This window comes from Streptomyces sp. NPDC087440, from assembly GCF_044744005.1.
Lineage (GTDB): Bacteria > Actinomycetota > Actinomycetes > Streptomycetales > Streptomycetaceae > Streptomyces.
In genome coordinates this window covers 230,687-280,211 of the sequence record NZ_JBIUXN010000014.1, presented here as the reverse complement: position 1 = coordinate 280,211, position 49,525 = coordinate 230,687, and the positions used below count along the sequence as shown (strand labels likewise).

43 protein-coding genes, 8 tRNA genes and 1 riboswitch (1 of these 52 only partly in view) are annotated in these 49,525 nt (G+C 71.4%); of the genes, 24 read left to right on the top strand and 27 right to left on the bottom strand.

The features are described from left to right. Window positions 1-913: 913 nt before the first annotated feature. The 4 genes from ACIO3O_RS26760 to ACIO3O_RS26745 all read left to right on the top strand — a co-directional run bounded on the left by ACIO3O_RS26760 (window position 914) and on the right by ACIO3O_RS26745 (window position 6,465). Complete coding sequence (locus ACIO3O_RS26760; RefSeq protein WP_401750007.1) at window positions 914-2,344, top strand: MFS transporter; 1,431 nt, start codon at window positions 914-916, stop codon at window positions 2,342-2,344. A 175-nt stretch (window positions 2,345-2,519) separates the two neighbouring features. Then, window positions 2,520-3,728, top strand: coding sequence for an L-2-hydroxyglutarate oxidase (lhgO, locus tag ACIO3O_RS26755; protein WP_401750005.1), 1,209 nt, complete (start codon window positions 2,520-2,522; stop codon window positions 3,726-3,728). A gap of 333 nt (window positions 3,729-4,061) precedes the next feature. Beyond that, window positions 4,062-5,015 (top strand): tRNA (guanosine(46)-N7)-methyltransferase TrmB, encoded by a 954-nt coding sequence (gene trmB / locus ACIO3O_RS26750; RefSeq protein ID WP_401750002.1) that lies wholly within the window; start codon window positions 4,062-4,064, stop codon window positions 5,013-5,015. A 70-nt stretch (window positions 5,016-5,085) separates the two neighbouring features. Next, entirely contained in the window at window positions 5,086-6,465 is a 1,380-nt protein-coding gene (locus ACIO3O_RS26745) for a PrsW family intramembrane metalloprotease (protein ID WP_401749999.1), read from the top strand. Here the strand turns inward: ACIO3O_RS26745 and ACIO3O_RS26740 are convergent, their stop codons facing one another. From ACIO3O_RS26740 to ACIO3O_RS26725, 4 genes are all read right to left on the bottom strand, one after another. Next, window positions 6,466-7,419: an aldo/keto reductase gene (locus ACIO3O_RS26740; protein ID WP_401749997.1), complete on the bottom strand. Its 954-nt coding sequence runs from the start codon at window positions 7,417-7,419 to the stop codon at window positions 6,466-6,468. A gap of 96 nt (window positions 7,420-7,515) precedes the next feature. Next, window positions 7,516-8,838: a M23 family metallopeptidase gene (locus ACIO3O_RS26735; RefSeq protein ID WP_401749995.1), complete on the bottom strand. Its 1,323-nt coding sequence runs from the start codon at window positions 8,836-8,838 to the stop codon at window positions 7,516-7,518. An 11-nt stretch (window positions 8,839-8,849) separates the two neighbouring features. After that, window positions 8,850-8,982, bottom strand: a riboswitch (cyclic di-AMP (ydaO/yuaA leader). Window positions 8,983-9,168: 186 nt separating this feature from the next. Beyond that, the gene (locus tag ACIO3O_RS26730) at window positions 9,169-10,395 is read right to left on the bottom strand and encodes a PP2C family protein-serine/threonine phosphatase (protein ID WP_401750024.1); all 1,227 of its coding nucleotides are present in this window, start codon (window positions 10,393-10,395) and stop codon (window positions 9,169-9,171) included. 188 nt (window positions 10,396-10,583) lie between these two features. Next, a tRNA-Met gene (locus ACIO3O_RS26725) sits at window positions 10,584-10,657 on the bottom strand. Between the two features lie 122 nt (window positions 10,658-10,779). Here ACIO3O_RS26725 and ACIO3O_RS26720 point away from each other — a divergent pair. After that, window positions 10,780-12,660 carry a protein kinase gene (locus ACIO3O_RS26720; protein ID WP_401749994.1) on the top strand — a complete coding sequence of 627 codons (1,881 nt, stop codon included), beginning with the start codon at window positions 10,780-10,782 and terminating at the stop codon, window positions 12,658-12,660. Window positions 12,661-12,719: 59 nt separating this feature from the next. Here ACIO3O_RS26720 and ACIO3O_RS26715 read toward each other — a convergent pair. The 6 genes from ACIO3O_RS26715 to ACIO3O_RS26690 form a co-directional block, all read right to left on the bottom strand. Beyond that, window positions 12,720-12,793: transfer RNA gene (locus ACIO3O_RS26715), tRNA-Lys, on the bottom strand. A 232-nt stretch (window positions 12,794-13,025) separates the two neighbouring features. Further along, window positions 13,026-15,392 carry a DEAD/DEAH box helicase gene (locus ACIO3O_RS26710; RefSeq protein ID WP_401749992.1) on the bottom strand — a complete coding sequence of 789 codons (2,367 nt, stop codon included), beginning with the start codon at window positions 15,390-15,392 and terminating at the stop codon, window positions 13,026-13,028. Between the two features lie 194 nt (window positions 15,393-15,586). Continuing rightward, entirely contained in the window at window positions 15,587-16,180 is a 594-nt protein-coding gene (locus tag ACIO3O_RS26705) for a hypothetical protein (protein WP_401749990.1), read from the bottom strand. A 218-nt stretch (window positions 16,181-16,398) separates the two neighbouring features. After that, window positions 16,399-16,773: a fluoride efflux transporter CrcB gene (crcB, locus tag ACIO3O_RS26700; protein WP_401749989.1), complete on the bottom strand. Its 375-nt coding sequence runs from the start codon at window positions 16,771-16,773 to the stop codon at window positions 16,399-16,401. Next, window positions 16,770-17,240 carry a fluoride efflux transporter FluC gene (locus ACIO3O_RS26695; protein WP_401749988.1) on the bottom strand — a complete coding sequence of 157 codons (471 nt, stop codon included), beginning with the start codon at window positions 17,238-17,240 and terminating at the stop codon, window positions 16,770-16,772. The genes crcB and ACIO3O_RS26695 overlap by 4 nt, the downstream gene beginning before the upstream one ends. Beyond that, a complete protein-coding gene (locus ACIO3O_RS26690) occupies window positions 17,237-17,587 on the bottom strand; it encodes a metallopeptidase family protein (RefSeq protein WP_401749985.1) in 351 nt (116 codons plus the stop codon). The genes ACIO3O_RS26695 and ACIO3O_RS26690 overlap by 4 nt, the downstream gene beginning before the upstream one ends. 303 nt (window positions 17,588-17,890) lie before the next feature. On the opposite strand from ACIO3O_RS26690, the gene ACIO3O_RS26685 reads away from it, so the two are divergent. From ACIO3O_RS26685 to ACIO3O_RS26670, 4 genes are all read left to right on the top strand, one after another. After that, window positions 17,891-19,390 carry a metallophosphoesterase gene (locus ACIO3O_RS26685; protein WP_401749982.1) on the top strand — a complete coding sequence of 500 codons (1,500 nt, stop codon included), beginning with the start codon at window positions 17,891-17,893 and terminating at the stop codon, window positions 19,388-19,390. Window positions 19,391-19,471: 81 nt separating this feature from the next. Then, a tRNA-Glu gene (locus tag ACIO3O_RS26680) sits at window positions 19,472-19,544 on the top strand. Between the two features lie 38 nt (window positions 19,545-19,582). After that, window positions 19,583-19,657 (top strand) — tRNA-Asp (locus ACIO3O_RS26675). 22 nt (window positions 19,658-19,679) lie between these two features. Further along, window positions 19,680-19,753, top strand: a tRNA-Phe gene (locus tag ACIO3O_RS26670). A 114-nt stretch (window positions 19,754-19,867) separates the two neighbouring features. Here ACIO3O_RS26670 and ACIO3O_RS26665 read toward each other — a convergent pair. The 4 genes from ACIO3O_RS26665 to ACIO3O_RS26650 form a co-directional block, all read right to left on the bottom strand. Next, entirely contained in the window at window positions 19,868-20,539 is a 672-nt protein-coding gene (locus tag ACIO3O_RS26665; protein ID WP_401749979.1) for a DUF4870 domain-containing protein, read from the bottom strand. After that, window positions 20,536-21,402: a cytochrome c biogenesis CcdA family protein gene (locus ACIO3O_RS26660; protein ID WP_401749977.1), complete on the bottom strand. Its 867-nt coding sequence runs from the start codon at window positions 21,400-21,402 to the stop codon at window positions 20,536-20,538. Before ACIO3O_RS26660 ends, ACIO3O_RS26665 begins: the two co-directional genes overlap by 4 nt. After that, window positions 21,399-22,199: a DsbA family protein gene (locus ACIO3O_RS26655; protein ID WP_401749975.1), complete on the bottom strand. Its 801-nt coding sequence runs from the start codon at window positions 22,197-22,199 to the stop codon at window positions 21,399-21,401. The genes ACIO3O_RS26660 and ACIO3O_RS26655 overlap by 4 nt, the downstream gene beginning before the upstream one ends. 72 nt (window positions 22,200-22,271) lie before the next feature. Continuing rightward, on the bottom strand, window positions 22,272-22,631 hold the full coding sequence (locus ACIO3O_RS26650; RefSeq protein WP_401749973.1) for a hypothetical protein: 360 nt from the start codon (window positions 22,629-22,631) through the stop codon (window positions 22,272-22,274). 462 nt (window positions 22,632-23,093) lie between these two features. Here ACIO3O_RS26650 and hrpA point away from each other — a divergent pair, with 462 nt between their 5' ends. From hrpA to ACIO3O_RS26635, 3 genes are all read left to right on the top strand, one after another. Next, on the top strand, window positions 23,094-27,017 hold the full coding sequence (gene hrpA / locus ACIO3O_RS26645; RefSeq protein WP_401749971.1) for an ATP-dependent RNA helicase HrpA: 3,924 nt from the start codon (window positions 23,094-23,096) through the stop codon (window positions 27,015-27,017). A 99-nt stretch (window positions 27,018-27,116) separates the two neighbouring features. Further along, window positions 27,117-27,191, top strand: a tRNA-Asp gene (locus tag ACIO3O_RS26640). Window positions 27,192-27,308: 117 nt separating this feature from the next. Next, complete coding sequence (locus tag ACIO3O_RS26635) at window positions 27,309-27,590, top strand: DUF6274 family protein (protein ID WP_401749970.1); 282 nt, start codon at window positions 27,309-27,311, stop codon at window positions 27,588-27,590. Between the two features lie 581 nt (window positions 27,591-28,171). On the opposite strand, the gene bldC is transcribed toward ACIO3O_RS26635, so the two are convergent. After that, window positions 28,172-28,378, bottom strand: a complete 207-nt coding sequence (bldC, locus tag ACIO3O_RS26630) for a developmental transcriptional regulator BldC (RefSeq protein WP_003949541.1) — start codon at window positions 28,376-28,378, stop codon at window positions 28,172-28,174. A 601-nt stretch (window positions 28,379-28,979) separates the two neighbouring features. Continuing rightward, window positions 28,980-29,831, bottom strand: coding sequence for a hypothetical protein (locus tag ACIO3O_RS26625; protein ID WP_401749968.1), 852 nt, complete (start codon window positions 29,829-29,831; stop codon window positions 28,980-28,982). Window positions 29,832-30,025: 194 nt separating this feature from the next. Between ACIO3O_RS26625 and ACIO3O_RS26620 the strand changes: the two genes are divergently transcribed. Together ACIO3O_RS26620 and ACIO3O_RS26615 are read left to right on the top strand one after the other, a co-directional pair. Beyond that, complete coding sequence (locus tag ACIO3O_RS26620) at window positions 30,026-31,111, top strand: Leu/Phe/Val dehydrogenase (RefSeq protein WP_401749966.1); 1,086 nt, start codon at window positions 30,026-30,028, stop codon at window positions 31,109-31,111. Between the two features lie 275 nt (window positions 31,112-31,386). Next, window positions 31,387-31,635: a DUF3073 domain-containing protein gene (locus ACIO3O_RS26615; protein ID WP_189822705.1), complete on the top strand. Its 249-nt coding sequence runs from the start codon at window positions 31,387-31,389 to the stop codon at window positions 31,633-31,635. 186 nt (window positions 31,636-31,821) lie between these two features. On the opposite strand, the gene purM is transcribed toward ACIO3O_RS26615, so the two are convergent. The 3 genes from purM to ACIO3O_RS26600 all read right to left on the bottom strand — a co-directional run bounded on the left by purM (window position 31,822) and on the right by ACIO3O_RS26600 (window position 35,443). After that, complete coding sequence (gene purM, locus ACIO3O_RS26610) at window positions 31,822-32,889, bottom strand: phosphoribosylformylglycinamidine cyclo-ligase (RefSeq protein ID WP_401749964.1); 1,068 nt, start codon at window positions 32,887-32,889, stop codon at window positions 31,822-31,824. A gap of 46 nt (window positions 32,890-32,935) precedes the next feature. Further along, complete coding sequence (gene purF, locus ACIO3O_RS26605) at window positions 32,936-34,462, bottom strand: amidophosphoribosyltransferase (protein WP_401749962.1); 1,527 nt, start codon at window positions 34,460-34,462, stop codon at window positions 32,936-32,938. A gap of 123 nt (window positions 34,463-34,585) precedes the next feature. Further along, window positions 34,586-35,443: a hypothetical protein gene (locus tag ACIO3O_RS26600; protein WP_401749959.1), complete on the bottom strand. Its 858-nt coding sequence runs from the start codon at window positions 35,441-35,443 to the stop codon at window positions 34,586-34,588. A gap of 149 nt (window positions 35,444-35,592) precedes the next feature. Between ACIO3O_RS26600 and ACIO3O_RS26595 the strand changes: the two genes are divergently transcribed. Together ACIO3O_RS26595 and ACIO3O_RS26590 are read left to right on the top strand one after the other, a co-directional pair. Then, window positions 35,593-36,447 carry a putative leader peptide gene (locus ACIO3O_RS26595; protein ID WP_401749957.1) on the top strand — a complete coding sequence of 285 codons (855 nt, stop codon included), beginning with the start codon at window positions 35,593-35,595 and terminating at the stop codon, window positions 36,445-36,447. A gap of 82 nt (window positions 36,448-36,529) precedes the next feature. Further along, entirely contained in the window at window positions 36,530-37,924 is a 1,395-nt protein-coding gene (locus tag ACIO3O_RS26590) for a sulfatase-like hydrolase/transferase (protein ID WP_401749955.1), read from the top strand. A 139-nt stretch (window positions 37,925-38,063) separates the two neighbouring features. On the opposite strand, the gene ACIO3O_RS26585 is transcribed toward ACIO3O_RS26590, so the two are convergent. The 5 genes from ACIO3O_RS26585 to ACIO3O_RS26565 all read right to left on the bottom strand — a co-directional run bounded on the left by ACIO3O_RS26585 (window position 38,064) and on the right by ACIO3O_RS26565 (window position 42,212). Continuing rightward, entirely contained in the window at window positions 38,064-38,969 is a 906-nt protein-coding gene (locus tag ACIO3O_RS26585) for an META domain-containing protein (protein ID WP_401749952.1), read from the bottom strand. 61 nt (window positions 38,970-39,030) lie between these two features. Next, window positions 39,031-39,840 carry a sterol carrier family protein gene (locus tag ACIO3O_RS26580; protein ID WP_401749949.1) on the bottom strand — a complete coding sequence of 270 codons (810 nt, stop codon included), beginning with the start codon at window positions 39,838-39,840 and terminating at the stop codon, window positions 39,031-39,033. 97 nt (window positions 39,841-39,937) lie between these two features. After that, window positions 39,938-41,335: a hypothetical protein gene (locus tag ACIO3O_RS26575; protein WP_401749946.1), complete on the bottom strand. Its 1,398-nt coding sequence runs from the start codon at window positions 41,333-41,335 to the stop codon at window positions 39,938-39,940. Between the two features lie 91 nt (window positions 41,336-41,426). Next, window positions 41,427-41,987: a hypothetical protein gene (locus tag ACIO3O_RS26570; RefSeq protein WP_401749944.1), complete on the bottom strand. Its 561-nt coding sequence runs from the start codon at window positions 41,985-41,987 to the stop codon at window positions 41,427-41,429. Between the two features lie 45 nt (window positions 41,988-42,032). Then, window positions 42,033-42,212, bottom strand: coding sequence for a hypothetical protein (locus tag ACIO3O_RS26565; RefSeq protein ID WP_401749942.1), 180 nt, complete (start codon window positions 42,210-42,212; stop codon window positions 42,033-42,035). Window positions 42,213-42,338: 126 nt separating this feature from the next. On the opposite strand from ACIO3O_RS26565, the gene ACIO3O_RS26560 reads away from it, so the two are divergent. Both ACIO3O_RS26560 and ACIO3O_RS26555 read left to right on the top strand, forming a co-directional pair. Beyond that, the gene (locus ACIO3O_RS26560; protein ID WP_401749940.1) at window positions 42,339-42,584 is read left to right on the top strand and encodes a type II toxin-antitoxin system Phd/YefM family antitoxin; all 246 of its coding nucleotides are present in this window, start codon (window positions 42,339-42,341) and stop codon (window positions 42,582-42,584) included. Then, the gene (locus tag ACIO3O_RS26555) at window positions 42,569-42,970 is read left to right on the top strand and encodes a PIN domain-containing protein (protein WP_401749938.1); all 402 of its coding nucleotides are present in this window, start codon (window positions 42,569-42,571) and stop codon (window positions 42,968-42,970) included. Before ACIO3O_RS26560 ends, ACIO3O_RS26555 begins: the two co-directional genes overlap by 16 nt. Before the next feature lie 65 nt (window positions 42,971-43,035). Here the strand turns inward: ACIO3O_RS26555 and purL are convergent, their stop codons facing one another. From purL to purS, 3 genes are read right to left on the bottom strand one after another with little or no spacing between them, the layout of a single operon-like run. After that, window positions 43,036-45,285, bottom strand: a complete 2,250-nt coding sequence (purL, locus tag ACIO3O_RS26550; protein ID WP_401749936.1) for a phosphoribosylformylglycinamidine synthase subunit PurL — start codon at window positions 45,283-45,285, stop codon at window positions 43,036-43,038. Next, window positions 45,285-45,965, bottom strand: a complete 681-nt coding sequence (purQ, locus tag ACIO3O_RS26545) for a phosphoribosylformylglycinamidine synthase subunit PurQ (protein WP_401749934.1) — start codon at window positions 45,963-45,965, stop codon at window positions 45,285-45,287. Before purQ ends, purL begins: the two co-directional genes overlap by 1 nt. Next, the gene (purS, locus tag ACIO3O_RS26540; RefSeq protein ID WP_401749932.1) at window positions 45,962-46,213 is read right to left on the bottom strand and encodes a phosphoribosylformylglycinamidine synthase subunit PurS; all 252 of its coding nucleotides are present in this window, start codon (window positions 46,211-46,213) and stop codon (window positions 45,962-45,964) included. Before purS ends, purQ begins: the two co-directional genes overlap by 4 nt. A 344-nt stretch (window positions 46,214-46,557) precedes the next feature. Here purS and ACIO3O_RS26535 point away from each other — a divergent pair, with 344 nt between their 5' ends. From ACIO3O_RS26535 to ACIO3O_RS26510, 6 genes are all read left to right on the top strand, one after another. After that, on the top strand, window positions 46,558-46,875 hold the full coding sequence (locus ACIO3O_RS26535; protein ID WP_401749930.1) for an Lsr2 family protein: 318 nt from the start codon (window positions 46,558-46,560) through the stop codon (window positions 46,873-46,875). A 177-nt stretch (window positions 46,876-47,052) separates the two neighbouring features. Next, window positions 47,053-47,124 (top strand) — tRNA-Gly (locus tag ACIO3O_RS26530). Between the two features lie 77 nt (window positions 47,125-47,201). Continuing rightward, window positions 47,202-47,277, top strand: a tRNA-Gly gene (locus tag ACIO3O_RS26525). Window positions 47,278-47,435: 158 nt separating this feature from the next. Continuing rightward, the gene (locus ACIO3O_RS26520) at window positions 47,436-48,404 is read left to right on the top strand and encodes an ABC transporter ATP-binding protein (RefSeq protein WP_401749928.1); all 969 of its coding nucleotides are present in this window, start codon (window positions 47,436-47,438) and stop codon (window positions 48,402-48,404) included. Further along, window positions 48,401-49,216 (top strand): ABC transporter permease, encoded by an 816-nt coding sequence (locus ACIO3O_RS26515; RefSeq protein WP_401749926.1) that lies wholly within the window; start codon window positions 48,401-48,403, stop codon window positions 49,214-49,216. The genes ACIO3O_RS26520 and ACIO3O_RS26515 overlap by 4 nt, the downstream gene beginning before the upstream one ends. A 64-nt stretch (window positions 49,217-49,280) precedes the next feature. Then, window positions 49,281-49,525: the 5' portion of a sensor histidine kinase gene (locus tag ACIO3O_RS26510; protein WP_401749924.1), read on the top strand. Its footprint extends 1,093 nt past the window's final position; only the first 245 of its 1,338 coding nucleotides appear in the window; it begins with the start codon at window positions 49,281-49,283; the stop codon falls past the right edge of the window.

The window sequence follows — 49,525 nt, the reverse complement described above, 5'->3', positions numbered from 1 at the left end:
CCACCCACCCACCCGCACGGGAACCCTTATGCAGCCGCGCGGCGAGCGCTTTAGGGAAAGGGGCGGGTCCGGGGCCTCTCTGCCTGAGCCGGGCGGGGCCGCATGTCCGGTACGGGGGTGGGCCGGGGCCCCTTGGGACGCGCACCCGGTGCCGGGGCTGGACCAAGGGGCGGCACCCGGGTGAGCCGGGAGCGGGAGGGGCCGCCCCCTTGCCCGCCCGTCCCGCCCCCGGGGGGCGGCCCCGCCGCCCAAGGGGGCTGGGGGAAGGAGGCGGGGGGGCGGCCCCGCCGCCCGAGGGGGCTACGGGGAACCGAGGGGGCTACGGGGAACCGAGGGGAGGGCGACCCCCGTCGCCCAAGGAGGCGGGGCCGCAAGAGGCGGAGCCCAAGGGGGCTGCAGGGAACGGTGGGCGGAGCCCAAGGGGGCTGCAGGGAACGGGGGCAGAGCCCAAGGGGGACGGAGGGAAGCGGGGCGGGCGGTCCCGGAGGTCGAGGGGGCTCCGGGGAGCGGTCCGCAGGGGGGCAGCGTATACATCCGGCCAACTTGGGCGCACGCGCATGCAGTCCGGGAGGCGCTGTTCGCCTCCCGGACCGGTCCGCCACCCGCGGGGATGAAGGTGGCGGCGTCCCCCAGCCCACTGGGTCCAGTGCAGCGGGCCGACCCACGCACGTCCATGGAAGCCCCACCGGACAAGGCCGAGAAGAGCGCACGGGCGGGCGCACGGCCACACACAGGGAGCACGAATCGGGCGGAACGTTCCTCTCCGCCCACCCGGAAGCACTCACCCGGGCAACAATCTCGCCATACGGGACACGTGCCCTTAACGCTTGGGATGCGGCGAACTACGCTGGGTTTACGAATGCCGCGAGCCTATGCCGGGCCCGCGGCGGCCGTCTGCGTGAGGGGTGGCGCAATGTCCAGGGAGCAACGCGGGCCGAACGACAAGCTCGGCACGGTTCTCGCCCTCGCGGGAATCAGCAACGCCGGGCTGGCACGCCGGGTCAACGACCTCGGTGCGCAACGCGGGATGACGCTTCGGTACGACAAGACGTCGGTCGCGCGGTGGGTGTCGAAGGGCATGGTTCCGCAGGGAGCCGCCCCGCATCTCATCGCCGCCGCGATAGGCGCGAAGCTGGGCCGTCCCGTACCGCTGCACGAGATCGGTCTGGCGGACGCCGATCCGGCCCCCGAGGTCGGGCTCGCCTTCCCGCGGGACGTGGGTGTGGCGGTGCGGCACGCGACGGAGCTGTACCGCCTCGACCTGGCCGGGCGCCGGGCGGGCAGCGGCGGGATCTGGCAGTCGCTGGCCGGGTCGTTCGCGGTGAGCGCGTACGCGACGCCCGCCTCGCGCTGGCTGATAACCCCGGCGGACTCCTCCGTGGCCCGTGACTCCACGCTCGCCGAGGCCTCGCCCGACGCGACGCCGTTACGGGTCGGCCACAGCGATGTGGCCAAGCTGCGCGAGGCGGCCGAGGACGCACGGCGCTGGGACTCCAAGTACGGGGGCGGCGACTGGCGTTCCTCGATGGTCCCGGAGTGCCTGCGGGTGGACGCGGCCCCTCTCCTCCTCGGCTCGTACAGCGACGACGTGGGCCGCTCGCTCTTCGGCGCGACCGCCGAACTCACCCGGCTCGCCGGGTGGATGGCCTTCGACACCGGTCAGCAGGAGGCCGCCCAGCGGTACTACATCCAGGCCCTGCGGCTCGCCCGCGCGGCCGCGGACGTACCCCTGGGCGGGTACGTACTGGCGTCGATGTCCCTCCAGGCCACCTACCGGGGCTTCGCCGACGAGGGCGTCGACCTCGCGCAGGCCGCCCTGGAGCGCAACCGGGGCCTGGCCACCGCCCGGACCATGAGCTTCTTCCGCCTGGTGGAGGCGCGCGCGCACGCGAAGGCGGGCGACCCGGTGGCGGCCGGGGCGGCGCTGAAGGCGGCGGAGGGCTGGCTGGAGCGCTCCCGGGAGGGCGACGCGGACCCGTCCTGGCTGGGCTTCTACTCGTACGACCGGCTCGCCGCCGACGCGGCCGAGTGCTACCGCGACCTCAAACTCCCGCGCCAGGTCCGGCGGTTCACCGAGCAGGCGCTGTCGCGGCCGACGGAGGAGTTCGTACGGTCGCACGGACTGCGGCTCGTGGTGAGCGCGGTCGCCGAACTGGAGTCGGGCAACCTGGACGCGGCCTGCGCGGCGGGCACGCGCGCGGTGGAGGTGGCGGGCCGGATCTCCTCGGCGCGCACCACGGAGTACGTACGGGACCTGCTGCACCGCCTGGAGCCGTACGGGGACGAGCCGCGCGTGGTGGAGCTGCGCGAGCGGGCGCGGCCGCTGCTGGTGGCGCCGGCGTAACGGGCGGGACGGCCGGGGCAGGGTGAGCGCGACCCCGCTGCGGGGTTCTGTCGGCACCGCACGTGACACGTGGCAGCACGGCGGAAGCACGTGGCGTTGGCCATAACTCCCGTCCACGGGGTTTGACGGCATTGTCAGTGGGCCAGTGCACTATTCGGGGTGGGAGGTGGCAGCGATGAGTCATGACTGCGACGTGCTGGTGATCGGCGGCGGCATCGTCGGGATGGCGTCCGCGCATGCCATCACACGGGCGGCGCCCGGCACCCGGGTCGTGGTGCTGGAGAAGGAGGCGGGCCCGGCGCGCCACCAGACGGGGCGCAACAGCGGGGTGATCCACAGCGGGATCTACTACCGCCCCGGCTCGCTCAAGGCGCGGTACGCGGTGCGCGGCGCCGCCGAGATGATCAAGTTCTGCTCGGAGCACGGGATTCCGCACGAGGTGACGGGCAAGCTGATCGTCGCCACGGAGCGGGACGAGCTCCCCCGGCTGCACGCGCTGGTCCAGCGGGGACGGCTCAACGGCATCCCGGTGCGGGAGCTGGGCCCCGCCCAGATCGAGGAGTACGAGCCGGAGGTGCGCGGCCTCGCCGCCATCCACGTGGGCTCGACGGGGGTGTGCGACTACGGCCGGGTGACCGAGGAGCTGGCCCGCTCGTCGGGGGCCGAGGTGCGGTACGGGGCGGAGGTGCGGGTCATCGCGCGCCGCGCGTCCGGCGTCGCGGTGCGCTGCGCCGACGGGACGGTGGTGCGGGCGAAGGCGCTGGTCAACTGTGCGGGGCTGCACTGCGACCGGGTGGCGCGGCTGGCCGGGGACTCCCCCGGGATGCGGATCGTGCCCTTCCGCGGCGAGTACTTCGACCTGGCCCGCCCGGAGCTGGTGCGCGGCCTGGTCTATCCGGTGCCGGACCCGGCCTTCCCCTTTCTCGGCGTCCATCTGACGCGGGGCGTCGGGGGCGGGGTGCACGTCGGGCCCAATGCCGTGCCGGCGCTGGCGCGGGAGGGATACGACTGGGGTATGGTGCGGCCCGCCGAGCTGGCGGGGACGCTGGCGTGGCCCGGGTCCTGGCGGATAGCGCGGCGGCACTGGAGGTACGGGGCGGGGGAGCTGCACCGGTCGCTGTCGAAGCGGGCGTTCACGGAGGCGGTGCGGCGGCTGCTTCCGGCCGTCACGGAGGCCGATCTGACCCCCTCCCCCGCCGGAGTCCGGGCGCAGGCCGTCCTGCGGGACGGGACGCTTGCGGACGACTTCCTGATCCGGGAGGCGCCGCGGACGGTGCATGTGCTGAACGCGCCCTCTCCCGCCGCGACGGCTTCGCTGCCGATTGGGCGGGAGGTGGCGAGGAGGGTGCTGGGGGTGTTGGCGGGCGAACGGGTGGGGCGGTAGCCCTCCCGGGCTGGGCGGGATCGGGTCGGCACCCGGTGCCGGGGCGGATTTCTCCCCTCCCCGCCCCTTCCCGTAACCCTGCGGGGCTGTGAACGGTTCCGTGCGGGTGCGTCGTGGTTGCTCGCGCAGTTCCCCGCGCCCCTGAAAGGGGCGCGGGGAACTGCGCGAAACGCCAGCCCACCACCCAGCCGCGCGGCCGAGCGCTTTAGGTGAAGGGGCGGGGCTGGGGCAGCGCCGCAGGCAACCCCCGTGCCGAGTGCGGCACCGACGGGGCCCCGGGCAAGGTCGCGCGGGCGGCCACGCCGAGGGCGGCTCCGTAGAATCGGAAGCACTGTGTCCGAGAACAGCGAGAACCCCACGATGCCCCAGAGCCCCGAGCCGCAGGCCGAGCAGACCGCCGAGCCGCAGGCCCAGCAGGCCCAGCAGCCCGCCGAAGCCAGTGCCAGTGCCGGCGCCGGCACCCCCGGCCCCTCCCAGGCCGCCGCCGCCCGCCGCGCCGCCGAGCGCGCCGCCGCCGAGGACCGGGCCGAGCGGATGCGTCCGAGGGCGCTCCGCATGTTCCCCGAGGGGACGGGCCCCTCCCCCGACCCCGCCGGTTCGCACTTCGAGCGCCGCATCCGCAGCTTCCAGCCGCGCCGCAGCCGGGTCACCACCGGCCAGGGCGAGGCCCTGAAGAAGTGGTGGCCGACCCGGGGCATCGACATCGACGGGCAGCGCGTCCTGGACCTGGACGCGATGTTCGGCGGGCTCCCGGTCGTCCTGGAGATCGGCTTCGGCATGGGCGAGGCGACCGCGCAGATGGCCGCCGCCGACCCGTCCACCGGCATCCTCGCCGTCGACGTGCACACCCCCGGCCAGGGCAACCTCCTCGGCCTCGCCGAGCGCAACGACCTCTCCAACGTCCGGGTCGCCAACGGCGACGCGATCATCCTGCTCCGCGAGATGCTCGCCCCCGACTCCCTGACGGGCCTGCGCGTCTACTTCCCCGACCCCTGGCCCAAGGCCCGCCACCACAAGCGCCGCCTGATCCAGCCGGAGTTCCTCTCCCTCGCCGCGACCCGGCTCGCCCCCGGCGCCGTGCTGCACTGCGCGACCGACTGGGAGAACTACGCCGAGCAGATGCTCGAAGTCCTCTCCGCGCACCCGGACTTCGAGAACACCCAGGCGGACGGCGGCTACACCCCCCGGCCCGATTTCCGTCCGCTCACCCGCTTCGAGGGCCAGGGCCTGGACAAGGGCCACAAGGTCCACGACCTGATGTTCCGCCGCGTCCCGCACCCGAGTTGACGGACCGCTGACCCCCGGCGACTGTCCGAACACGATCGCGAGTGTCAGTGGCAGTCGTTAGGGTCGTTGGATGTACGAGACGTACGCATCGACTCCGCCGCCCGCGGCCCCGGCCCCCGAGCCGGTGCCCGCGGCGGCCGGTCGTGCCCCCGGTGACGCCCGCAGGCCCGGCCGCCTGCGCAACCTGCGGCACCACGCCTTCTGGCGGAACCGGGCGGTCCGCGCCACCACGCTGATCGTGCTGCTGGCCCTCTCGGGCCTGGTCCTGCTCGCTCTCGTACGGGAACAGACCGGCACCCGGGGCTTCCTGGTGGGCCTGGGTCTCGCCGTCTTCCCGGTGCCGCTGCTGGTGCTCGCGTTCCGCTGGCTGGACCGGGTCGAGCCGGGCCCCTGGCGGAACCTGATCTTCGCGTTCACCTGGGGCTCCTGCGCCGCGGCCCTGGTCGCCATCACCGCGAACAGCTTCGCGGTGCACTGGATAGCCGTGGCCACCGCCGACCCCGACAGTGCGGACACGCTGGGGGCGACGCTGGTGGCCCCGGTCGTCGAGGAGAGCGCGAAGGCGGCGGCGATCCTGCTGATCTTCCTGTTCCGCAGACGGCACTTCACCGGAATCGTGGACGGTGTGGTCTTCGCGGGCTTCACCGCGACCGGCTTCGCCTTCACCGAGAACATCCTCTACCTGGGCAACGCCTTCGGCGAGGACCAGGAGTTCGGCTTCTCGGGGCTGGGGTCGGTGACGGCCGGGACCTTCTTCGTGCGGGTCATCATGTCCCCGTTCGCGCATCCGCTGTTCACGGTGCTCACCGGCATCGGCTTCGGTCTGGTGGCGCTCACCCCGACCCGCCGGATGCGGGGCCGCGCCTGGGTGCGCATCCGCCGCTTCCTGCTCCCGGCGACGGGCCTGCTGCTGGCGATGGGGATGCACGCGCTGTGGAACGGCTCGGCCTCGTTCGGCCCGCTGGCCTTCTACGGGGTGTACGGGCTGGTCATGGTCCCGGTCTTCGCCTTCCTGACCTGGCTGGCGATCTGGACGCGGCAGCGCGAACTGCGGCTGCTCTCCGCCGAGCTGCCCGCGTACGCCGCCGCGGGCTGGCTGGACCCGGCCGAGCCGCTGGCCCTGTCCTCGATGCGGGCCCGCTCGATCGCCCAGGGGCAGGCCGCCCGGGTGCACGGCCCCGGTGCGGCGAAGGCGGTCGCCGAGTACGAGGAGGCGGCGACCGCACTGGCCTTCCTGCGCTACCGGGCCCGGCGCGGGGCGGCCACCCCGGAGCTGGCCGCCGTCTTCCAGGCCCGCGAGCGGGAGCTGCTGCACCGCCTGTGGGAGCGCAAGCGGATCGCGGGCCCGGCGCTGGTGTACGCGGCCCAGATCACCGGCCGCATACGGCTGCTCCCGCCGCCGTACCACCCGGCCTACGCGGCCGCGTACAACCCGTACAAGACCTACTGATCAGGCCGAAGCGACCGTCAGCTTCGACAGCTCGGCGTCGGTGAGCGTCAGGTCCGCCACCGCCAGCAGGGCCGGCAGCTGCTCGACCGTGCGGGCGCTGGCGATCGGGGCGACGACGGTCGGGCGGGACGCCAGCCAGGCCAGGGCGACGGACGCGACCTCGGTGTCGTGCGCCTGCGCCACCTCGTCCAGCGCGGCCAGGACCTTGCGGCCGCGCTCGGTCTGAAGGTGCTTGCCCGCGCCCTCGGCGCGCTGGCTCTGCACGGCCTCGCCGTCGACGCGGTACTTGCCGGTCAGGAAGCCGGAGGCCAGCGCGTAGTACGGGACGGCCGCGAGGCCCGCCTGCGAGGCGACCTCCTGGAGCTCGCCCTCGTAGGTGTCGCGGGAGACCAGGTTGTACTGCGGCTGGAGCGCGCTGTACTTGGCCAGGCCCTCGCGCTCGGCGAAGTCCAGCGACTCCCGCAGCCGGTCGGGGCTGATGTTGGAGGCGGCCACCGCGCGCACCTTCCCGTCCCGTACGAGCTGGTCGAGCGCGCCGACGATCTCCTCGACCGGCACGGTCGGGTCGTCGAAGTGCGTGTAGTAGAGGTCGATGTGGTCGGTGCCCAGGCGGCGCAGCGACTCCTCGGCGGCGGCCTTGATGGTGGTGGCGGACAGGCCCTTGAACGAGGGGTGCGCACCGACCTTGGTGGCGAGGACGACGTCGTCCCGGTTGCCCCGGGCGGCCAGCCACGCGCCGAGGACGGTCTCGGACTCGCCGCCCTCGTTGCCCGGTACCCAGGCCGAGTAGGCGTCGGCGGTGTCCACAAAATTGCCGCCCCCGGCGACATAGGCGTCGAGGACGGCGAAGGACTGGTCGCGGTCGGCGGTCCAGCCGAAGACATTGCCGCCGAGGGCGAGCGGGAACACGTCGAGACCGGAGGTGCCCAGCGGGCGAAGAGGGGAGGAAGTCATGTCGTACGACAACCCCGACGCCCGCCGGACGTATTCCGTGCACCGGCCACGAATCGGCCGGACGGGCCGGACGGTGCGGTCAGAGGGACAGTGCGGTCAGACGGACAGGCCCTTGCCCCGCAGCCAGGCCGCCGGGTCGACGCCGTCGCCGCCGGGGGTGTGGACTTCGAGGTGCAGGTGCGGTCCCGTGACGTTGCCGGTGGCGCCCACGTTGCCGATGGTCTGGCCGGTGGAGACCTCGCCGCCCGCCGCGACGTTCATCTGCGAGAGGTGGCAGTACCAGATCTCGGTGCCGTCGTTCAGCTCCAGCACGATGCGGTAGCCGTACGAACCGGACCAGCCCGCCGACTTGATGGTCCCGCCGTGCACGGCCTTGACCGGCGTGCCCGTCGGGGCGGCGAAGTCGAGACCGGTGTGGTGCCCGGAGGACCACATCGAACCGGCCTGGCCGTAGGTCGAGGTGAGGGTGTACGAGGAGGTGGGCAGCGAGTAGCTCGCGGCCAGCTTGGCGAGGCGCTCGGCCTCCGCCTTGGCCTCGGCGGCGGCCTTCTCCCGGGCCTCCTTCTCCGCCTTCTCCTTCTCGGCCTTCTCCGCCTTGGCGTCGGCGTCCTTCTGTGCCTGCTTCGCCTCGGCCGCCGCGTCCTTCACGGCCTGGTCGCGGGCCTCCTGCCGGGCGGCCTCGTCGGCCACCGAGCGCTGCTGCTCGGCCTGCTGGAGGATGCGGGCGCGCAGGCTCTCCCCGGCGCCGGTGGGCTGCTGCCCGGTCGAGGCGGGGGTGGCGGCGGCGGGGGCCGCGGCGACGACCACGCCCTCGTCGGCGGCGTCCTCCTCGGCCTTCTCCGTACCGGAGTCGGAGAGCAGGGAACCCACGCCCGGCAGCGACTTGGCGTCCGGCAGCGAGTCCGCGAGCGAGTCGAGGGACTCGGATATCTGGTCCGGCAGGGAGATCGACACGGGCGGCTTGTCCTGCGCGGTGGCGATGCCGCCCGCGCCCACGGCCGCGATCACGCCGACACCCAGGACGGTGGAGCTGCGGGCGAGGGAACCGCGCTGCTTGGCGACGCGGTGCTTGCCGCGCAGGGGGGCGACGGAGTCCGCGGTCGGGTTCCACTCGTCGGCGGAGGCCTCGGGGGCGTCCGGGGCGAAGGCTGCGTCCGGGGCGAAAGCCGTGTCCGCGGCGAAGGACCCGTCAGGGGCGTCGAATTCGGCGAAGCCCTCGAAACCGCCGCGCCGCTGCTGCGGAATCTGCGGGATCTGGTGGGTCTGCGTGACCTGCGTGACCTGCGAGACCTGCGGAGCTTCCGGAGCGAGAACGGCGGTGTCCCCGGTGCCGGGTCCCGTCTCGTACTCGTCGCTGGGGACTCCATAAGCCTGGTACGAGAAAGCGGGGGCTGCGGGGGCAGGCCTGTTGGACGCCACGGAGGCGCGCTCCTTTCCTTCCTTCTCGCCTACCGGGTTAGCTGACGGGTTCGGAGCAGGAAGGTCTCCTACGGGCCTGGTGGGCCCGATTCACCCCAAATGGTGGTTCCCCGGTTTCCTCACGGAATTCGGCGCACGCGCACGGCGCCGCCTCTGACGACGGCTGGGACGACCGTGCTGCGTTATCGAACGTTAATAGACACGTGACCGGAATTCCAAGCTGTTCCCGTTGATCCTTAACGCTGTGCAGCCGCCTTTGGCCAAGACATTTCAGCCTATCTGGTGGCGAATTGACGCCGTCTCAGCTGTATCGCCCGTCCCAGGGGCCCTTCACGGCCGCTTCACGATCTCCACCGTCCGCCGCCGCGCCGGCTGCCCCACCCCCGGCCGCGCCACCGCGAGCAGCGCCATGTCGTCGGTCTGCGTGCCGCCGGTGTGCACCCGTACGTCACTGGTCAGCGCGTCCAGTACGGCGTCGGGCCCGGGGAACAGCGAGCGCCGCAGCCGCACCGCCGGATCGTAGAAGGTACCCGCCTCGTCCCGCGCCTCGGACAGCCCGTCGGTGTAGAACACCAGCGTCGAGCCCGGCGGGTACGGAAACTCCCGCGCCCGGTCCGGCCAGTCGCCCAGGTCCCCCATCCCCAGCGGCAGCGCGAACTCCTCCGGCTCCAGCACGTCCAGCTCCCCGTCCGCGTACAGCAGCAGCGGCTCGGGATGCCCCCGGTTCACCAGGCGTACGAGACCCTCGCCGCGCGGGATCTCCGCGAGCACCGCCGTGGTGAACCCCTCCAGCGCGTCCAGCCCGTCCCGCCGGGTGCCCTCCCGCTCCAGCGCCCTCTCCAGGCGCTGCGCGACGCCCTCCAGGCTGCCCTCCGTCTCGGCCGCCTCCCGGAACGCGCCGACCACCACCGCCACCGCCTCGACGGCCTCCAGCCCCTTGCCCCGCACGTCCCCCACCACCAGCCGCACCCCGTACGGCGTGTCCTGCACGGCGAAGAGGTCGCCGCCGATGAACGCGTCGGCCTCGGCCGCCTCGTACCGCGCGGCGATCTCCAGGCCGCCGATGCGGTCCGGCGGGGTGGGCACCACGGCCCGCTGCGCCGCCTCCGCGATGACCCGCACCGAGGCGAGCTGACGCCCGCTGCGCCGTACGACCCGGTTGATCAGGATCGCGAGCACGGACACGGTCAGCACCGTGACCAGCTCCGTCACGCCCACCACGGTCGTCATCACGTCGTCGGCGACCCGCAGCCCGAGGACCGCGAGGACCGAGGCGAACGCCGTCAGTCCGGTGTTGGCCAGCGAGAAGAACGGGGCGGCGACCAGCGGGGCGGCCGCGAAGAGCGGCGAGGAGGTGAAGTCGGAGGGGGTCATCGCGTCGAAGAAGACACCGCCGACGATCATCAGCGCGGGCAGCGCCCGCACGAACCGCCGCGTCTTGCGCCCGCTCTCCCGGGGAGCACCGGATGTTCCGGATGCACCAGGTGCCCCGGGCGTGCTCTCGCCGAGCCCACCGCTCGCGTCGTCGCCACGTCCGTCGCGCCCGTACCCCGCCACCGTCAGCTCTCCTGCCCAGGTCCACACCGGGTGCGGACGGTACCGCTCCCCACCCAGGCTGGCCGGAGCCGCGCCGTACGGCGAATCGGCGTCCGCCATGTGGGGGACATGTGAGGGTTCTCGGGGCGGAAAGGGGAAATGCAGAAGGCCCGGAATTCTTAAGAATTCCGGGCCTTCTGCCTATCCAGTAGCGGGGACAGGATTTGAACCTGCGACCTCTGGGTTATGAGCCCAGCGAGCTACCGAGCTGCTCCACCCCGCGTCGGTAAACACCAGCCTACGCCATCGCGGGCACCCCTCGCGACCACGTTGCCGCGCACCCGCCCCCTACCCTGGTGCCGCACGTGACCGAAGGCGAACAGCGCGACGAAACGGGTGTGACAGGTGGCGGGGGCGAACGGCGCGGATCTGACCGGCGAGGTGCTGGGCGGGCGGTACCGCGTGATCGAGATCATCGGGCGCGGCGGCATGGGCGTGGTCGCCCGGGCCGTGGACCAGCTGCTGAACCGCGAGGTCGCCGTCAAGGTCCTGCGGTCCTACACCGACGCCTCCCCGGCGGAACTGGCCGAGCTGCGCTCCCGGATGCGGCGGGAGGCGCAGGCCGCCGCCCGCATCCACCACCACGGCGTCGTCACCGTGCACGACGTGGTCGAGGAGCAGGGGCTGCCGGTCATCGTCATGGAGCTGGTCGACGGGCCTTCCCTGGACGACGTGCTCACCCAGCGCGGCACGCTCGACCCGCGCGAGGCCGCCGCGATCGGCGCCCGGCTGACGGACGCGCTCGACGCGGCGCACCGCGTCGGGGTGCTGCACCGGGACGTCAAGCCCGGCAACGTCCTGCTGGAGCGCGGCGGCCGGGTCGTCCTCACCGACTTCGGCATCGCCAGCCTGGAGACCCCCGACGACGAGGCCCTGTCCAACCTGACCCAGAGCGGCCAGATCGTCGGCTCCCTCGACTACCTGGCACCGGAGCGCGCCCAGGGCCGGGTGCCGGGCACCGCCTCGGACATCTGGGCGCTCGGCATGACGCTGTACACGGCCGTGGAGGGCGCTTCGCCGTTCCGTCGTACGTCGGTGTGGTCCACCCTCTCCGCGATCGTCGGCGAACCGCTGCCGGAGCCCACCCGGGCGGGGCCGCTCGCCCCGGTGCTGCGGGCGCTGATGGACAAGGACCCGCTGCGCCGCCCCGACGCGGCCCGGGCCCGCGAGCTGCTGGAGGCGGTCGCGCGGGGCCAGGACACGGGCCTCAGCGCGGCGCCGCCCGTGACGGCCGTGGCGCCGCCGGCGACGCCCGTGGCGCCGTCCGCGGCACCTGAGCCGACGCCCGTGCCGCCGTCCGCGACATCGGGGCCGATACCGTCGCCCGCTCCGTCGCCCTCGCCCGGCTTCGGCCCTCCCCTCCCGCCGCAGGGACACGTCCCCTCCGCCCCAGGACCGGGCGCGCCCTCAGGGCCGCCTCCCGGCGCGTACGGCCCCCCGGCACACCAGCCGCACCAACCACACTCGTCGCACTCGTCGCACCACCCAACGAACCCAACGAACCCGACGCACCCGACCACCCCGGCGGGCCCGACGCACCCGTCCCACTCGACCCACCCGGTGCCCAAGGCCGCCGCCGCCCGCCGCCGCACTCGTACCGTCATCGCCGTGGCCGCCGCGACCGTCCTCATCGGCGGCGGAACCGTCTTCGCCCTGGTGAACGCCCGGGGCGACCAGGCCGAAGACCCGAAAACGGCGCTCCCCTCGTCCGGCGCGCCCGCCGCCCCCGACGGTGCCGACACCGGGCCCGACGCCGACGACCTGCCCCCGGCGGGAACCCTGCCCTCCACGGCCCCCGACAAGACCCCGTCCCGAGGCACCCGGAAGACGCCGACGGGCGCCTCCCCGACGAAGGGCGGGCCCACCCCGCCGCCCGGCGCCGGCGACCGGCACACCGCGGTCCCGCCGCCCCCCGCGAAGTCCGCTCCCCCGCAGCCCGGCCCCACCCCGGTGTCGAAGTCCTGCTCCGGCTGGGCCCATTCGAACCGCAGCGACGGCTACGGCCGCGCGTCGAAGACCACCCACCTCTACACCGGGCCGTACGCGGAGTGCTCGTTCGTGACGACGGTCAAGCCCGGCACCAAGGTCTACTTCCACTGCTACGTCACCAACGCGTACGCCAACACATGGATCTACGGCCGCATCTCCGGCACGAAGACCGAGGGCTGGCTGATCGCCGAGAAGTCCACCCTGGACAGCGGCACACTCAACCGCTGCGCCTCCTGAGGGCACCCCCGGACGCAGAACGGCCCGACCGGCTGGAAGGCCGGTCGGGCCGTGGGCGGTAGGCCGCGTGGGACTCGAACCCACAACCAACAGATTAAAAGTCTGCTGCTCTGACCAATTGAGCTAGCGGCCCGCGCGCCCCAGCATAACCGCACGACCCCGCTGCTCCCACGGCGTTGTCGACGTACCCGCCCGAGACGGCGGCCCGGTCCACGGCCGGAAGGCGGCGGGGTCCGGCGGCGCAGGCGGGGAAGAGCACCGCGGACGTCGCAGAAAGACGCCACAGGAAGACGTCACAGAAAGACGGGCCCGCTCGTGCAGAGCGGGCCCGTCTTTCATACGGAGAACACGGAGTTCAGGCTGACTCAGCCGTTGCGCTTCCAGCGCGGCTTGTCGTCGCGGCGGCCGAAGGAACCGGTGCCGGTGCCCGTGCCACCACGGTGGTCGTCACGACGGCCGTACGGGCGGTCGCCGCCGCCACCGAAGGAACGGCCGCCCGAGGGGCGCTCGTCACGACGGTCGCGGTTGAACGGACGGTCGCTGCCGCCGGCGCGGAAGCCGCCACCGGTGGGACGCTCGCCGCGGTCGTCGCGACGGAAGCCGCCGGACGGACGGTCGTTGTCACGGCGGAAGCCGCCACCGGCCGGACGGTCGTCACGACGGTCGTTGCCGCGGTAGCCGGTGGCCGCCGGGCGGTCGCTGCCGCTGCGCTCGCCGCCACGGAAGCCGCCCGAGGGACGGTCGTCGCGACGGAAGCCGCCACGGTCGCCACCCCGGTCGTCACGGCGGTCGCCGCCACGGAAGCCACCACCGGTGGGACGGTCACCGCGGTCGTCGCGACGGAAGCCGCCGGACGGACGGTCGTTGTCACGGCGGAAGCCGCCACCGGCCGGACGGTCGTCACGGCGCTCGAAGGAACGGCCGCCACGGTCGTCACGGCGGTCGCCGCCACGGAACCCACCACGGTCGCCGCCACGGTCGTTGTTGCCGCGGTAGCCACCACGGTCGTCACGGCGCTCGAAGTTGCCGCGCTCGTCACGGCGCTGACGCGCCTCCTCCGCCGCCTTGGCGGCAGCGGCGGCCTCGGCCTGAGCCTCTTCCTGGGCCTCGGCCTCGGCGGCAGCAGCGGCCTCGGCCACAGCGGTCTCCGGGTCCTCGCCCCGCTCGCGGGCGGCACGGGCGACCAGACGGTCGGCCTCCTCGCGCAGCTCGGTGGCGCGGCGCTGGACGCGCTCCAGCTCCTTGGTGAGCTCCTTGGCCTCGCGCTCGGCCTGCTTGGCCGAGTTGGTCGCGGAGTCGGCCTGGACCTCGGTCAGCGAACGGGCGCCGGTGATCTCGGCGACCTCCGGGTCGAACGCGCCCGAGCCGCCGACGATGTGACGCGAGGCGTCGACGCCCGCGTCCTCCATCAGCCGGAAGATCTGACGGCGCTGGTGCGGCAGCGACAGGGAGACGACGACGCCGGACTTGCCCGCGCGGGCCGTACGGCCGGAACGGTGCAGGTAGTCCTTGTGGTCACCGGCCGGGTCTACGTTCAGGACCAGGTCGATGCCGTCGACGTGGATACCGCGCGCGGCGACGTCGGTGGCGACGAGCGCGTTGACGTAACCCTTCTTGAAGTCCTCAAGAACGCGGGTACGGGCGCCCTGGGTCATGCCGCCGTGCAGGGCGTCGGCCTTGACGCCCGAGTCCTGGAGCTGCTCGGCGATGCGGTCGGCGCCCAGCTGGGTGCGGACGAAGATGATCGTGCGGCCCTTGCGGGCGGCGATCGCGGCCGTGACCGGCGCCTTGTCCTTCGGCTTCACGACGAGGACGTGGTGGGTCATGGTCGAGACGTTGCCCTGCGCGCTGTCGACCTCGTGCGTGACGGGGTTGGACAGGTAGCGCTTGACCAGGGTGCCGATCTCGTTCTCCATGGTGGCGGAGAAGAGCATGCGCTGGCCGCCGCCCGGGATCTGGTCGAGCAGCTCGGTGACCTCGGGCAGGAAGCCCAGGTCGGACATCTGGTCGGCCTCGTCGAGAACGGCGATCTGCACGTTCTCCAGCGAGCAGGCGCCGCGGTTGATGATGTCGCGCAGACGGCCCGGGGTGGCGACGAGGACGTCGACGCCGCGCTCCAGGGCGTAGATCTGGTTGCCCATCGACGTACCGCCGCAGACGACCTTCATCTTCAGGCCGAGCACGTCGCCGTACGGCTGGAGGGCGTCCGCGACCTGCATCGCGAGCTCACGCGTCGGGGTCAGGATGATCGCGCGGGGCTTCTTCTTCTCGGTCTGGCCACCGGCGAGCTGCGCCAGGGTCGGCAGACCGAAGGACAGCGTCTTGCCGGAGCCGGTGCGGCCGCGGCCCAGGATGTCCTTGCCGGCCAGGGCGTCCGGGATGGTCGCGGCCTGGATCGGGAAGGGGCTGGTGACGCCGTTCTGCGCGAGCTTGCGCACGACGCCCTCGGGCAGGCCCAGGTCGGCGAAGGTGACGCCGGGCTCGGCGTCGTCCTCGTCCTCGACCTGGTCGTCGGCCTCGGCGGCAGGGGCCTCGTTGGCCTCGGCGGCGACCGGAGCGGTCTCGGCCTCGGCGGCCTCGACGATCTCGGTGGCGGCCTCTACGACCTCGGTGGCGTCCACGACGGGGGCTTCCGTCGCGGGGGTGTCGACCGTCTCGACAGCCTCGGTGACGACGGCGTCAATCGCCTCGTCAGCGGGCATGGCGGTGCGGTCAGAACTGGAAACAGACATGCGGATGCGAAACCTCTCGGAGTCTCGGCACGCGCCCAAACTCCGTGAATCGCAAGTGAAACCGCCTCTATGCGGTCAGCCACGGCAAGGGAGAGTACGCGCCACACGGCGCTCTTCTGTGTCGGCGCCGGGCAATGGGATCAAACGATCTATAACCATACGCACCCTCCCCCACACCTGGCAAATCGACTCCGCTACACGGCTGCGACCTGCTGTTTCTCCACGGGCCCCGATCGCACCTGCCGGTACTTCACCGGCGACGGGGAGTCCGCCGCGCGGTTCTGCGCCGCAGGTGTCTCCGAGGGCGGTGTGGGCTGCGGCTCGGGCTCGCTCGGGGTGGGGGTCGGCTCGGCGGGCCGGGTGGGCGTGGGGGTCGGCTCCGGCGGCTGCTCGCTGTGCCGGGTCGCGGACGGCGTCGGCGCCCCCGGGGACGGCGTGGCGCGGCCGCCACCGGCCCCCGGGGACGGCGTGGCGCCCGGCGACGCCCCGGCCCTGCCGGACGGGGTGGCCTCGGGGCCCGGGGAGGCGCTGGGGTTCGCCGACGAGCCGCCCTTGGGGTCCGCGCCCTCGCCGCCCTCGCCGCGCGACACGGGCCCGCCGTCGCGGCGGCCCTGGCCCTCGCCGCCCACCGCGGCGCCGCCGCCGTCCGGCCCCGCCTGCTCCTGCTTGGCGGCGGGACGGGCGGGCAACGGTTTGCCCTCGTCGTCGCTGACGCTCATGCAACCGGCGGAGGCCGCCACCGCGAGCATCGCGGCGGCGAGTCGGACAGGGGTGGGCAACTGGCGCACGGGCGCACCTCCGGGACGACGGCGCACGGGGGTGCCGGCGCACGGGCCTGCGACATGCCCCTGCGACACTCCCGGAGCCGTTACGGCGAGTTGGGGTCTGTCCCTCTCAACTCCCTTCGCCCCGCCGGGGACACGCGCGGGCACGCGACCACCACCGGGCCACCACACCCCGTACGGCCGCACCGCACGGCTCGTACAGACGTCGTACGACCGGGGCCTCAGCCCCCGAGGCCCCGCCCCAGCGCCACGCCCGCCGTCACCCCACCCAGTGCGACCAGCACGGACACCGCCACGTTCGCCCCGGCGAGGAGGCGCTGCCCGGTCTCGGCCAGCCGCAGCGTCTCGTAACTGAACGTCGAATACGTCGTGAGGGCCCCGCACAGCCCCGTCCCGACCAGCAGCTGCACGGAGTCGGACGCGGCCCCCACCGCCACCGCCCCCGTCACCACGCCCAGCACCACACTGCCGACGGCGTTCACCGTCAACGTCCCCCAGGGAAAGCCGGAATCGTGCCGCGCCTGCACCGCACGGTCCGTCAGATACCGCAGCGGCGCCCCGAGCGCCCCGCCGACGACCACCAGCAACCAGTTCACGCCGTACGTCCTCCACGCCCCCGGCACACCCGCCGCGTCAGCACGGCCCCGGCCCACACCGCGCCCAGCGCCCCGGCGAGCGTCCCGAGCAGACAGCCGACGGCGGCGAGCAGCTCGCCCCGCGCCAGCAGCCCGCTCAGGTCCATGGCGTACGTCGAGAACGAGGTGAAGCCCCCGAGCACGCCCACGCCCAGGAACGGGCGCACCAGGGGGTGCGCCCGCCGCCCGCTCTCCACGACCAGCACCATGAGCACACCGATCAGCCCGGACCCCACGACGTTGATCCCGAACATCGCCCACGGAAACCCCCCGCCGGACACGGGCCACGCGAGCAGCGCCGCGTACCGCGCACTCGCGCCGAGGGCGCCGCCGAGGGAGACGGCGGCGAGCACGGGCAGCAGGCGGGCGGGCTCGGGCGCGGCCCGCAGGTCGACATCGGGGTCGACGGGCTCCCGTACCGCGCTCACCCGTAGCCCAGGGCGTGCAGCCGCTCGTCGTCGATCCCGAAGTGGTGGGCGATCTCGTGCACCACGGTGATCTCGGTCTCCGCGACGACGTCCTCGCGGTTCTCGCACATGCGCAGGGTGGGGCCCCGGTAGATGGTGATCCGGTCCGGCAGCACACCGGCGTACCACTCGCCGCGGTCGGTCAGCGGGGTCCCCTCGTACAGGCCCAGCAGCTCCGGGTCGTCCGGGGAGGGCTCGTCCTCCACGAAGACCGCGACGTTGTCCATCAACCGCGTCAACTCCGGCGGTATCCGGTCCAGCGCCTCGGCGACCAGGTTCTCGAACTCCTCACGCGTCATCTCCAGCACGGGTCCATTCTGCGGGGTCCCCGCTTGCCCGCACCTTTCTGCGGGTGGCTTCGGCCGGTGTTGGGGGCGTTCGGGTCTGCCCCGCCGGGGCATGGGGTCCCCAGCCCCGCCCCTTCACCTAAACCCTGCGGGGCTGTGAACGGGTCCGTGCGGGTGGGTGGGTGGCTGGTCGCGCAGTTCCCCGCGCCCCTGGGGGTGCGTGGCCCTGCGGCGGAGTCGCGGATCGGCGCAGGCGTGTGGCCCTGGAGGGGGGCGGCTTCCTGTGGCGGCATAGCTCCGTGCGCCCACGGGCATACGCCCCCAATGGCCCGAGTCCGGCTTCGCCCTCGTTCTGCCCGTGCCGATCTCCAGCCCGTTCCGCACCCCTGGGCGCGGGGCCTCGGACTCCTCGCCGTCGTGCTGCTCGGTGCCTGGCTCGGGCTGCTCACCGTGGGGGACGTCCGCACCCCGGTCGGCCCCGTCGACACCACCATGACGCTGCGTCCCTCCCTCACCGGCGGCACCAAGATCAACGTCTCGCCCCTGGGCGCCCTGGAGCTGGACTCGCACACCGCCCCCATCCGGCTCGACGTCGACGTCGACCGGCTCGACCCGGTGCGCTCCGCCGCCCTGGTCAACCACCCCGAGCGGATATCCGGCCTCCAGGAGGAGATCACCAAGGACGTCGAGTCCGGCACCCTCAACCTCGCCCTGCGCTCCTGCGCCGCCGTCCTCGCGGGCGCCACCGCCCTCGGCCTGGCCGTCTACCGCAGCCCCCGCCGCGCGCTGGCCGCCGGCGGGCTCGCGCTGGCGCTCCTCACCGCGTCGGGCGCGACCGCGTACGCGACCTGGAACCCGAAGTCGGTCCTGGAGCCGAAGTTCTCCGGGCTGCTCTCCTCCGCGCCCTCGGTCGTGGGCGACGCCCGCAGCATCGTCACCGAGTTCGACGTCTACCAGCAGGAACTGGCCCGCCTGGTCACCAACGTCACCAAGCTGTACGACGCCGCCTCGACCCTCCCCGCCTACCGGCCCTCCCCCTCGACCTACCGGGTCCTGCACGTCTCGGACATCCACCTCAACCCCGCGTCGTGGCACATCATCAGCTCGCTCGTGAAGCAGTACGACATCGACGCGATCATCGACTCGGGCGACACCATGGACCACGGCAGCAGCGCCGAGAACGTCTTCCTGGACCCGATCCCCGACCTCGGCGCCCCCTACCTCTGGGTGCGCGGCAACCACGACTCGGCCGCCACCCAGGCGTACCTGTCGCGCCTGAAGAACGTGCACGTCCTCGACAACGGCAGCGCGGTCACCGTCGCGGGCGGCCTGCGGGTGGCGGGCACGGGCGACCCCCAGTTCACCCCGGACCGCTCGGTCAGGCCCCAGGGCGACGTCGACGAGCGCGTCGCGGGCGTCCGGCTCGCCGCCTCCCTGCGCAACCAGAAGGCCGCCGGCACCCCCGTCGACATCGCGGTGGCCCACAACCCCCTGGCCGCCGCCCAGACCGACGGCGAGGTCCCGCTCGCCCTCGCGGGCCACACCCACTCCCGGAAGAACGAGACCCTCCCCAAGGGCACCCGCCTCATGGTCGAGGGCTCCACGGGCGGCGGCGGCCTGCGCGCCGTCGAGGGCAAGGGCGAACCCGAGAAGATCCGCGCCTCCCTCCTCTACCTGGACCGCGACACCCGCCGCCTCCAGGCCTGGGACGAGATCACCCTGGGCGGCCTGGGCCTGACGACCGCCGAGGTCAGCCGCCATCTCCCCGAGTCCAACCGCCCGGGGGCGACACCCGCGCCCACCCCCTCGGCCCCCTCCCCGTAAACCGTTTTGGCGATACCCCCCGGCATCCCATATGCTTCTGACGTCCCCGACGCGCTGCGAAGCGCAAAGGCGGGCCAATTAGCCCTCATCGTCTAGTGGCCCAGGACGCCGCCCTTTCAAGGCGGTAGCACGGGTTCGAATCCCGTTGGGGGCACGCAACACCTGTGCGAGACTCGTGCTCGCACATTGCTTGGTCCTGTGGAGCAGTTTGGAGTGCTCGCCACCCTGTCAAGGTGGAGGCCGCGGGTTCAAATCCCGTCAGGACCGCTGCAGCTTGTACGAGCTGCGTGGCTGGGTAGCTCAGTTGGTACGAGCGATCGCCTGAAAAGCGATAGGTCGCCGGTTCGATCCCGGCCCCAGCCACAGCGTTGAAACGCCCCGGACTCACCGTCCGGGGCGTTTTTGTGTTGTCGGGGTCACGGCGCGCCCCCCTCCTCTCTCCTGGTCGCAGGAGAGAGGAGGGGGGGCGCGGCGCGATCAGGCCTTGACCATCGGGAAGGCCAGGAAGGCCGGGTACTGGTAGGGCTGGCCCTTGTTGGCGGCGACCGTCGCCATGATCATGAAGACGATGACGGCGACGCCGTACGCGATGGCGACCACCATCATCAGGATCACCACGAACGGGATCAGCGACAGCACGAACATGCCCGCGCCCACGATCAGCGAGCTCAGTGCCATGTTCATGGCCTGCGTGGCGTGTTCGCGGGTGAACCGGTCGGTGGCGCTGGAGCGGATCGCGAGACCCACCGCCCACGCCGCGAGCCCGGAGAGGCCGCAGGTCACACCGGTGCCGACGGTGAGCGCGAGCAGGGTGCCCAGGTGGGCCCACATCGCGGTCGTCGTGGAGAACTGCCGCGGGGGCATCCCGCCGTACGGATTTCCCGGGTACGGGCCGCCGCCGGGGTACGGACTGCCGTAGGGGGCGCCGTGCGGGGCGCCGCCGCCGTACGGGTTGTTCGGGTCGTACGGACCGCTGCCGTACGGGCTGCCCTGGGGCGGCGGTGCGCCGTAGGGGTTCTGGGCGCCGGGGGCGTCCTGCTGCGGGTAGCCGTAGGGGCCCGGCGGCGGGGCGTCGGAGGGGCCGCCGGACGACGGATGGCCGTAGCCGCCGGGCGAGTCCTCGGGCGGCGGGGGCGGAGGTGTGGTCATGGGAGGTGTCGTCCCTCGGATAGGCCGTTCGGGTCGCGTTCATTATTTCGCCTGCGCACTGCACGTATCCCCAGCACGGCGGCCACCACCCCGACCACGCCCCCCAGCAACGCCCAGTCCGGGACCGCCTCGCCCAGGCGGGAGGCCCACTGTTCGACGGCGAAGGAGTCGTCGACGTCGAGCAGGCCCGGCAGGGCCGTGGCGCCGTCGAAGGCGAGGAAGAGGGCGCCGAGGGCGATGAAGAAGAGGCCGGAGAGGAGGGAGGTGGTGTGGAGCTCGAAGCGGCCCAGGGTGAGGGTGCGGCCGCGCAGCCAGCGGCGGCGGCCCAGGTCGAAGCGCTCCCAGAGCAGGGCGAGGACGAAGAGCGGGACGGCCATGCCCAGGGCGTAGACGGCGAGCAGCAGTCCGCCGTAGGCCGGGCTGCCGCTGACGGCGGCGACGGTCAGGACGCTGCCGAGGATCGGGCCCGCGCAGAAGCCCGCGAGGCCGTAGACCGCGCCGAGGGCGTAGACCGAGAGGGCGGTGGTCGGGCGGATGCGGCCGGACAGCTCGGCCATCTTCTTCGACGCGAAGCCCATGCCGAGGATCTGCGCGACGCCGAGCGCGATGATCAGCCATCCGGCGACGGTGACCAGCAGCCCCCGGTTGCCGTAGAAGAACCGTCCGGCGAAGGAGCCCGCCGCACCCAGCGGGACGAGGGTGGTGGCCAGGCCCGCGTAGAAGAGGGAGGTGCGGGCCAGCAGGCGGGAGGTCGAGTCGATCGAGTACGCGAAGAAGGCGGGCAGCAGGAGGGCGCTGCACGGGCTGACGAGGGCGAGCAGACCGCCGAGGAAGGCGGCGAAGTAGCCGATGTCGGGGGTCACTGGGCGGCCCCCGCGCCCGAAGCGCTCTTCTTGGCCTTGGCCGACTTGGCAGACTCGGCCGCCGACTCGATGGCCTGCTCGAAGACCTCGTCGGGCTGGGCGCCGGAGATCGGGCGGCCGTTGATCAGGAAGGACGGGGTGGCGGTGGCGCGCAGCGCGTACGCCTCCTCCTTGTCCTTCCGTACGGACGTCTTGGCCTCCTCGCTCGCCGCGTCGGCGGCGAACTTGTCGAGGTCCTTCACCCCGGCCTCCCGCGCGAGCGTCTTCAGCTGCTCCTCGCCGAAGCCCTTCTCCTTGGCGTCCTTGGCGTAGGCGGCGGCGTGGAACTGCCAGAAGCGGCCCTGCTGCCCGGCGGCCCAGGAGGCGCGGGCGGCGGCGTCCGACTCGTCGCTGAGGATGGGGTAGTTGCGCCACTCGATGCGCAGGGTGCCGTTGTCGACGTACTTCTTCACGAGCTCCGGCTCGGTGTCGCGGGCGAACTTGCCGCAGAAGCCGCACTTGAAGTCGGCGTACTCGACCATGACGACGGGCGCGTCGGCCTTCCCCTGGGCGAGGGGGTCGCCCTCGGTGCGCCGGGCGAGCTTCTCCAACTCGGGGAAGACACCGGCCTCGGCCCGGTCCTCCGGCGACCCGGTGGCCTCGGCGACGGTCCCGGGGGCGTCGCGGTCCTTGGGCTTGGTCGCGGAGTAGGAGGCGAGGCCGAGGAGGATCGCGGCGGCGGCGATGCCGGAACCGATGAGGACCCCGCGGGTCTTGCCGCTCTTGTTCTTCTGGGCGCTCTTGGTGTTCGTGGACATGGCTGTGCTGTTCTCCTGACGGGAGGGCTGTCTGGGGGCCGGAAACGGGCAGGTGTGTTGCCCGTAGCCGCCCTAGACGCGCAGGAGGACGCCAAGATCCACGGGGGTCGGCGGGGTCGCCGGGGGTGGGGCGCGGCCGGGCGCCGGGCTCACCACGAGCCGGTCGAGCCCGGCGGTGTCGTGCGTTCCGGGCACCTGGAAGAGCACGGGCATGAGCTCGTACGAGGTGGATCCGCGCGGCGGCGAGGCGGGCTGGCCGGTGCCGTGCGAGGGGGCGGGCTCACAACCCGGCGTGTCGTCCTGGACCTCGAAGGCCACCGACGCCGCCGCCCGGGCCTCGGCCCCCTGCGCGGCGAGCGCGGGCCCGCACAGCAGCCCGACCGCCATCACCAGGACGGCGAGGAGCCGGCTCAGCGGGGCGACGGACAACACGGGGGCCTCTCGGGGCGGGCTACAGGTCTTCTGCCGGGCGGCCACACCACCCGACCCCCGAGGGTACGGGGTCGACCGGTGGCGAGAGGGATGGCTGCCCGGAGGGCATGCCATCAGGGGCGCGGGGAACTGCGCGAGCAACCACCCACCCAGCCGCGCGGCCGAGCGCTTTAGGTGAAGGGGCGGGGCTGGGGCAGCGCCGCAGGCAACCCCGGTGCCGGGTGCGGCACGCAGCAAGGCCCCCGCCGCAGCAAGCGAGCCCCCACCGGCCCCACCCCCGCACAGGACCGAGCCCACCCCCGCCCCGCACGGACCCGAGACCACCATCACCCCGCACAGGACCGAGCCCGCCATCCCCCCGCACAGGACCGAGCCCGCCATCCCCCCGCACGGCCCCCACCCACCCCCGCCCCGGAAATGGGTTCGCCACCAACAGACCCGGAGTGAGATCCTGACACCGGTATGTCTACTTCCCTCGCCGACCTCCAGGCCACCCTCGCCCAGAGCTCGCTCCGTGACGCACACCGCCTCGGCCGCCGCCTCGAAGGCGCCCGTCGTATCCGTAAGCCGGAGGCCCGGCAGGCCGTCCTGGACGAGATCGCCGCCGAGGCACAGAAGTCCGCCGCCAAGGTGGCCGCCCGCGCCACCCGCGTGCCCCCGATCACGTACCCCGAGACACTCCCCGTCAGCCAGAAGAAGCAGGACATCGCCGACGCGATACGCGACCACCAGGTCGTGATCGTCGCGGGCGAGACCGGCTCCGGCAAGACGACGCAGATCCCGAAGATCTGTATGGAGCTGGGCCGCGGGGTGAGGGGCATGATCGGCCACACCCAGCCCCGCCGCATCGCCGCCCGCACCGTCGCCGAACGCATCGCGGACGAGCTGAAGACCCCCCTCGGCGAGGCCGTCGGCTGGAAGGTCCGCTTCACCGACCAGGTCAACCAGGACGCGACCTTCGTCAAGCTCATGACGGACGGCATCCTGCTCGCCGAGATCCAGACCGACCGCGAGCTGCGCGCGTACGACACGATCATCATCGACGAGGCCCACGAGCGAAGCCTCAACATCGACTTCCTGCTCGGCTACCTCGCCCAGCTCCTCCCCAAGCGCCCCGACCTCAAGGTCGTCATCACCTCCGCGACCATCGACCCGGAGCGCTTCTCCCGCCACTTCGGCGACGCGCCCATCGTGGAGGTCAGCGGGCGCACGTATCCCGTCGAGGTCCGTTACCGCCCGCTCCTCGAAGAGGAGGGCGACGACTCCGACCGGGACCAGATCACCGCCATCGCCGACGCCGTCGACGAGCTCCAGAACGAGGGCCCGGGCGACATCCTGGTCTTCCTCTCCGGCGAGCGCGAGATCCGCGACACCGCCGACGCCCTCAACAAGCGCAAGCTGCACCTCACCGAGGTCCTCCCCCTCTACGCCCGCCTCTCGCACGCCGAGCAGAACCGGGTCTTCCAGCGCCACACCGGCCGCCGCGTCGTCCTCGCGACGAACGTCGCCGAGACCTCGCTGACCGTCCCGGGCATCAAGTACGTCATCGACCCGGGCACCGCCCGCATCTCCCGGTACAGCCACCGGACGAAGGTGCAGCGCCTGCCGATCGAGCGGATCTCGCAGGCCAGCGCCAACCAGCGCAAGGGCCGCTGCGGCCGTACGTCCGACGGCATCTGCATCCGCCTGTACTCCGAGGACGACTTCCTCACCCGCCCGGAGTTCACGGACGCCGAGATCCTCCGTACGAACCTGGCCTCCGTCATCCTCCAGATGACCGCCGCCGGGCTCGGCGAGATCGAGAAGTTCCCCTTCATCGACCCGCCGGACCACCGCAACATCCGCGACGGCGTCCAGCTCCTCCAGGAGCTCGGGGCCCTCGACCCGAACGAGAAGGACCCCAAGAAGCGGCTCACCCAGCAGGGCCGCAAGCTGTCCCAGCTGCCCGTCGACCCGCGCCTGGCCCGCATGGTCCTGGAGGCCGACAAGAACGGCTGCGTGCGCGAGGTCATGGTGATCGCCTCGGCGCTGTCCATCCAGGACCCGCGCGAGCGGCCCGTGGAGAAGCAGCAGCAGGCCGACCAGAACCACGCCCGCTTCAAGGACGAGACGAGCGACTTCCTCTCGTACCTCAACCTCTGGCGCTACGTCCGCGAGCAGCAGAAGGAGCGCGGCTCGTCGTCCTTCCGTCGCATGTGCAAGCAGGAGTACCTGAACTTCCTGCGCATCCGCGAGTGGCAGGACATCTACGCCCAGCTCCGCTCGGTCGCCAAGCAGATGGGCATCCATCTGAACGAGGAGGACGCGCCGGAGATCTCCGTGCACACCTCCCTCCTCGCGGGCCTCCTCTCCCACATCGGCCTCAAGGACACCGACAAGAACGAGTACCTGGGCGCGCGCAACGCCAAGTTCGCGATCTTCCCCGGGTCCTCGCTCTTCAAGAAGCAGCCCCGCTTCGTGATGTCCGCCGAGCTGGTGGAGACCTCCCGGCTGTGGGCGCGGGTCAACGCCAAGGTCGAGCCGGAGTGGATCGAGCCGCTCGCCCAGCACCTGCTGAAGCGCACGTACAGCGAGCCGCACTGGGAGAAGGACCAGGCGGCCGTGATGGCGTACGAGAGGGTCACGCTGTACGGCGTCCCGATCGTCGCCCAGCGCAAGGTGAACTACGGGCGCATCGACGCCGAGGTCTCCCGCGACCTCTTCATCCGCAACGCGCTGGTCGAGGGCGACTGGCGCACGCACCACAAGTTCTTCGCCGACAACCGCAAACTCCTCACCGAGGTCGAGGAGTTGGAGCACCGGGCGCGCCGCCGCGACATCCTCGTCGACGACGAGACCCTCTTCGACTTCTACGACCAGCGCATCCCCGAACACGTCGTGTCCGGCGCGCACTTCGACTCGTGGTGGAAGCACAAGAAGCGGGACGAGCCCGAACTCCTCGATTTTGAGCGCGAGATGCTCATCAACGAGAAGGCGGCCGGGGTCACCAAGGACGACTACCCGGACAACTGGCGGCAGGGGCAGCTCAAGTTCCGCGTCACCTACCAGTTCGAGCCGGGCGCGGACGCGGACGGCGTGACCGTCCACATCCCACTCCAGGTGCTCAACCAGGTCACCGACGAGGGCTTCGACTGGCAGATCCCGGGCCTGCGGGAAGAGGTCGTGACGGAGCTGATCCGCTCCCTCCCCAAGCCGATCCGCCGCCATTACGTGCCCGCGCCGAACTACGCGACCCGCTTCCTCGACCGGGCGGTCCCCCTCCAGGAGCCGATCCACTTCACACTGGCCCGCGAGCTCCAGAAGATGGTCGGGGTCCCGGTCTCCGCCGCCGACTTCGACCTCTCCCGCATCCCGGACCACCTGCGGATCACCTTCCGCATCGTCGACGAGCGCCGCAAGAAGCTCGCCGAGGACAAGGACCTGGAGGCCCTGCGCCTCACGCTCCGCCCGAAGGCCCGCCAGGCCCTCTCCAAGGCGGCAGCCGCGACCGCCGAGCGCTCGGGCGGCGAGACCATCGAGCGCACCGGCCTCACCGACTGGACCATCGGCACGCTCACCAAGGTCTTCGAGACCAAGCGGGCCGGGCAGCCGGTCAAGGCGTTCCCGGCGCTGGTCGACGCGGGCAAGACCGTCTCCGTACGGCTCTTCGACTCCGAGGCCGAGCAGCGGCAGGCGATGTGGGCCGGCACCCGCCGCCTGATCCTCCTCAACATCCCGGTGAACCCGGCGAAGTTCGCCTCCGACAAGCTGACCAACCAGCAGAAGCTGGCCCTGTCCAGCAATCCGCACGGCTCCATCCAGGCGCTCTTCGACGACTGCGCGATGGCCGCCACGGACAAGCTGATCGCCGACCACGGCGGTCCGGCCTGGGACGAGGAGTCGTTCCGGAAGCTGTACGACAAGGTGCGCGCCGACCTCGTGGACACGACGGTACGGACCGTGGGCCAGGTCCAGCAGGTGCTGGCCGCGTGGCAGGCCTGCGAGCGGCGGCTGAAGTCGACCAACAGCCCCGTGCTGCTGGCCAACCTCGCCGACGTACGCAAGCAGCTGGACACCTTGATGCCGGCGGGCTTCGTCACGAAGACCGGGCTGAAGCGGCTCCCGCACCTGATGCGCTATCTGGTGGCCGCCGACCGGCGCCTGACGCAGATGCCGACCGGCGCCCAGCGCGACACCGCGCGCATGGAGAAGGTCCACGAGATGCAGGACGAGTACGCCTGGCTGCTGGAGCAGCTCCCGCAGGGGCGGCCGGTGCCGGCCGAGGTGCGGGAGATTCCGTGGATGATCGAGGAGCTGCGGGTCAGCTACTTCGCGCACGCGCTGGGCACGGCGTACCCGGTCTCCGACAAGCGGATCGTGAAGGCGATCGACGCGGCGGCCCCCTGACGGAGGCCCGGTCCCGACGGGTTCGACTGCACCCTCTGACCTGCTGTACAGTCTGACTCGCAGCAACACGCAGACACCTGCGGAGCGGCTGCGAATCAAGGTCCTGTGGAGCAGTTTGGAGTGCTCGCCACCCTGTCAAGGTGGAGGCCGCGGGTTCAAATCCCGTCAGGACCGCAGTAACGAAAGCCCCGATCCGTACGGATCGGGGCTTTCGCGTGTCTTGACGGGGTCATCTGCCACCGGTAACCCGGAGACGGAGGGATTCCGGTCCCCGTCGGGCGGAGGTGACGCATGGCGGCATCCACGGAGAAGCACGAGACACGGGCCCTGCTGCGCGCCCATCTGGCCGCCGCCATGAGCTACCGGCACCGCACCGGGAGCTGCCCGATCTGTCTGCGCCTGCTGCGGCTGGCGATCGCCGAGCAGATCGTCGAGGAGTACGGGGCCGAGCCCCCGGCGGGACACCCGGCAGAGCCGCAGGAGCAAGGGGCCACCCCGGCGCGCGCAAGCGGGCACGCCGAGCCGGAGGAGGAGCACGGGGCGACTCGGGACGAAAGTCCCCCGATCCCGTGACCTCCGCCCCGGGATCGGACCCCCGCAACGGTGGCAAGCTCAGTTTTGACAGGCGCCACGACATGTGACGGGTGTCACGAGAACAGTTGACGGAACGGGTGCACTTATCCCCTCCCTACAACTCGCCAATTTAATATGTGCAATTGCACCCTCCCGTGCAGCCTCCCCTCAGGGCCCCACCGGCCCCGCCTGCCTCCCCGCGGACCACCCTCCGAGCCCTCCCCAGGTCACGGCCGCGAGCGACAGGCCGGCCCTCCGGAGCGCAGCTCGCCGCCACAGGGCGGCTGGAGCCCCCGGACCGCTGGTAACCCCTAGTCGGGCCCGACGCGGGACACAGAGGGCGCACAGGCCCCGCACAGCCCCTCCCGGGCACAAAAAATCGCGCCGGACTCGGCGGAGTCCGGCGCGATCGTTGGCACGACACCCGTTGGGGCGGGCGCATGCCGAGTGGTACGTGGGCGGGCGTACGGTCCGAGTTGGGGGACCCGGGTCCGAAATACCCTGATTCAGCGGGGTGTTGCCCTGTTGTTGCCGTTACTGCGGTAAAGAAGTGAAGCGGTAATGCGAGGTAATACGAAGCGTCAGGCCTCGCTGCGCTGCTGCGGGATACCCGCAAGCAGTGCGCGGACCTCGGCCTCGCGGTAACGCCTGTGCCCACCCAGGGTGCGGATGGACGTGAGCTTCCCTGCCTTGGCCCAGCGGGTCACCGTCTTCGGGTCCACGCGGAACATCGTGGCGACCTCAGCCGGGGTCAGCAGCGGCTCGGCGTCAGGGGTGCGAGCGGTCATGAGCGGCCTCCTCGGGAGAACCGAACCTTCACGGTTCTTTCCTCTAAATTCTGCACCTTGACCCGCGTTGCCCGAAATGGCGGACGCGGGCCGAGTCGGTTATAGGACGAACGGCTTGTCCTCGGCACTACAACTACACCATCCGTCCAGCCGCGTGGGCCAAACCGACGGAATTGCCCTCTGAGGTGTTCATCCGCGACGGAAGCCGATGGACCATGCCATAGCGGACAGTTACGTCACAGTGACGATCAGTCACAGAGCGATCGGGAGTTGTCAGACCCCCCATAGCCAGCAATACCGAGCATTCCGCCCTTAGTTGGACGGAAGGAGCCCTCCCCGGACTCCTTGTCCTATTTTGACACGAGGGCGGGGGATGGGCGCAAGGGGTGCTTAAGTGCCGTCCGTCACGCTTGACACAAAAGCCCGGATCAGGACGTAGGTCCCGACCCATGCGTCCATCCGTCCTCACATGTCACACGCACCACATCACGCTGTGGTTCAGATAAAGCTCAGGTTTTGCTCAAATCGTGTGCGGTATTCAGCATTCAGCTGTTGACCGGCATGCGGAAGCGGCACTCCGCCTGATGGAAGAACCGGTGTCTCAGTTGGCGAACTGCCGGTACCGGACCACCCGCCACCGCTCCGTGAGCCGCTCGTACGCCGCCGCCGCGCCCTCCGCGTCGCCGGCCCGCAGCGCCCCTATCCCCTCGGCGACGTCGGCCGCCGACCGGTCCTCGGCGAGGTGCGTCTCGTCCAGGACGTGGGTGAGACCCCCGTAGTCCAGTTCGACGAGGGAACGCGGGTGGAACTCCTCCAGCCACCGCCCCACGTCCACCAGCCCCGTCACGAGCGGCCCCTCCTCGGCCTCTCCCCCGTGCTGCCGCAGCGTCCGCAGCCCGCGCGCCACCCGGCGCCGGGCCTGCACCATCGGCGTCCGGTAGCGCAGCAGCGCGCCCTCCTCGCCGTCCGCCTTGGTGAACTCCCGCTCCTCGTCCCCGAAGAGCACGAACCACCGCACCGGCACGTGCCACACCGAGGTCCTGATCCACGGCCGCGCGTCCGGGTTCCGCTCCCGCCAGCGCGCGTAGTCCGCGCTCGCCTGCCGCCGCAGGAGAGGGGGCAGCACGGCGTCCAGAAGCGCCGCCGGGTAGTGCTCGGGCAGCTCCTCCAGGGCCTGCCAGCCGCGCAGCCGGGTGCGCCACGGGCACACCACCACGACCCCGTCGGCGTCCGCCACGTACGCGTCGCCGCTCTCGTGCACCGGTACGGCGACCGGCGGGGTGGGCAGCAAGTCGGCCAGCGCGGAGCGGAGTTCGTCCTGCCCGGTGGGCAGTGCGGGGCGACGCGCGTAGCGGGCCCAGTGGGTGCGCTCCGGCTCGGGGAAGGCCGCCAGCGGTTCGTACACCCGCAAGGACGACACGTACGGGACGATCACCGATGACGCCAGGGGCACGCCAGCTCCTCACCTGTGGCCGCCGTGACGGCACGACTGCGGACCGGAACCAAATCGTCCCACGGGGGTAGTCGGAAAGGGGGTGATCTCGGGCACTGGCCCTCTTCCCGAGGCCTTCAGGCCCTACTCTCATGCCCATCGGCCCTCTCCACCCGCAAGAGGGCTTCACCGCCTCGTACTTGGGAGTCACCACAGTGACCGCATCTTCCGACGGCGTCCTGCACACCCTGTTCCGCTCGGAGCAGGGAGGCCACGAGCAAGTCGTGCTCTGCCAGGACCGCGCCTCCGGCCTCAAGGCCGTCATCGCCCTGCACAACACGGACCTCGGTCCCGGCCTCGGCGGTACCCGCTTCTATCCGTACGAGAGCGAGGAGGCGGCCGTCGCGGACGCCCTCAACCTCTCGCGCGGAATGTCGTACAAGAACGCCCTGGCCGGGCTCGACCACGGCGGCGGCAAGGCCGTGATCATCGGCGATCCGGAGCAGATCAAGACGGAGGAGCTGCTCCTCGCCTACGGGCGCTTCGTCGCCTCGCTCGGCGGCCGCTACGTCACCGCGTGCGACGTCGGCACGTACGTCGCGGACATGGACGTCGTCGCGCGCGAGTGCCGGTGGACGACCGGCCGCTCCCCCGAGAACGGCGGCGCGGGCGACTCCTCCGTGCTGACCGCCTTCGGCGTCTTCCAGGGGATGCGCGCCTCCGCCCAGCACCTGTGGGGCGACCCCACGCTGCGCGGTCGCACGGTCGGCGTGGCCGGGGTCGGCAAGGTGGGGCACTACCTGGTGGAGCACCTGCTGGAGGACGGCGCGCAGGTCGTGATCACGGACGTCCGGGAAGAGTCGGTACGCCGGGTCACCGACCGGCACCCCGAGGTCGTCGTGGTCGAGGACACCGAGGCGCTGATCCGGGTCGAGGGGCTGGACATCTACGCGCCCTGCGCGCTGGGCGGCGCCCTGAACGACGAGAGCGTCCCGGTGCTCACCGCGTCCGTGGTGTGCGGCGCGGCCAACAACCAGCTCGCGCACCCGGGGGTCGAGAAGGACCTCCAGGACCGGGGCATCCTCTACGCGCCCGACTACGTGGTGAACGCGGGCGGGGTCATCCAGGTCGCCGACGAGCTGAACGGCTTCGACTTCGACCGGTGCAAGAAGAAGGCCGCGAAGATCTTCGACACCACGCTGCAAATCTTCGCACGTGCGAAGGAAGAGGGTGTTCCGCCGGCCGCGGCGGCCGACCGGATCGCCGAGCAGCGGATGGCCGAGGCACGCGCGCGACGGTGACGGAAGGGCTCGTTCCGCCGTGGGGGAGACATGACTCACCCCCCTCGGCGGGTCGGGCGTCAGGAAGAGGCTAAAATCGCCGTTGACCAGCGGGGACGGGGCTCCCCGCGGGCGGTGCTTCGAGGTGTCTCCTGCGGGCGGCGTACCGTATGGCCAAAGAAGCAGGTACCGTTGAAGTCCTGCGGACCGGTCTCTTCACGGAGAGCCCGTTCCCAACCATGAACGCGTGTCAAGACTCTGGGGCCGTCGAGCCCCGTCACCGAGGGGGTCGAGCCATGGGGCGCGGCCGGGCAAAGGCCAAGCAGACGAAGGTCGCCCGCCAGCTGAAGTACAGCAGCGGCGGGACTGACCTGTCGCGTCTGGCCAATGAGCTGGGCGCTTCGACTTCGCAACAGCCGCCGAATGGCGAGCCGTTCGAGGACGATGACGAGGAAGACGACCCGTACGCACAGTACGCGTCGCAGTACAACGACGATGACGACGACGATGAGTCGGGTCCTTCGTCGCAGCGCCGGGGCGCTTGACGCCTCGGTTCTGGTGCGGCCGGTTCAGTTTTGGCAGTTCTGGCGTTCGTACACCTCGAACATTTTCATAAGGTTTGAGCAGTTCCACCGGACCCGGTCCGGGGCGAGAGCCCTGGGCCGGGTTCTGTGCGTCCTGCTGCTCCCCGGTGGGCCCGGTCGGCTGGGTGCCGACCGGGCGTCCGTGTCCTACTTGGCGTAGTCGCCCGTCAGCTCGGCGCCGTCGCGGTGGTCGCCGCGGGCCAGGATTTCGCCCGCGACCCAGGATTCGACGCCCCGGTCCTCCAGGGTGGCGAGGGTGACGTCGACCGATTCCTGGGGGACGACGGCGATCATGCCGACGCCCATGTTGAGGGTCTTCTCCAGTTCCAGGCGCTCGACCTTGCCGGCCTGGCCGACGACGTCGAAGACGGCGCCGGGGGTCCAGGTGGAACGGTCGACCGTAGCGTGCAGGTGCTCCGGGATGACCCGGGCCAGGTTGTTGGCCAGGCCGCCGCCGGTGACGTGGCTGAACGCGTGGACCTCGGCGGTACGGGTGAGGGCCAGGCAGTCCAGCGAGTAGATCTTCGTCGGCTCAAGGAGTTCCTCACCGAGGGTGCGGCCGAACTCGGCCACCTCCCGGTCCAGGGACCAGCCCGCACGGTCGAACACGACGTGCCGCACGAGGGAGTACCCGTTGGAGTGAAGACCGGAGGAGGCCATCGCGATCACCGCGTCGCCCTCCCGGATCCGGTCCGCGCCCAGCAGCCGGTCGTACTCCACGACACCGGTGCCCGCGCCCGCCACGTCGAAGTCGTCCGGGCCCAGCAGGCCCGGGTGCTCCGCCGTCTCGCCGCCGACCAGGGCGCACCCGGCCAGGACACAGCCCTCGGCGATGCCCTTGACGATCGCGGCGACACGCTCGGGATGCACCTTGCCGACGCAGATGTAGTCGGTCATGAACAGCGGCTCCGCGCCGCAGACGACGAGGTCGTCCACGACCATGCCGACGAGGTCGTGGCCGATGGTGTCGTACACGCCCATCTGCCGGGCGAGATCGACCTTCGTACCGACACCGTCGGTCGCGGAGGCGAGCAGCGGACGCTCGTAACGCCGGAGGGCGGAGGCGTCGAAGAGACCGGCGAACCCGCCGAGGCCACCCAGGACCTCAGGGCGCTTCGTCTTCTTCACCCACTCCTTCATCAGCTCCACGGCGCGATCGCCGGCTTCGATGTCGACGCCCGCGGACGCGTAGCTGGCACCAGTGGTCTCAGACATGGGGGTGAGAACTTTCGTGTCGTACAGCAAGGGTCTAGCGGGCGAGCTACGGGCGACGGAGCGCGTCGGCGGCGGCCGTGTTGGCCGGGCCCGCCGCGAGTTCGGTCTCCAGGAGCTGCTTGCCGAGGAGCTCCGGGTCGGGGAGCTCCATGGGGTACTCGCCGTCGAAGCAGGCGCGGCAGAGGTTCGGCTTGTCGATCGTCGTCGACTCGATCATGCCGTCGATGGAGATGTACGCGAGCGAGTCGGCGCCCAGCGAGGTGCCGATCTCCTCGATGGTCATCCCGTTGGCGATCAGCTCGGCGCGGGTCGCGAAGTCGATGCCGAAGAAGCACGGCCACTTCACGGGGGGCGAGGAGATGCGGATGTGGATCTCCGCCGCGCCCGCCTCGCGGAGCATCTTCACCAAGGCGCGCTGGGTGTTGCCGCGGACGATGGAGTCGTCCACCACGACCAGGCGCTTGCCCTTGATGACTTCCTTGAGCGGGTTGAGCTTCAGCCGGATGCCCAGCTGGCGGATCGTCTGTGAGGGCTGGATGAAGGTCCGGCCGACGTAGGCGTTCTTGACGAGTCCGGAACCGTACGGAATTCCGCTGGCTTCGGCGTAGCCGATCGCGGCGGGGGTGCCGGATTCGGGCGTCGCTATGACGAGATCGGCCTCGGCAGGGGCTTCCTTGGCCAGTTTGCGTCCCATCTCGACCCGGCTGAGATAGACGTTGCGGCCCGCGATGTCGGTGTCGGGGCGCGCGAGGTAGACGTACTCGAAGACACAGCCCTTGGGCTTTGCTTCTGCGAATCGGGAGGTGCGGAGACCGTTCTCGTCGATCGCGAGCATCTCGCCCGGCTCGACCTCGCGGACGTAGGACGCACCGCAGATGTCGAGGGCGGCGGACTCGGAGGCCACCACCCAGCCGCGCTCCAGGCGGCCGAGGACCAGCGGGCGGATGCCCTGCGGGTCGCGGGCCGCGTACAGCGTTCCCTCGTCCATGAAGACGAGGGAGAAGGCGCCCATGACCTTGGGGAGCACCTTTGCGGCGGCCTCCTCCAGCTTCAGGGGCTTGCCGTCGTCGTCGGTCTGGCCCGCGAGGAGGGCCGTGACCAGGTCGGTGTCGTTGGTGGCCGCCACCTGGGTGGCACGGCCGTTCTCCTTGGGGAGTTCGGCGACCAGTTCGGCGAGTTGCGCCGTATTGACCAGGTTTCCGTTGTGGCCGAGCGCGATCGAGCCGTGCGCGGTGGCACGGAATGTCGGCTGCGCGTTCTCCCACACCGAGGCTCCGGTGGTGGAGTAGCGGGCGTGACCGACCGCGATATGGCCCTGGAGGGAGCCGAGAGAGGTTTCGTCGAAGACTTGCGAGACCAGTCCCATGTCCTTGAAGACCAGGATCTGGGACCCGTTGCTTACTGCGATTCCCGCGGACTCTTGTCCCCGGTGCTGCAGTGCATACAGTCCGAAATAGGTGAGCTTGGCGACCTCTTCGCCGGGAGCCCAGACACCGAAGACGCCGCAAGCGTCCTGGGGGCCTTTCTCACCGGGGAGCAGGTCGTGGTTGAGTCGTCCATCACCACGAGGCACGGCACCGAGTGTAGGCGAGACCGAGCACTGGTCCGAATTGGGGATGCCAACAGGCCCCGACCCGGGACGAAACGGTCCTGCTGGAGCCCAGGTCAGGGCCTTGCGGGGGCTGCTCGCCGGGGGTTAGCCGACGGCGCCGAGGAGCAGGGCGTTCGCCTTCGCGGAGACGTCGGCGTCGGCCTTCAGGTTCGCCTTGGCGGCGAGGGCGGCGTCGGCCTGGACGCGGGCGTCGGCGCTGACGTTCGTGTTGGCAGTGGCCTTCGCCTTCGCGCCGAGGCCGAGGAGGCCGCCGACGGTGGCGCCGAGGCCCACGTCCAGCTTCAGGCCGAGGGCGGCCTTGAGGTCGATCTTGGCGTCGACCAGGACGACCGTCTTGACGTCCGCGAGGACCTGGCCGCCGACGAACACGTTCGCCTTGAGTGCGGCGTTGAGCTTCGCGGCGACGGCGGCGTCCAGCTTGACCGCCGCGTCCACCTTCACGGAGTTGCCGGCGACCGTCTTGGCGCTGACCGCCGGGCGGACGAACGTACCGAGCTGGACCCGGCCGGAGACGCGGGCGTCGCCCTTGAGGGTGGCGGTGATGGCACCGGTGGTCATGTCGACGCCGAGGTCCTTGACAACCACGACGGCCTTCGCGCCGACGTTGACCAGCCCGAGGCAGGTGGCGTCGAGCTTGAGCTTGCCCGCGACCTTGGCGTCGGCGGAGGCGGAGACGGTGCCGGAGTCGACGGCGGCGGTGAGGGAGGTGGCGGCGGTCAGCTGGGCCGGGACCTCGCAGTCGGCGCCGAGGTGGGCGAGGACGAGTCCCTTGGCCTTGAGGGAGGCGAGGAGGGAGGCCGAGAGGTCGACGTTCACGATGCCGCTGGCGACGGGGACGGGACGGGGGCCGGCGCTCTCGCTCGCGTGGGCGGCGACGGGGAGGGCGGCGAGGCCGAGGGCGAGGGTGGAGGTCGCGAGGGCGGCGGTGAGGCGGTGGGACATGGGTCTTCGGTCTCCTTGCCGAGGGTGTGTCATGAGGGGCCCTCAGGGGTGAGGGTCCGTCAGGGTGCGGCGGACTGCCGTGGGATGCGGTCCGCGCGCGCCTCCCTCAGGCAAGGGCAGGTTGCGGGGGTGCGCGACTCAGGAGGGCCATGTGGGTGTCGGGGGGCGGGGGCTCGCCGCCGGTGCGGGGGCTGTGCTGGAGCTGCGGCTCCGCCGCGGGGGGCTGTGCTGCATGTGCGGCTCCGCCGCGCTGGGCGCCCCGTCAGGGGCGCGGGGCTGTATTGCACGTGCGGTTCCGCCGCGCGGGCGCGCCCTTCAGGGGCGCGGGGAACTGCGCGACCAGCCACCCACTCACCCGCACGGAACCGTGCAATGGCCCCGCGGGTTTAGGTGAAGGGGCGGGGCTGGGGACCCCCTTGCCCCGGTGGGGCGGGGTTGCGCATGCCCGGCACCGGGAGGCGACCCGGGGCCTTGGCGGTGACGTGCACCCGGTGTCGGGGCTGGGCCAGGGGCGGCACCCGGGCGGGCCGGGAGCGGGAGGGGCCGCCCCCTTGCCCGCCCGTCCCGCCCCCGGGGGGCGGCCCCGCCGCCCAAGGGGGCTAGAGGGAAGCGGGGGGGGGCGGAGCCCAAGGGGGCTAGGGGGGAGGGTGGGGAAGGGCGGAGCCAAGGGGGCGGGGTGGAAGAGGCGGAGCGGGCCGGGGCCGGGAAGCGCCCCGAGCGTCGGCGGGCGGGGCCGGAGTGGGCCGGGCCGGGAGGCAAGTCCCGTACCCCGGTGGGCGGGGCCGGAGCGGGCCGGGGCCGGGAGGGGCGTTCCGGAGGGCGGCAGGGATGGCCGCGCGTGTCCAGCAGCGTGTCCACGGAACGGGACGATCATTGACAGCAGGAGGCGCGAGCCGACAGAGTCACGGCCCATGCAGCCCTCCGGTGACCCCTCGGTCCCGCTCGTCGCGCGCCGACACGTCGACCTGGTCCGTGTCGCCAGCGCCATCTGTCGCTGCGCCTAGTCACTCCACACCCCCCTTTCTCACAGGTCACCGAACTCTGCCCGGGTTCGGGCGACTTGACCTGACTTCTTCCGGAGAAGCCGTGACTTCGCGCACCCCCCTGTCCCGCCGCACCCTCGTCGGCGCCGCCGGGCTGGCCGCCACCGCCTCGCCCGCCGCGGCGAGCGCCCCCGAGGAGCGCCCGTTCCGCGCCGCCGACCGCCGAAGGTCCAAGCGGCCCAACATCCTGTTCATCCTGGGCGACGACCTCGGCTGGGCCGATCTGTCCGCGTACGGCTCGCCCCACATCCGTACGCCGAATCTCGACCGTCTCGCCCGGCAGGGGGTCCGGTTCACGGACGCCTACTCCGGGTCCGCGACCTGCTCACCGACCCGCTTCAGCCTGTACACCGGCCGCTTTCCCGGTCGTACGAAGGGAGGGCTGGCCGAGCCGATAGCCGACAAGGGCGTCGGGCTCGAACCCACCCATCCGACCCTCGCCTCCCTCCTCAAGGGGGCGGGCTACTCCACCGCCCTCATCGGCAAGTGGCACTGCGGCTTCCTCCCCGACTACAGCCCGACCCGCTCCGGCTGGGACGAGTTCTTCGGGAACTTCGGCGGGGCGCTGGAGTACTACTCGAAGCTGGGCGGCGACGGCGAGTACGACCTCTACGAGGGCGACGCCACGTACAAGGACCTGCGCTACTACACCCGCATCCTCACCGAGCGCGCGAGCGACTTCGTACGGCGTGATCACGGTGACAAGCCCTGGCTGCTGAACCTCAACTTCACCACCCCGCACTGGCCCTGGATCGCCGACGGCGACGAGGAGGCGAGCGCTGAGGTCGTACGGCGGATCAAGGCCGGGGACAAGCGGGCGCTGTGGCACCAGGACGGCGGGTCGGTCGAGAAGTACACGGAGATGGTCGAGGACCTGGACCGGTCGATCGGCGAGGTGCTGAAGGCGCTGAAGAAGTCGGGGCAGGAGGAGGACACCCTTGTCTTCTTCGCCAGCGACAACGGCGGCGAACGCTTCTCCTACAACTGGCCGTTGACCGGCAACAAGGGCTCCTTGCAGGAGGGCGGCATCCGGGTGCCGACCATCGTGCGCTGGCCCGCGCGGCTGGACGGGCGGCAGGTCAGCCACGTACCGGTGTTCACGCCGGACTGGACGGCGACGCTGCTGGAGATCGCGGGCGCGCGCCCCGACCGGGCGCACCCGCTGGACGGCACCTCGCTCGCCGGATACCTGCTGCGGGGCGAGCGCCTGCCGGAGCGCGACCTCTTCTGGCGGGTGCGGGGCGAGCGGGCGCTGCGGCGCGGGGAGTGGAAATACTACCGGGGCAAGGCCGGGAAGGACCAGCTCTTCCGGCTGACGGCGGACGCCCGGGAGCAGGCGGACCTGGCGGCGGCGGAGCCCGCGCGGCTGGCGTCGCTGCGGGCGGCCTGGGAGAAGACGGACGCGGGTCTGCTGCCGTATCCGGGGGGTGCCTCCTAGCGCGGTGCCGCCGGGCACGCGGCGGCGCGTGCCCGACACGGCCGCGCTGGTGGCCGGCGCGGCGGCGTGGTGGCCCGGCGCGGCGGCGGCGCCGGTCAGAATGCGTCGCCGCCGCGCCCGAACCACTCCCGTACGGCGTCTACTTGGCGGCCGTGGCTTCCAGCCCCACACCGGCCGGACCGGTGAGGGACAGGCCGCGGCCGTCCACCGTGTACGTGACCTTGCCGGTCAGCACCTTCAGGATCTTCTTCTCGACCTCGCCCGCACCGCCCTGGCACATCATGCGCGTGGTGGCGACCCGGCCGAATTCGAGCGAGCCGGCGCTCTCCTTCGCCGTGCCGTTCAGGGAGTTGCAGCCCGTACGCCCCCGCACCGAACCGTCCTTGCCGAAGGTCAGGTACGCCTTCCCTGCGGTGTCCTTCGGCACGGTGGAGGCGGTGGTGTCGCCGCCGCCCATGGTCTTGCGGTCGGTGAAGGAGGTCACGGTCCACTTGGTCCCGGCGAGCGGGGCGGCCGCCTCCTGCTTGGGGTGGGAGGTCAGGGCGAGGGTGTCGCCCTTGGCGGTGGTCAGGGTGAGCCGGTCGCCGTCCACCTTCGCCTTCAGCGGCTCCTTGAAGGCCTGGCGCATGGCCAGCTCGAAGTCCTGCACGTCGCACGCCATTTGGGTGGACATGAGTTTGTCGAGGTCGACGGTGTCGCCCTTGACCGCGGCCTTGCCGGTGAAGGAGTTGCAGCCGTAGTTGCCCTTGACCGCGCCCGTGTCGTCGATCTGCACGAAGGTGTTCTTGGGCGCGGTGGCCTTCTTGCCGCCCACCGTCGAGCTCTCGACCGTCCAGCGCACCCCGGTCAGCGCGAGGTCCGTCTGTACGGTGCCCTGCTCGCCGCCCTTTCTGTCGCCGCCCGCCTGCGCACCCGGGGTCGTCTCCGTACCGCAGGCACTCAGCGCGAGGAGGGCCGCGGCGGTGACGGGCACTGCCAGCGTCCTCAGCGGCATGCGCTGGAGCGGCGTGAGCTTCGGCGTCTTGAGCTTCGGCGTCTTCTGCATGCCGCTGTGACGGAACGGGTGGCGGCACCGGTTCCACTTCCCTCGCGGCAGGCGTTCCCTTTCATCCCAGAATCGGCAGCACCCCCACCAGATCCGCACGCTCGCCACTGGCGCTGACCTGCGCGTTCTCGATCGCGTCGGCCCATTGTGTACGTCCTGTGGCAAGCCGCACCCAGGTCAGCGGGTCGGTCTCCACCACGTTGGGCGGGGTGCCCCGGGTGTGCCTCGGGCCCTCGATGCACTGCACCACCGCGAACGGCGGGATCCGCACCTCCGTGGAGGCTCCGGGGGCCTTCACGGCGAGGGCGTCCGCGAGGAGGCGGGTGCAGGCGGCCAGCGCCTGCCGGTCGAGCGGCACCTCGACCCCCGTCGCCCGCGCCAGGTCGTCGCTGTGCACGACCAACTCGACGGTGCGGGTGACGAGGAAGTCCGCGAACCGCATCGCGCCGACCCGCGTGGGCACCACCCGGTCGTCGTCCGCGCCGGGCAGCGCTTCGGCGATTCCGGCCGCGACCTTCCCGTACAACTCGCTGATCGGCCCGCTCGCGGCGATGCCCGCCGTGTCCTCCGCGATCCGCCCCGCGTGCTTCTCCGTGGCGAACGGCCAGTCCAGCAGCCCCACTTCGGCCGCACCCGGCGACGGCTCCCCCAGACTCCGCACGACGGAACCCACCGCCATCGACAGGTGCGCGGCCAGCTCGCGCACCGACCACTCCCCCAGCCCGCTCGGCCGCGCGAGCTGCTCCTCGGAGAGCCCCTCGACGACCTCCCTGACCAGCCCGAACTGGGCGAGCACGGCGGCCCGGGTCTTCACCGGGTCGTACGCACGGGGCTTCTTGCGGCCGGTCGTGGAGCGAGCGTTCTGTGCCATGTCCCCGAGGTTAGAGGAGGCCACTGACAACGACCGCCGTCGGAAAAGTCCACCGATCACGGCCGCCGTCGGAGCAGGCCACCGACAATGCGCGCCGTCAGAGGAGGCCACCGATCACGGCCGCCGCCAGGTTCGCCCCCTCGCGGCTGTTGCTCCCGCCCACCGTCATGGCGACGACCAGCGCGTTTTCCTCGTCGGCAGCGTCCGCCCCGTGGCCGGGGGGCAGCGGGTTCAGGCGGGACAGCAGGGGCAGGCAGGACTGGAGGACGGCGATCTCGGAGCCCTCGGCCAGGATGCCGTGGACGACCGCGTCCCCGCGCCAGGCGGGGTGTTCGCCGTGGTCCTCCTCCTCGTCCTCCTCATCCTCCGCGCCCTCCTCATCCTCCTCGTCGGGCCCCTCCTGAGGCTCCCCGAGCACCCACACCGCCTCGCCGTACGCGGGCGCCGCACAGTCGACCGCCGCCCCCGACAGCTCCGTGTCGGTGGCCGCGTACAGCCGCTGCCACGCGAAGTGCCCCGCCGCGAACACCCGCAGCACCGGCTGCTCGCCCCTGCGCAGCGCCCGCCGGGCCAGGTGCAGTTGGAGGCTCTTGGCCAGCAGGAGAACGCCGGTGACCAGGAAGGGCAGCGCGTACATCTGCTGGTCGACGGCGTCGTACCGTTCGGCGGCCAGGCGGGGCGGGCCCTCGCCGCTCAGCACGGTCACCCGCGAGCCCACCGGGTGGTCGAGCGGGTACAGCGAGGCCAGGGTCTGCTCCCCGCCGGCCGCCGTCCGTACGCGTACCGTTCCGCCCTCGTCCAGGTCGACCCCTTCGAGGACGGTCGCGACCGTACGGGTGGCCTTCGCGTCCCGCGCGTCGGAGGCCGACGTGGCCACCGCGCCCCAGGTCAGGAGCCCACCGGCCACCAGCAGCAGGACGGCCCCCGCCCAGCACCGGTGCACGGCCCGCCCGTCCCGGCCGAACCCCTCGGGCAGCGGCGCGGTACGGCCCTGCGTCACCTTCAGGAACACCGCACGCTGGCGGCGGCGCGCCCGCAGACGCACGATCACCGGGACGAGGGCGAGCAGCGGGGCGACCACCATCAGCCACCTGCCGATCAGGTCGGCGGGCGTGTCCGGCAGGTCGGCGTCGAACACCCCCGTCAGCGCCGGCGCCGAGGCCACGGGAAGCATCCAGACGGCGACCCCGGGCAGCCTGAGGCACAGGTACGGCAGCGTCGCGAAGAAGGCCACGACCGCATAGCCGACCCACTCGGTCCCGCACGGGGCCGCGTCCGTGCACCCGGGCCCGCTGTCCGCCGCGACAAAAGCGAGGATCAGGCACACCAGCAGGACGAGCGCCAGCCCCCACGCCACCACACGCGGCCGGGCCCACCGCGGCACACCCGCAGCGCGCCACGCCTTGGCGTCCTCACCGCTCCAGGGCACGGCATCGGGAGGGCGCGCGCCCGGGGGCAGCGTGGAGCGGGGAGGTATCGGGGCAGGACTGATCATGAGCGAAGTATTGGCGTGACAGCCGCTTCCTGTCCCCCGAGTTGATCAACCCGCTGCCGCCCCCTCGGAACAGCCAGTAGACGCACGCCCCTCAGAACAACCAGTACACACACGCCCCCCACGCCAGCAGCCCCACCACCAGCACCGGCCCCAGCGGCATCCCCTGCTCCCCGGGAACGCTGTCCCGCGCGGGCCGCAGTTCCGGGTCGGCGAGCATGGCGCGTACCGCGTCGGCGGCCCGGCCCGCCGCATGTCCCGCGACGCTCCGCCGCTCCAGCCGCATCACGCCGGTGGGCCGCAGGGTGACGGTCGTCCCCTTGGCCCGGTGCACCGCAAAGCTGTCGTGGTCGATCACGACCTTCTGTATCTCCTCCCAGGGCACCGCCTTCACCGCCCAGGCCCCTGTCACCCACACACCGGAACGGTCCGCCGTCACCCGCCAGTTGAGGCCCGTCGCGGCCGCGCTCGTCCAGAAGGCCGCTCCGGCGATCAGTACGCCGGACGACCAGGTGAACTCCTGGGTGAGCACCAGATACACGGCAGCCCCCGCCATGGCGAGGCAGAACGCCCCCACCCCCCGCCCGACCGTCCCGGCGGCCCACTGCCGGGGCTCGGCGCCGATCGCCTCCGTGTCCTGCTCGGTCTTCCCCACGGTGCTTCCCTCCACATTTCTTGTACGCGTCATTCCTTGTACGAGTCATACGTTCCGGCCCGCCGAAGCCATCCCCCGCTCCACCGCGACCCGCCCCTCGGGCCCGTCGACCGCGCCGCCGCACACCACCTCCGCACTGGACGCGGGGATTCCGTACAGCACCGCCTCCCGCATCGAGCGCGGCCCGACATCCTCCGCCCGCCCGGCCGCCTCGCCCCCGTGCACACCCCGGCCCCGGGCACACGTCCGTAGGGAACCGCCCCGGCCGATTCGGCCCGGTGTGCACCAGCCCCCGCATTCCACCGGCCGACACAGCCTCATGGAATCAGATATTCTGATTCCATGAGGCTGATGACCGCCACCGAAGCGTCCCGGAACTTCGCAGCCGTGCTGGACGCCGCCGAGCGCGGCGAGGAAATAGTGATCACCCGCGCCGGTCGCCGGCTCGCCCTGATCGGTCCCGCCCCAGCAGGCAACGGCGCAGCGCTGAACGACATACTCGCCTCCTGCCGCCCCGACGATTCGTTCGCCTCGGACATCGCAGCCGCCCGCTCACTGACCACCGACGAGCTGGGGGCGACGTGGCCCGGCGCCTGATCCTCGACACCGACGTCCTGATCTCCCTGGAGCGGTCCAGCGCCCCTCTTGTCTTCGCCGCCGACGACGACGTGACCATCTCCGCCGTCACCGCCGCCGAACTGCTCCTGGGCATCGAGCTGGCCGACGAGGCCCGGCGGCAGGCGCGCGAGGACTTCGTCACCGCGATCCTCGCGGTCGTACCGGTCGAGGAGTATGGCCTGGAGGTCGCCCGCGCCCACGCCCGACTCCTGGCGCACGTCCGCCGCACGGGAAGGCCCCGGGGTGCGCACGACCTGATCATCGCAGCCACCGCCGTGGCCACCGCCCGCTCGCTCGTCACCCTTGACGAGAAGGCCGGGTTCACCGACCTGCCCGGCGTCCGTACCACCGTCCTCGGCACCTGACCCCGCACACGAGCACGGCCCCGCCCCGGTCTCCCCGGGCGGGGCCGCACTCACACCGCAGCGACTCAGGCCAGCAGACCCGGAATCGTCGCCTCGTGTGCGTCCTTGAGTTCGTTCAGCGGGATGCTGAACTGGCCCTGGATCTCGATCTCTTCGCCGTCGACGACGCCGATGCGGGTGACGGGCAGGCCGCGTGCCCCGCACATGTCGTTGAAGCGCAGCTCCTCGCTCCGCGGGATCGACACGACCGCACGGCCCGCCGACTCCGAGAAGAGGAACACGAACGGGTCGAGCCCGTCCGGCACCACCAGGCGTGCACCCTTGCCGCCGCGCAGGCAGGACTCGGTGACCGCCTGGATCAGACCGCCGTCGGACAGGTCGTGGGCGGCGTCGATCATGCCGTCCCGGGAGGCCGAGATGAGGATCTCGCCGAGGAGCTTCTCGCGGGCCAGGTCGACCTTGGGCGGCATCCCGCCGAGGTGGTTGTGCACGACCTCCGACCACGCCGACCCGCCGAGTTCCTCGTGGGTGTCGCCGAGGAGGTACAGCAGCTGCCCTTCCTGCGCGAAGGCCATCGGGGTGCGGCGGGCGACGTCATCGATCACACCGAGGACCGCGACGACCGGCGTGGGGTGGATCGCGGTCTCACCGGTCTGGTTGTACAGCGAGACGTTGCCGCCGGTGACGGGGGTGCCCAGTTCCAGGCAGCCGTCCGCGAGACCCCGGGTGGCCTCCGCGAACTGCCACATCACATCCGGGTCCTCGGGCGAACCGAAGTTCAGGCAGTCCGAGATCGCGAGCGGCTTCGCGCCCGTCGTGGCCACGTTGCGGTACGACTCGGCGAGGGCGAGCTGGGCGCCCGTGTACGGGTCGAGCTTGGCGTAGCGGCCGTTGCCGTCCGTCGCCATGGTCACCCCGAGGCCGGTTTCGGCGTCGATACGGACCATGCCCGCGTCCTCGGGCATCGCCAGCACGGTGTTGCCCTGCACGAAACGGTCGTACTGCTCCGTGATCCACGCCTTCGAGGCCTGGTTCGGCGAGGCCACCAGCTTCAGGACCTGCGCGCGCAGCTCGTCCCCATTGGCCGGACGGGGGAGCTTGTTGGCGTCGTCGGCCTGGAGGGCGTCCTGCCAGGACGGGCGGGCGTAGGGCCGGTGGTAGGTGGGGCCCTCATGGGCAACGGACCGCGGGGGGACGTCCACGATCTGCTCGCCGTGCCAGAAGATCTCCAGCTGGGAGCCCTCGGTCACCTCACCGATCACGGTGGCGATGACGTCCCACTTCTCGCAGATCTCCAGGAAGCGGTCGACATGCTGCGGCTCGACGATCGCGCACATCCGCTCCTGCGACTCGCTCATGAGGATCTCCTCCGGCGAGAGGGAGGAGTCACGCAGGTGCACAGTGTCCAGCTCCACCCGCATGCCACCGGAACCGGCCGACGCCAACTCCGACGTGGCGCAGGACAGTCCGGCACCACCCAGGTCCTGGATGCCCGCGACCAGCTTCTCCGCGAAGATCTCCAGGGTGCACTCGATGAGGAGCTTCTCCTGGAACGGGTCACCCACCTGCACGGCGGGACGCTTCGTCGGCTTGGCGTCGTCAAAGGTCTCCGAGGCCAGCACGGAGACGCCGCCGATGCCGTCGCCGCCGGTCCGGGCGCCGTACAGGATGACCTTGTTGCCCGGCCCGGACGCCTTGGCGAGGTGGATGTCCTCGTGCTTCATGACGCCGATGCAACCGGCATTGACCAGGGGGTTGCCCTGGTAGCAGGCGTCGAAGACGACCTCGCCACCAATGTTCGGCAGGCCCAGGCAGTTCCCGTAGCCGCCAATACCCGCCACAACACCGGGCAGGACCCGCTTGGTGTCCGGGTGATCGGCCGCACCGAAGCGCAGCGGGTCCACGACCGCGACCGGGCGCGCGCCCATGGCGAGGATGTCGCGGACGATGCCGCCGACACCGGTGGCCGCACCCTGGTAGGGCTCGATGTACGAGGGATGGTTGTGCGACTCGACCTTGAAAGTGACCGCATAGCCCTGGCCGACGTCGACAACACCGGCGTTCTCGCCGATCCCGACGAGCATGGCGTCGTTGGCGGGGACCTTCTCACCGAACTGCTTGAGGTGGACCTTGCTGCTCTTGTACGAGCAGTGCTCCGACCACATCACGGAGTACATCGCGAGCTCAGCACCCGTGGGACGACGCCCCAGGATCTCGCGGATCTTGGCGTACTCGTCCTCCTTGAGGCCGAGTTCCTTCCAGGGCAGCTCAACATCAGGCGTCGAGGCAGCGTGCTTGACGGTGTCCAGAGTCATCAGGCGTTGACCAGCTTCTTCAGGATCGAGGTGAAGAACCCGAGCCCATCGGTACGCCCCGTACCGATCAGGGGCTCGACGGCGTGCTCGGGGTGCGGCATCAGACCCACGACGTTGCCCGCCGCGTTCGTGATTCCGGCGATGTCCCGGAGCGAGCCGTTCGGATTGCCGTCCAGGTAGCGGAAGGCGACGCGGCCCTCCGCCTCCAGTTCGTCGAGCGTGTGCTCGTCGGCGACGTACCGGCCGTCCATGTTCTTCAGCGGTACGGAGATCTCCTGGCCCTGCTCGTAATCGGCAGTCCAGGCCGTCCCGGCGTTCTCCACCCGCAGCTTCTGGTCGCGGCAGATGAAGTGGAGGTGGTTGTTGCGGAGCATCGCACCCGGCAGCAGGTGGGCTTCGGTGAGGATCTGGAAGCCGTTGCAGATGCCCAGGACCGGCATACCGGCCTTGGCCTGCCCGATGATCGTGTCCATCACCGGCGAGAACCGCGAGATGGCGCCGGCCCTCAGGTAGTCGCCGTAGGAGAAGCCCCCGGCGAGGACCACCGCGTCGACCTGGTGAAGGTCCTTGTCGCGGTGCCACAAAGACACCGGCTCGGCGCCGGCGAGGCGGACGGCGCGCAGCGCGTCCTGGTCATCGAGCGTGCCGGGGAAGGTGACGACTCCGATACGAGAGGTCACTTCTCCTCCTCCACCCGCACGGTGAAGTCCTCGATGACGGTGTTGGCGAGGAAGGTCTCGGCCATCTCGTGGATGCGGGCGAGGGCGGCCGCATCGACCGGCCCCTCCACCTCCAGCTCGAAACGCTTCCCCTGACGGACGTCCGCGATTCCCTCGAAGCCGAGACGGGGCAGTGCACGCTGCACCGCCTGTCCCTGCGGGTCGAGAATCTCGGGCTTGAGCATGACGTCGACTACGACGCGTGCCACTGGCACTCCCGGTGTGGTGTGGTGCTTAAGGCGGTTTCACCAGCGTACCCGCCAGAAAATTCTACGCGGGTAGATATCCCCTCGGCCGATCACGTTCCGGTATCGACGCCGACAACCCGGGGAAAAATCCGGGAAAAAAGCGGAGCTCCCATTGCCCTCGGACACGCGGACGGAATTGACTGGGCTTCACAATGCAATGCCTCCCCCTGTACAAAGGAATACAAGGGAAAGCAACATTGCGTTCGCCTTGCTTCAAAACCGTCGGAAGGCCGACATCGCCGCACGTCAGCGCGGTGACATCGGCGCCCACGCCGGTACTCGTCCGCTAGGAAGGACCGATATCCGTGGCTCAACGCGTAGTGGTCACGCTCTTCGACGACATCGACGGAGGAGAAGCAGCGGAAACGGTGACCTTCGGCCTCGACGGGAAGTCGTACGAGATCGACCTCAATCCCGCCAATGCAAAGAAACTGCGCACGGCACTGAAGCCCTACGTGACGGCGGCGCGAAAGCACTCGAAGTCGGGCAATGTGTACCGGCACACCTCGGTGGCCCCCGACCCGGCCGCCGTGCGCGCCTGGGCCCGGTCGCACCGGATGGAGGTGCCGGCCAGGGGCCGCATCCCGAAGAAGGTCTACGAGGCGTTCGCCGAGGCGTCCTGACGCACGGCCGGGCCTCCTGACGGACTGACGCGCGGCCGGGGCCTTCTGACGGAACGACAGGTGTCCGGCCCGGCCCGCGAGGTCGGCCGGAACCGATTTGCATCGCACCCCGGTACCTGGGCTAAAGTCTGGAGCACGCCGAAGGGCAAGGCCGCAAGGCCCCGCCTCACGCAGCGTGCGGGTGTAGTTCAGTAGCAGAACAGCCCCCTTCCAGGGGGAAGGCGCAGTGTGCAATTCCTGTCACCCGCTCTGCATCGCCTCAACCGGTTTCCGGAAGCCCCGGAGCATCGGGTAGGGTGAGCAAGCAACACCACGCACCACCCCTTGCGGACGTAGCTCAGTTGGTAGAGCGCAACCTTGCCAAGGTTGAGGTCGCCAGTTCGAACCTGGTCGTCCGCTCCATAAGTCAGAAGGCCCCCGTCATCACGACGGGGGCCTTCTGCGTTTGCCCGATCACTGTTTGCCCGATCGCTGCTTCCGTGATCGCTCATGACATTTGTCATCGGGAGTCATGACAGCCCGCACTGCCGACGGCCCGGAGCCGACGGGAGTCTTGAGACATGACCACCAACGCAGAGCTTGTCATCGACGTCGAAGGGCTCCGGCGGACGTACGCCGGAGGGTTCGAGGCCGTCCGATCCGTCTCCTTCTCCGTGGCGCGCGGTGAACTCTTCGCGCTGCTGGGAACGAACGGCGCGGGCAAGACCTCCACGCTGGAGCTGCTCGAAGGGCTCGCCGAGCCGAGCGGCGGCCGGGTCCGCATCCTCGGCCACGACCCGTACGCGGAACGGACGCAGGTGCGTCCCCGGACCGGCGTGATGCTCCAGGAGGGCGGATTCCCCTCGCAGTTGACGGTGCTGGAGACCGCCCGGATGTGGGCGGGCTGCACGAGCGGTGCCCGTCCGGTCGAGGAGGCCCTGGAGCTGGTGGGCCTGGCCAAGCGAAGTTCCGTACGGGTCATCCAGCTGTCCGGCGGTGAGCGGCGGCGGCTGGACCTGGCCATGGCGGTGCTCGGGCGGCCGGAGGTGCTCTTCCTGGACGAGCCGACGACCGGTCTGGACGCCGAGGGGCGGCACGAGACCTGGGAGCTGGTGCGGGAACTGCGGGAGCAGGGCACGACCGTGGTGCTGACGACGCACTACCTGGAAGAGGCCGAGGAGCTGGCCGACCGGCTGGCGATCATGCACGAGGGACGGATCGCCGCCGAGGGGCGGGTGGACGAGGTGGTCGCCGCGCACCCGTCGCGGATCAGCTTCGAGCTGCCGCAGGGGTACCACCTGGGGGACCTGCCACCGCTCGGGCAGCTCGGCGTCACGGAGCACCAACTCCACGGCAGGACAGTGCAGTTGAGCACCCCCGCACTTCAGCGGGCGGCCACCGGACTGCTGGTCTGGGCGGACGCCACCGGGGTGGAGCTGCGCGGGCTCGACGTGCGGTCGGCCTCGCTGGAGGAGGCCTTCCTGCACATCGCGCGGGACGCGAAGACGACGGCGAACACGAACATGAGGGAAGAGGTGGCGGCGCGATGAGCGGGACGCTGACGCACGGCGCACGCGGGACGGCCGCGGCCGGAGCACGCACCACGGCCGCGGGCCGGATGAAGGCGATGGCCCGGGCCGAACTCACCCTGTTGGGAAGGAACAGGGCCAGCCTGGTCATGATCCTGGTGATGCCGGTCGTCCTGACCTTCTCCTCCCTGTCGGTAGCCAAGGGCATGGACCTGGAGAAGTACGGTCTTTCGCTGGGCACGATGCTGATCCCGACGGCTCTGACGTACGTGATGATCGGCAGCATCTACACCACGCTGGTCGGCACGTACGTCACCCGGCGCGAGGAACTGGTGCTCAAGCGGCTGCGGACCGGTGAGCAGGGCGACGTCGAGATCCTGGCGGGCACCTCCGTCGCCGCACTGGTGGCGGGGCTGGTGCAGAGCGTGCTGCTGCTGGCGGCGGGGGTCCTGCTGCTGGACGCGGAAATGCCGGCCAACGTGCTGTTCGTGGTGGTGGGCATCGTGCTCGGGGTCGGGCTGGCGGTGCTCCTGGCGATCGCGACCACGGCGTTCACGAAGAGCGCGGAGGGTGCGCAGCTGACCATCGCGCCGGTGATGTTCCTGTCGATGTTCGGCTCCGGGCTGTTCTTCCCGCTGGAGTCGCTCCCGGACACCGCTGCCAGGATCTGCGAACTGCTGCCGTTCTCCCCGGTGGTGGAGCTGATGCGGGGCGGCTGGTCGGGTGGACTGACCTGGACCGGAGCGCTGGGCAACGTGGCCGTCGTGGCGGCGTGGACCGTACTGTCGGTGTACACGGCCAAGAAGCGGTTCCACTGGGAGCCGCGGCGGTAGGACGCCGGGTTCCGGCCCCCGTCCCGGTCCGGGGCGGGGGCCGGTTTCGAGGAGGGAGACGGGGATGAAGGGCTTCTGGCGGGGGCGCAGCAAGGCCGCGAAGATGGACCTCTACATGCGCGTGACGATGTACGCGCTGCCGTGGTTCATGTTCTTCGGTGTGATGAGCCCCTTCGGCGCCCACCTCGTCCGGGATTCAGGTTCGGTCGCGATGGCCCAGGGCCTGGTGGCGTTGTCCCTGGTGCAGACCGTGCTCTCCATGCATGCCGTCAGACGCAGCTTCACCCACCGGCTGCACGGTGCACCGGC

What these genes read in the sequence shown, in the direction of transcription:
- ACIO3O_RS26760 (WP_401750007.1), top strand. Translation starts at nt 914, where the DNA reads ATGTCCAGGGAGCAACGCGGGCCGAACGACAAGCTCGGCACGGTTCTC.
- lhgO (WP_401750005.1), top strand. Translation starts at nt 2,520, where the DNA reads ATGAGTCATGACTGCGACGTGCTGGTGATCGGCGGCGGCATCGTCGGG.
- ACIO3O_RS26745 (WP_401749999.1), top strand. Translation starts at nt 5,086, where the DNA reads ATGTACGAGACGTACGCATCGACTCCGCCGCCCGCGGCCCCGGCCCCC.
- ACIO3O_RS26740 (WP_401749997.1), bottom strand. Translation starts at nt 7,419, where the DNA reads ATGACTTCCTCCCCTCTTCGCCCGCTGGGCACCTCCGGTCTCGACGTG.
- ACIO3O_RS26710 (WP_401749992.1), bottom strand. Translation starts at nt 15,392, where the DNA reads ATGTCTGTTTCCAGTTCTGACCGCACCGCCATGCCCGCTGACGAGGCG.
- ACIO3O_RS26685 (WP_401749982.1), top strand. Translation starts at nt 17,891, where the DNA reads ATGGCCCGAGTCCGGCTTCGCCCTCGTTCTGCCCGTGCCGATCTCCAG.
- ACIO3O_RS26665 (WP_401749979.1), bottom strand. Translation starts at nt 20,539, where the DNA reads ATGACCACACCTCCGCCCCCGCCGCCCGAGGACTCGCCCGGCGGCTAC.
- ACIO3O_RS26655 (WP_401749975.1), bottom strand. Translation starts at nt 22,199, where the DNA reads ATGTCCACGAACACCAAGAGCGCCCAGAAGAACAAGAGCGGCAAGACC.
- hrpA (WP_401749971.1), top strand. Translation starts at nt 23,094, where the DNA reads ATGTCTACTTCCCTCGCCGACCTCCAGGCCACCCTCGCCCAGAGCTCG.
- ACIO3O_RS26635 (WP_401749970.1), top strand. Translation starts at nt 27,309, where the DNA reads ATGGCGGCATCCACGGAGAAGCACGAGACACGGGCCCTGCTGCGCGCC.
- bldC (WP_003949541.1), bottom strand. Translation starts at nt 28,378, where the DNA reads ATGACCGCTCGCACCCCTGACGCCGAGCCGCTGCTGACCCCGGCTGAG.
- ACIO3O_RS26615 (WP_189822705.1), top strand. Translation starts at nt 31,387, where the DNA reads ATGGGGCGCGGCCGGGCAAAGGCCAAGCAGACGAAGGTCGCCCGCCAG.
- purM (WP_401749964.1), bottom strand. Translation starts at nt 32,889, where the DNA reads ATGTCTGAGACCACTGGTGCCAGCTACGCGTCCGCGGGCGTCGACATC.
- ACIO3O_RS26600 (WP_401749959.1), bottom strand. Translation starts at nt 35,443, where the DNA reads ATGTCCCACCGCCTCACCGCCGCCCTCGCGACCTCCACCCTCGCCCTC.
- ACIO3O_RS26595 (WP_401749957.1), top strand. Translation starts at nt 35,593, where the DNA reads ATGTGGGTGTCGGGGGGCGGGGGCTCGCCGCCGGTGCGGGGGCTGTGC.
- ACIO3O_RS26585 (WP_401749952.1), bottom strand. Translation starts at nt 38,969, where the DNA reads ATGCAGAAGACGCCGAAGCTCAAGACGCCGAAGCTCACGCCGCTCCAG.
- ACIO3O_RS26580 (WP_401749949.1), bottom strand. Translation starts at nt 39,840, where the DNA reads ATGGCACAGAACGCTCGCTCCACGACCGGCCGCAAGAAGCCCCGTGCG.
- ACIO3O_RS26575 (WP_401749946.1), bottom strand. Translation starts at nt 41,335, where the DNA reads ATGATCAGTCCTGCCCCGATACCTCCCCGCTCCACGCTGCCCCCGGGC.
- ACIO3O_RS26560 (WP_401749940.1), top strand. Translation starts at nt 42,339, where the DNA reads ATGACCGCCACCGAAGCGTCCCGGAACTTCGCAGCCGTGCTGGACGCC.
- purL (WP_401749936.1), bottom strand. Translation starts at nt 45,285, where the DNA reads ATGACTCTGGACACCGTCAAGCACGCTGCCTCGACGCCTGATGTTGAG.
- ACIO3O_RS26520 (WP_401749928.1), top strand. Translation starts at nt 47,436, where the DNA reads ATGACCACCAACGCAGAGCTTGTCATCGACGTCGAAGGGCTCCGGCGG.
- ACIO3O_RS26515 (WP_401749926.1), top strand. Translation starts at nt 48,401, where the DNA reads ATGAGCGGGACGCTGACGCACGGCGCACGCGGGACGGCCGCGGCCGGA.